The organism is Microbispora catharanthi (genome assembly GCF_006334915.2).
Taxonomy (GTDB): Bacteria; Actinomycetota; Actinomycetes; order Streptosporangiales; family Streptosporangiaceae; genus Microbispora; species Microbispora catharanthi.
The window spans coordinates 170,281-225,237 of sequence record NZ_VDMA02000013.1 but is presented as its reverse complement, the minus strand read 5'-3'; the positions used below and the strand labels follow the sequence as shown (position 1 = coordinate 225,237).

The following is a 54,957-nucleotide window of genomic DNA, read 5'->3' as shown; positions in this document are numbered from 1 at the left end:
TGGCCCTTGGGAGAGTTGACGACCGGGCGGCGGCAGCGGCGCACATGGTCGAAGAACGCCGGGCCGGTGATGCCGCCGTCGGAGATGCGTACCGCGCGGGCCCCGGTCCGGCCGGCCAGTTCCTCGGCGTAAGCGTTCCAGGACGCCCAGGAGGTGGTGTCCTCGTCGAGGAGGACGCCGGTCTCCCGGGCGGGAACCGCGGTCGTGTCACGGCCGGTGGCCACGGCGTAGAGGCGGTCGGCGCCGATGAGCTGGGCGTGCAGGCCGCGTCGCTCCAGATCGTCGGTGCGCAGCCAGCAGATCGCGAGGTCCAGGCCGCCTTCGGCGACCCGGGCGGCCTGGGTGTGCGAGGGCGCGACCCAGGCGTCGACATTGACCTGCGCCACCGCCGCGGTGCGGGCGATCAGGTCCGATGGCAGCCAGTTGACGTAGCCGAGCCGGACCGGTTCGGATCCGGCCAGCCGGCGGGCCCGGTGCCGGAGGTCGTCGGCGCGTTCCAGCAGGGCCCGGGCGTCGGAAAGCAGGGCGAAACCGGCCGGGGTGAGGGACACCGAGCGGCGGTCCCGGTCGAACAGGCGCACGCCCAGGTCGCGCTCCAGCGCCTTGATCTGCTGGGACAGGGAAGGGCCGGCGATCAGCAGGCGCCTGGCGGCGCTGCCGAAGTTCAGTTCCTCGGCGACCGCGACGAAGTACCGCAGCTGGCGCAACTCCACGCTCGCCATGCTAGGACGGCGAGAGGCTGCGCCTACCAGCCCGACCATCCGGGCGGGTGTCAAAGCCCGGCGGCCGCCTCGGCGCGGGCACCGAGCAGCGCCAGGCAGTTGGCCCACAGGGGGCCGAGCCGCCGCGTGTCGTTGTAGAGCTTGGCGAACAGAACGTGCCCCTCCAACTGGGCCACCACCGACCGTGCGGCTTCCCGGGTGTCGGCCACGGTGACGTCCTCACGCGCCAGGGCCTCGACGATGACCGCATCGATCATCTCGACCTGCGCGTCGAAGATCTCCTGCAGCCGCCCGCGGATGGCTTCGGTCTGGTTGCTCATCTCCAGCGAGAGGTTTCCGAACAGGCAGCCCGAGACGGTGCCGCAGTCCCGCTGCCCGGCACGCTGGGCGGCCTGGGCCGCTTCGAACAGCCGGCGCAGACGGTGCAGCGGCTCCGCCTCGCTGGACAGAATCTGCTTCCAGGCCCGCTCCTGGTCGGCCCAGTGCTCGTCGATGACCGCCAGAGCGAGGGCTTCCTTGGTCTCGAAGAAGTAGTAGAAGCTGCCCTTGGGCACGCCGGCCGCCTTGCAGATCTCCGCCACGCCCAAGGCGGAGTAACCGCGCAGCTCGATGAGCGTTCGCGCGGCGCCGAGGATCTTCTCCCTGGCATCGCTGGTCCGTCCCATAAGGTCACTATACGACCGGTCGTATAGGCGCTACCTCAGAGATCTCGCAGTCCGCGGTGGCGCGAGGTGGCGGGCGGGGCCGTCGTCACATCATGAGTTCGGGATGACTCGAACGGCCGAGGTCGGTCAGCCGTTCGTCCAGCGCCCGCGTCTGCCCCGCGGGCGGCAGGACCTTCAGCACGCCGCGTACGCGGTCGTGCCCGATCGCGTACCACTGATCCTCCAGCGCGTCGACCGCCTGCCTGAGGTGTTCGGCGGCCTGGTCGCCGTCGGTGGAGGCGTGGGCGGCGGCGAGGTCGGCGAGCAGCACCGAGCGCTGCTTGCCGCCGTTCGGGCCCAGGTCGTCGAGCGCCTTGCGCAGCCGGCGGGCCGCCTCCTCGTGGTTGCCCGCCGTCAGCGCGCTGTAGCCGGCGAAGCCGTCGAGCCTGGCCCGCTCGAAGAAGTCCAGCCAGGGCGGGTCGTCGCCGCCCGCGTCCACCATGTGGTCGGCGCGGTCGATGTGGCGCATGCACTCCTTCGGCTCGCCGCAGCGGGCCGAGATCTCCGAGGCCACGCAGTGCAGCCATGCCCTCGTGAGCGGGCCGACGCCGTGCCAGGCGTGCGCGAACGCCGCGTCCAGCAGGCCCAGGGCGTCCGTACGGTTGCCCTCGAACCCCGGCACGAACGCCGCGTGGGCGAGCACGGCGGCGGCGAGCGGATGGTCGCCGCACTCCCGGGTGGCCGACAGGGCCATCCGGTACAGCCGCGCCGCGGTTGGGCCGTCGTTCAGGTCGAAGAAGGCGACCCTGCCCGACAGCAGGGCCGAGCGCGCGGCCGCCTCGGCCAGCGTCTGCCTGACCGCTCCCTCCGGCGCCGCCCGCAGCAGGCTCATGCCGAGCCGGGTGTGCGCGACCGACGCCTGGAAGATGTCGTCCGGCGGCGAGGTCCAGTAGAGGGCGCCCTGCTTGTCGACGACCCGGGCGAACGCCTCGGCCGACTCGGCGTCGACCCCGCGCCCGCGTTCCACCGCCGCGGGAAGACGCTCGCCGCCCTCGCCGAGGAGCGGGGCGAGCACGCCCGCGCCGAGGAGCCCCCGCAGGAACGTGGAGCGGTCGATGCCGTCTGCGACGATCATGCTCAGCAGCCTCCGTATCTCGTCCACCACCTCCGTGACCGGCCGCATGGCCATCTCGTCGGGGGTGAGCAGTCCCAGCTCGCTCGCGGGCTTGTCGAAAATCGTCACGAGATGCTTGCGGTAGCGCGGATCCGGCCACCGCTCCCCGGTCTCCCACCGCCGCACCGTGTTGGCCGTCAGGCCGGTGTCCTTCTCGTCGCACGACCGCATGGACGTACGGATGCGCTCGCACAGCTCCTCGTAGGACCACCCGCGCTGCAGGCGTTCCCACGCGAGCCGGCGGTTCGGCGGATGGCGGTGGTTGGCCGGCATGTCGCACCCCTCCTCGCACGACCGCAAGCACGCTGTGTCAGCGTGACACGCTGACACTACGGGAGATTCCGTGTTCGCGTGGCTACTGGCTGTGATTGGACGTCTCCTGGCTGATACTCCAACCGCTTCAAAAGCGCTTAGCTTGGCCCACTTCCGCGAGCAGCCGTTGGAGATGGGTGACATGACCACGTTGGAGGACATCGCACGGGTCCATACCGGCTGGATCATCTGGCGGTCGGATGTCGGCCGCTGGTGGGCGACCAGGCGCGGGCCGGTGGACCTCGACGCGATCCGCATGGGATGCGCGATGACGCTCGACGCCGACGACCCCGAGGCCCTCGCCGCCGCCTTGGCCGCCCAGGCCGAGCTGATCGCGGCGTTCGCCGCCGACCCCGCCGCCGCCGGGTGACCGGGGGTCGCGGCGCGGTCAGCGGCCGTGCCGGAGACGGTCCCTGATGTAGTCGACGACGTGAACCGCGCAGGCGCCGTTGTGGGCGCCTGCGCGATCGGTGACAGTGAACTCGGCCGGTGACGCGCACGACGACCCGCCCCAACTGCACCGGCGTTCGTGGCCCTTCGTGCCCGGCCGGTAGTCGTCCGCCTCCCAGAACTTGATCTGCAACAGGTCCATCCGCCCATGCCCTCCGCTGCTCAGACGAGGAGATCGTGCCGTCCTTCTCGTCCGCATTGTGTCCCGTCTGCCGCCTCAGCTCCTTCCGTACGGTGTCGAGGATCACCGGCGTGGCGTTCGTCGGCACCTCCATTCGCCGCCCGGCGCCGCCCGCAGGTCTCCGTGTAAGGGCTTCCCGCCTCAGATGCGCATCGCTATAGTGCGAGTTGCAATAAGGCAATGGGGGAGTGATGGCGCGGGGACGGGCGGACAGGGACCTGGTCGGGCTCACGGTGCTCGCCCTGCTGTCCGTACGGCCCGCGCACCCCTACGAGCTGCACCGGTTCGTCATCGACACGCACAAGGACTACATCAGCGGCCTGCCGCGCAGCCTCTACCACGCGGTCGACCGGCTGGCCCGCGAGGAGCTCATCGCCCCCGTGGAGACCAGCAGGGAGGGCCGCCGGCCGGAGCGTACGGTCTACCAGGTGACCGAGGAGGGGCGGGCCGAGCTGGGCACGCGGCTGCGCCGTCTCCTGGAACAGCCGGACGGAGACACCAAGGTCTTCGTGGCCGCGGTGTCGCTGATGGGATGCCTTCCGGTCCCCGAGGCGGAGCGGGCGCTGGGCACCCGGGCCGCCACGCTGGAGGGCGCCATCGTCTCCGCCGACGCGCACATCGAGGCGCTCACCGGCTCAGGCCTGCCGCGCGTGCTGCTGCTGGAGGTGGAGTACGACCGGGCGATGAAGGCCGCCGAGCTGGAGTGGGTCCGCGCGACCCTCGCCGAGATCCGGTCCGGCCAGGTCTCCTGGAGCGCCGATTCGAACAGCGGACAGCTCGACCGACAGTGACGCGCCGGCCGGATGCGCCAACATCCGGCCGGCGCCGGACCCGACCACCGCGAAGCGGCCGATCAGGACTCGCACCCCAGAGGATAGGCGGCTTCGCGGTCATCCGAGAGGAGCCGCACCCATGTCCGACGACATCCACCGCCTGCTCGACGCGCTGACCGCGGCCTGGAACGACGCGGACGCCGCCGCCTTCGCCGGGCTGTTCACCGAGGACGCCGACTACGTGACGTTCTTCGGCCTCCACATGGAGGGCCGCCGGGCCATCGAGGACAGCCATCGGGCGCTGTTCGAGGGCCCGCTGAAGGGGTCTCGCCTGGGCGGGCCCGCCGCCGCGCCGCCGCTGCGGAAGATCCGCTTCCTGAGCCCGGACGCGGCGCTGGTCGTCACCACAGGGGGCTCGGCCCTGCCGGACGGCGCGGCCGATCCGCGCCGCGACTCGATCATGACGTTCACGGCGGTCAGGGAGGGTGACGGCTGGCGCTTCTCGTCGTTCCAGAACACGCGGATCGGCACGCCGTGACGGCCGCCGGAACCCTCCTCTGCGAGGTGCGCGGCGTCGTCGAGGCGCCGGTCGAGCGTGTGGCAGGCCTGCTCCTGCGCGTACGGCCGGGGCCGGTGGGACGCGACAACTGCTTCCCGTTCGCCGACCACGGCGGAACGCTCACGGGCGGGCCGGACCGCTTCGTCCTGGCCGCGCCCGGCCACGCGATGACGGTCGAGGTGGGCCGGGACCGGCTGGCCGCGCAGGGGGGCTGGTGGTGGCGGGGCGAGTACCGCCTCGCACCCGACCCCGCCGGCACGCTGCTGGTCTACCAGGTCCGCAACGTGGCCGAGCGGCTGAGATGGGGGGTGCCCCTGGCCAACCGGTTCTTCCTCGGGTTCCGACCGGCCACGCGTGCGGGCTTCGCGGTCCTGCTCGACCGGGTGGGCGCCGAGTTGCACTGCCCGGTCCGCCTGCTGGACAGTCCCTGAGGCGTCCCCGGACCGGCCCGGCGGGGGCGGGTGCTGCTGCGGTCCATGGCCGGGGCGCCGCTCGGAGCGCTGTCGGCCCGGGGACTGTGGGTGGCGGGCGCGGAGGCGGGCGTCGCCGTGGACGCGGCGGGTCATGCCACCGTCACCGGCCCGCCGCCGGGCCTCGACCTCGACGTGCTGTGACGAGCTCGGTTCGCGATGGCGGCGGAGCCGGACATGATCGAATAGATGTTCTAATACGATAGTCGCATGACGGCTTTTCAGGCTTCACTGCTGGACTGGGGTGAAGATGTTCATGTCGGCCCGCTCGGCTCGTCCGTGCGGCGCACCTCCTTGGAGCGCGGTGCCTGGATCGACGTCCGGCCGCACTGGATCGAGGGGGCCGACGCGCTCTTCGAACGCCTGCTGGAGGCGGTGCCGTGGCACGCCGAGCGCAGGCACATGTACGACCGGGTCGTGGACGTGCCGCGCCTGCTGAAGTTCTACGACGAGGACGAGGAGCTTCCCGACCCGGTGCTGGCCGAGGCGAGGGACGCGCTCAACGCCCACTATGGGGAGGAGCTCGGCGAGCCGTTCCGTACGGCGGGGATGTGCCTCTACCGTGACGGCAGGGACAGCGTCGCCTGGCACGGCGACACGATCGGGCGGGGGAGCACGCAGGACACGATGGTCGCGATCGTGTCGGTCGGCACGCCGCGCCCGCTGCTGCTGCGCCCGCGCGGCGGGGGCCCGGCGCTGCGGCACGACCTGGGCCACGGCGACCTCGTCGTCATGGGCGGAAGCTGTCAGCGCACCTGGGAGCACGCGATCCCCAAGTCGGCCAAGGTGATCGGCGCCCGGATCAGCGTCCAGTTCCGCCCGAGAGGCGTGCGCTGAGGGATCGCGGCCCGCCCCTGACAGCCGGCGCGACGCCCTCACCGCCGCGGGACGCGATGGATCTCCGGGCAGCCGCGCCGCGGTCTTCAGGCACCTCGATCCCGATCCGCGGTGACCGTGCTCGGCATCGTGATCCGCGCATCGTGAACCCGCACGGCTTCTCGTCCGACTGTCCATGATGACGGGAGGACGAGATGACCGATGAGCTGCTGGTGGTTCGCGCTCAGCTGGGCGAGCGTGCGGCGCTGGCCGAGCTGCTGGCCCGGTGGCGGATGCCGGTGTGGACGTACGTGCGGCGCATGCTGGACGGCGAACGGGCCGACGACGTGACCCAGGAGATCTGGCTGGCCGTGGTGCGCGGCCTGCCCCGGCTCAGGGAGCCCGGCCGGTTCGCGCCGTGGCTGTTCACGATCGCCCGGCGGTCGGTCACCGACCGGCTGCGCGGCGAGTACGCCTGGGCCCAGGAAACGTCCGGACTCGGCGACATGGTGGGCGAGGGGATCGCCGAAGACCCGGCCGAGGCCATGGTGGATCGCGCCGCGCTGGTGAACGTGCTGTCAGACCTGCCGGTGCCGGAGCGGGAGATCCTCGTCCTGTTCTACCTGGAGGACCTGCCGATAGAGGAATGCGCGTACATCTGCCAGATTCCTGCCGGAACGGTCAAGTCCCGGCTCAACCGCGCCCGTCGTCTGCTGCGTGAGCACCTGGAGGAGAAGGGATACCGGCCATGACCGAAGAGCCGCGCCTGCCGGCGCAGGACATGATCGAGCGGCTGGCGCCGGCGCTGTCGCTGACCACCCGCATCCGGGCGGTGACGGCGCTGCTGGCCGGCATGGCGGGCACGGTGTTCGTGAGCGCGTTGTGGTGGTCGGAGCCCGGCCCGCTGCCCGGCCGCACGCATCTGGCGTTCGCGATGCTCACCGTGTTCTGCCTGACCTGGGCCGGATACGGCGGGTGGCTGTTGACGCGCCGGGTTCCGCTGTTCGCCACCGACCAGGTGATCGCCGCCTGGATCGGCCTGGCCGCCTCGCTGGCCACCACGGCGGTCGTGACGGTCGTGGCCGTAGGCCGCGGCAGCGGGGCGGGGCCAGCCCTGGCGGTCGGGGGCCTGTTCGTCGCGGTGGCCCTGGTGCTGGCGGTGCGCGCCCATGCGCGGCGGGCGGCGCTGCTGAGGCGCATGCACGAGCTGACCGGCCGGGAGGAGGGGGGAACGCGCTCGCCCTGACCGGGATCGCCTCTCTGTCGATGCGACGCCGAGACTGACCGGAACGGCCCGCGTCCCGAGATCCGCCGCCGTAGACATGTGCGGTTTGCTGGTAGTCCTTGAGTAAGGCCGCGGCAAAGGACCGGCCCAGTCGCGTAAGAAAGGCCACGGATGATCCCGCACCCCTACGTCCCCGCCCCCGCTCGATACGACGACATGCGGTACCGGCGCAGCGGAAGGAGTGGCGTGTTGCTCCCCGAGATCTCCCTCGGGCTGTGGCACAACTTCGGCGACGGCCACCCGCTCGACGTGCAGCGCGCCGTTCTGCGCCGGGCCTTCGACCTCGGCATCACCCACTTCGACCTGGCCAACAACTACGGCCCGCCGTACGGCTCGGCGGAGGAGAACTTCGGCCGCCACCTGCGCGCCGATTTCCGGCCCTACCGCGACGAGTTGTTCGTCTCGACGAAGGCGGGTTACGACATGTGGCCCGGGCCGTACGGCGAGTGGGGGTCGCGCAAGTATCTGCTGGCGAGCCTCGACCGGTCGCTGAGCCGGATGGGCCTCGACTACGTCGACGTCTTCTACTCCCACCGGCCCGACCCGGACACCCCCATCGAGGAGACGATGGGCGCCCTCGACACGGCGGTGCGCTCCGGCAAGGCGCTCTACGTGGGCATCTCGAACTACTCCGCCGAGCAGACCGAGCGGGCCGCCGCCGTGCTGCGCGAGCTGGGCACCCCGCTCCTGATCCACCAGCCGCGCTACTCCATGCTGGACCGCTGGGTGGAGGACGGCCTGCTGGACACGCTGGAGCGGGCCGGGGCGGGGTGCATCGCCTACTCGCCGCTGGCGCAGGGCCTGCTCACCGGGCGTTACCTCGACGGCGAGGTGCCGGCCGACTCGCGGATGGCGATCGGCCACTTCCTGAAGCGCGACCGGCTCACCCCCGATCTGCTGGAGACCCTGCGCGGCCTGAACAAGATCGCCCAGGAGCGCGGCCAGTCGCTCGCGCAGCTCGCACTGGCGTGGATCCTGCGCGACCAGAGGGTCACGTCCGTGCTGGTCGGGGCGAGCTCGGTCGGGCAGCTCGAACAGAACGTCGCCGCCCTGGCCGCACCGGCGCTCACCGCCGAGGAGCTGTCCGAGATCGAGAGCCTGCTGTAGGCCACGCGGACGCGGTCCCCGGGGCCGGCGCGCACACGCCGCCCCGGCCGTCCGCGTCAGGAGAACGCGTCGACGCCCGTGAGCTCGCACGACAGGTCCCAGAGCCGGGACGCCTCCTCGGGGTCGATCGCCCACGGCTTGACCCCTCCGGTGTCCATGTCGTCGGCCGTGGCGAGCTCGGCGACGTCGCAGTCCTGGCAGTAGACCCCGCCGTGATCCGCGAGCATGGGAGAGGTCGCCGCCCAGACCGTCGTGGCCGCGCCCTGCTCCGGAGTCTTGAAGCCCTCCGCCGCCGTGCCGTCGGGGGAGATCCAGCCGAGGGCGATCTGCTCCTCGCGGGGGATGTGCCGCTGGAGGGGAGTGAGAATCTCGCCCGGATGCAACGAGAAGGCCCGTATGCCGGTGGCCGCACCGAGCGCGTCGAGGCGCACGGCGAACAGGATGTTCGCCGTCTTCGACTGCCCGTAGGCCAGCCACCTGTCGTACCCGTCGCGGAAGTGGATGTCGTTCCATCGGATCCCGGTCGCGAAGTGGCCGGCGGACGACACCGACACCACCCGCGACCCTCCGGCGGCCAGGACGGGGCGGAGGCGGTTCACGAGGGCGAAGTGACCGAGGTGGTTGACCGCGAACTGGGCCTCCCACCCGGGGCCGACGCGGGTCTCCGGGCAGGCCATGATGCCGGCGTTGGCGATGAGGATGTCGATGGTCCTGCCGGTCTCCACAAGCGTTTCCGCGAACATGCGAACGCTCTGCAGGTCCGCCAGGTCGAGTTCGCGGGTCTCCGTGCCCGGGATGTCGCGCAGCGCCTCCTTCGCCACCGCCGGCCTGCGCGCGGGGACGATCACCTGAGCCCCCGCCGTGCTCAGCGCCCGCGTCGTCTCCAGGCCGAGCCCGGAGTACCCCCCGGTGACCAGGGCCGTCCGGCCGGACAGATCGATTCCCGCGAGCACCTCGCGCGCGGTGCTGCGGGCGCCGAAACCACTGCCGATCCTGTGCTGTGTCGTCATGAGAAGGACGCTAGAAACTAGAGTGTGCTCTAGGTCAAGCTGTACGATCCGCCGCATGACCAGGCATACGGAAGCTCTGTCCATCGGGCAGGTCTCGGAGGCGACCGGGCTGAGCGTGCACGCGCTGCGGTTCTTCGAACGCGAGGGGCTCTTCCTCCGCCCGATCCCCCGATCGGCCGGAAGACAGCGAATGTACGACCCGGCGGACGTGCAGTGGCTGGTCCTGTGCAACCGCCTGCGCGACTCCGGCATGCCCATCGCCACCCTGCGCAGGTTCGCCGAGCTCGTACGGTCGGGGCCGGGCAACGAGCACGAGCGTCTCGCTCTGCTGGAGGAGCACGAGCGCACCGTCAGGGCACGGATCGCCGAGCTCGACGCGAGCCTCGCCGTCATCCACGACAAGGTGGTCACCTATCGCGGGCACCTGCGCGACGGGACCGCGGCGGGACTCTGGTCGCCGACGCCGTCACGATGATCCGGCGGCGTGAGGGGCGCCGCGGTCAGTCGACCTCGGCGCTGCCGTTCACGCGGAGCTTGCGGCGGGCCCGCTCGTAGAAGGTCGTCGTCCCGAGCCGCACCACGCGGGCGGCGGCGCGCAGCGCGGTCACCGTGAGCCGGTCGCCGGGGCACAGGTGGCCGCCGATGGTGCCGTCGACCTCCAGGGCGAGCTGCCCGCTGGTCGGGAGCACGTCGAGCGTCACCTCCTCGTCGGCCGACAGGACCAGCGCCCGGTTGAACGCCGAGTGGGCGGCGGCCGGGACGACGAGGAAGCCCTCGACGGTGGGGGAGACGATCGGGCCGCCCGCCGAGAAGCTGTACGCGGTGGACCCGGTGGAGGTGGAGACGATCACGGCGTCGGCGGCGTACCGGACGAACGGCTCACCGTAGACAGAGACGGACACGGCCGCGAGCCCGTCGCCGGGGATTCGGACGAGGGCGATGTCGTTGAACGCGGTCACCATCCGGCCGTCGTGGCTGGTCGCCCGGACCGCCATGCGCGGCTCGACCGTGTATCGGTGCTCGTCGATCGCGGACAGCGCGGGGGCCAGCTCGTCCACGTCGATCTCGGCGAGGAAGCCGAGCCGTCCCAGGTTGACCCCGAGGACGGGGGTCGGCCGCCCGGCGATCAGGCGCATCGTGCGCAGCATCGTGCCGTCGCCGCCGAGGCTGACGAGCAGGTCGGACCGTCTGACCAGGGTCGGGGCGTCCACCGCGATGGCGCTGCAGTCGATGCGCCCCACCTCGTCGGGCAGCCCCAGCACCGTGCAGTCCCGCTTGCGCGCCCACTCGACGATCGTGTCGATCGCCTCCTTGGAGTCGCGTTGCGGGTGCAGGACGAGACCCACGGTGCTGACCATGCCCATGTCCACACTGTACGGCCAGGCCGTTTGTGGGCGGCCCTATCGAACGGGCTCCGGGGCGGCCTGGTCCACCGGGAGGTAGACCCGGAACCGGGTGTCGCCGGGACGCGAATCCACCCTGATGTCCCCGTGGTGCTTGTTGACCACGATCCGATAGGAGATGTCCAGGCCCAGGCCGGTGCCCTCGCCGACGGGCTTGGTGGTGAAGAACGGTTCGAAGATGCGGGGCCGGACCTCGGGCGGGATGCCGGAGCCGGTGTCGCCGACCTCGACGATCACGTGGCCGTCCTTGCGCCGGGTGCGGAGGGTCAGCGTGCCCGTGCCGTCCATCGCGCCGAGCGCGTTGTCGATGAGGTTGGTCCACACCTGGTTCAGCTCCGCCGCGTACGCCGGGATGAGCGGCAGCGACCGGTCGTACTCCTTGACCGTGCGGACGCCCTCGGGGATCTTGCCGTGCAGCATGGTCAGCGTGGCGTCGAGCAGGTCGTGCACGTCGACCGTCTGGTGCGGGGCGCGGTCGAGCTGGGAGTACTGCTTGGCGGCGGCGACCAGGCCGGAGATCCGGTTGACCGCGTCGTCGATCTCGCACATCAGCAGCTCGGTGTCCACGGTGTAGGTGAGCCACCGGACCGCGGCCTCCCGGTTCTCCTCGCCCACCGCCCCGGCGATCTGGTCGAGCCAGGCCGCGTCGAGGCCGCCGGCCACCAGCGTCGCCGCCAGGTCCCAGCCGCCGACGATGTCGTGGTCGTCCAGCCAGTCGGCGACCGCGTCCTCGGCGTCGGAGCGCGCCAGCGGCGTCAGGTCGGGGGCGGAGGCCGACCGCTTGACCGCGTCCTCCTGGAGCTCCACCAGGTCGTGCAGCTGACTGCCGTCCAGCCGCCCGTCGGCGATCATGGCGAGCTTGTGCCGCATGCCCGCCACCCGCTCGCGCAGCGCCGACGTCGCCCGTACGGCGGCGGCCGCCGGGTTGTTCAGCTCGTGCGTCAGACCGGCCGACAGCGAGCCGAGCGCGAGCAGCCGCTCCCGTTCGCCGACGATCGTCTGGGTGGCGCGCATGCCGAGGAACAGCCCCTCGAGCAGGTGCATCGCCATCGGGAACCACTCGCGCACACACGCCCTGATCACCTCGGCCGGGAGCACGAAGAACTCGGCGTCGGTGACCGCGGTCAGCGTGTTCATGTAGAGCTGGGAGAACTCCCCCGTGATGTACGCCTGGGTGGCGCCGCCGTACACGCCGCGCTGGCCGGTGCGGCTCACCTCGACCTCGTCGCCCTGCACCCGCCTGCTCATCGCGACCGTGCCGCTCAGCAGCACGAAGAAGCAGGTGGCGGGGTCGCCCTCCTGGTAGACGCGGGTCCCGGCGAGCCGCCGCTCCACCCGGCCCGCCTCCGACAACCGGGCGAGCTGCGCGTCGTCCAGCGCCTCGAACAGGAACAGGGTGCGCAGCTCGTCAGGCGACAGTGTCGGCTCACTCGGATGGTCGGTCATCGAGCCTCCAGATAGCGGTGGACGAGCGAGACCGCCATGGCGCCCTCGCCGACGGCCGAGGCGACGCGCTTGACCGATCCGGCCCGCACGTCGCCCGCCGCGAAGACGCCGGGCATGCTCGACTCCAGGTGATAAGGATCTCTGGACGGCGTCCACCCGGCCGGGCGGCGGCCGTCCGCCAGCAGGTCGGAGCCGGTCAGCACGTAGCCGGATCCGTCGCGGGCGACCACGTCGCCGAGCCAGTCGGTGCGCGGTTCCGCCCCGATGAAGACGAACAGCCACGACGTCGGCACGGCGGTCGTCAGGCCGGTCCGCCCGTCGCACAGGATCAGGCGCTCCAGGTGGTCGCGGCCCTCGCCGCCGACCACCTGCGTGCGCGGATGGACCTCGATCGACGGAATGGCCTCGATCTGATCGATCAAATACTGCGACATCGACCGGGTGAGGTCCTCTCCTCGGATGAGGATGTGCACCTTGCGGGCGTACCGGGAGAAGTACACCGCCGCCTGCCCGGCCGAGTTCGCGCCGCCGACGATGTAGACCTCTTCCCCGGCGCAGCTCGGGGCCTCGGTGGCGGCGGCACCGTAGAAAACGCCCCGGCCGGTCAGGTCGGCCAGGCCGGGCGCGTCCAGGAGCCGGTAGGACACGCCGGTCGCCAGCACGACCGTGTGCGCCGTCACGGCGGTGCCGTCGCCGAAGTGCAGCAGGGTGGCCGAACCGCTTCGTTGGAGGCCGACGACCTCCCGGGTGGTGAGCAGCTCGGTGTTGAACTTGAGCGCCTGCCTGCGGGCGCGGTCGGTGAGCTGGGCGCCGGAGACCCCGTCGGGGAAGCCCAGGTAGTTCTCGATCCGGCTGCTCTGCCCGGCCTGACCGCCGGTGGCCCGCTGCTCCACGAGCAGAGTGCGCAGTCCCTCGGACGCGCCGTACACCGCGGCGCCGAGGCCGGCGGGGCCCGCGCCGATCACGGCGAGGTCGTAGAGATCCGAGGCCGGGGTGGTGGCCATGCCGACGTGCGCGGCGAGATCGGCCTCCGTGGGCCGTGCCAGGGCCTTGCCGTCCGTGGTGATCACCACCGGCACGTCCGCCTCGCTCATCCCGGCGGCGGTCAGCAGGCGTACGCCCTCGGCCTCGTCGGCCCGCAGCCAGCGGTACGGCACGAGGTTGCGGGCGAGGAAGTCGCGCACCGTGAACGAGTGCGCCGACCAGCGATGACCCACGACCTTGGTCTCCGGCATCGTCACGGCGGGGGTGGCGAGCCAGGCCTCCAGCAGCGCGTCCAGCACCGGGTAGAGCTTCTCCTCCGGTGGGTTCCACGGCTTGAGCAGGTAGTGGTCGAGATCGACGATGTTGATCGCGCTGATGGCCGCGTCGGTGTCGGCGTAGGCGGTCAGCAGCACTCTGCGCGCCAGCGGGAAGACGTCCATGGCCGCTTCGAGGAACTCGATGCCGTTCATCTGGGGCATCCGGTAGTCGGCCAGGATGACGGCGACCTGCTCGCCGCGCAGCTTGATCTCGTGCAGCGCGTCGAGCGCGCTGGGGCCGGACTCGGCTCGGATCACCCGGTAGCGGTCGCCGTATCGGCGGCGTACGTCACGAGCCACAGCCCGGGAGACGGAAGGGTCGTCATCGACGGTGAGGATCGCGGCATTCTGCACAACTCACACGGTACTGGCGGCTCTTCGCTGAACGGCACCCCCGGGACATAGGTCCCACGGTAGGGGGACGTTCGCCGGTCGCCCCGCCGCCGGTCATGGCCGAGGCTGGGGGCGTGGCCATGACTGGGGAGTGGTCATGATCGGGGGGAGGTCGCCGTGCCGATGACCGTCTGCGACGTCATGAACAGGTTCGTCGTCGCCGTCGAGGCCACGGCCTCGTTCTCCGACGTGGTCACCGCCATGTGCCGGTTCCATGTCGGGGCCGTCCCTGTCGTGGACGGGGACCGCCGCGTGATCGGCATGGTGAGCGACGACGACCTGCTGCTCAAGGACCTCGACATGCGGCCCGGCGATCTGATCATCGAGGGGCCGTCCCGCCGCAGGGAGCGCAGGAAGGCGAGCGGCCGCAGCGTCGCCCAGATCATGAGCAGCCCCGCGATCACGGTCACCGAGGACACCCCGCTGCGGCGGGCGGCCTGTCTCATGCACCGCAACAGGATCAAGGAGCTGCCGGTGGTGGACGGGCAGACCGGCCGCATCACCGGGCTGGTCAAACAGTTCGATCTGATCAGGGCGTTCTGCCGGCCCCCGGAGGACCTCCGCGACGACGTCCTCGAGGTGACGTCGCGCCACTCCCGCCAGTGCGCCGTACGGATCCAGGACGGGATCGTCCACCTCGACGGCGGCGTGGAGCGGCGTTCCCAGCTCTGCGCCCTGATCGAGGAGGTCTGGCAGGTGGACGGCGTGGTGGACGTCGACTCCTCCATCACATACGAGATCGACGATGTGGACCGGGCCGTCCCCGCGGGCGCGCCCCGGCGGACCGGCCCGGCGGAAGGCGGACGGGATCGATGAGCGTCGAGACCACGACCGCGTCCGAGGTGATGACCCGGACGCTCGTCACGGTGGAGCCGGAGGAGTCGCCGCTGATGGCCTGGGAGCTCATGTGGCGGGCCGGCGTCCACCACCTCCCGGTCGTGGACGCCTGCTGCCGGCTCGTCGGCGTGCTCGGGCGGGAGGACGTCGCCGCGCACTGGTCGGGTGGCCCCGCCGAGCAGTCGCAGGCGGTGGTGCGCACGCTCGTGCAGGGGCGGCGCTGTCCCCGGGTCGCCCCGGACGCCCCGCTGTCCGAGGTCGCCGCGCTGATGGTCGACGCCGACTGCGGCGCGGTCCCCGTGCTCGGCCCGGACGACGTCCTGCGGGGCCTGGTCACCACCACCGACGTGCTGATGGCGCTGGCCGGGAGGACGGCGCGTCCGGCCGGCGACCCCGCGGACGTGAAGGGCGGCCTGTTCCACCTGGAGCCGGTGCCGCCCGTCACCTGTCCATGAGCAGGACGGCCGCCCCCTCGACGCGGTCGGCGGCCAGGTCGGCCAGCGCCTGGCCGGCGGCGTCGAAGGAGTAGGGCGTCGTCGTGACCCGCGGATGATGGAGGGCCGCCAGCCGCAGGAACTCCCGCCCGTCGTCGCGGGTGTTGGCCGTGACGCTGCGCAGCGTGCGCTCCTGGAACAGGTGGCGCTGGTAGTTCAGCACCGGGATGTCGGTGAGGTGGATCCCCGCCACCGCGAGCGTGCCGCCCCGGTCGAGCGCGGCCAGCGCGACCGGCACGAGGTCGCCGACCGGGGCGAACAGGATGGCCGCGTCCAGGGGCTCGGGCGGCGGTTCGGCGCTGCCCGCCGCGGAGGCCGCGCCCAGCCGGAGCGCGAGCTCCCTCGCCGCCGCCGACCTCGTCATCACGTGTACGGTCGCGCCCTCGGCGATCGCGATCTGGGCGGTCAGATGGGCCGAGGCACCGAACCCGTAGACGCCGAGCCGCCCTCCCGGGGGCAGGTCGGCGCGGACCAGCGCGCGATATCCGATGATCCCCGCGCACAGCAGCGGGGCGAGCGTCTCGGCCGGGGTGTCCTCGGGCAGCGGGTAGACGTACGCCGCGGGGGCGGTCAGCAGCTCCGCGTACCCGCCGTCGGCGTCCCAGCCCGTGTAGGTGGACGCGGGGCACAGGTTCTCCGCGCCGCGCAGGCAGTAGCGGCACCGGCCGCAGGTTGAGCGCAGCCAGGCCACCCCCACGCGGGTGCCGACCGGCGGCCCCGCCGTGTCCGGGCCGAGCCCCGCCACGCGTCCCACGACCTCGTGCCCGGGAACCGTACGAGGGCGTCTCGGGGGGAGGTCGCCCTCGGCGAGGTGCAGGTCGGTGCGGCAGACCGCGCAGGCCTCGACGCGGACCAGCAGTTCCCCGGGCCCGGGCACGGGGTCCGGCAGCACGGCCCGCTCCAGCGGCCGTGTCGCGACGGGCCCCGGCCGGGCCACGACCCAGGCCTCCATCACGCGTGCTGGATGCGCCGGCCGCTGACCTCGTTGGGCGAGATCCGGATGTAGAGCGGACGGTCGCCGCCCGCCCACGACTCCACGGCGTTCTTGTTCACGTCGCCGGTGATGTGGTGGGCCCCGCCGCGCATGAGCACGCTCCAGCCCTCCCGGGTGCTCTCGTCGATGTGGTCCACCTCGAAGGCCACCATGAAGTCGGCCCCCTCGATCCCCGTGCGCAGGTCGGCGTCCATCGGGCCGCCGAGAGCGGTGCGGAACAAGACGGCGCCCTGCTCGATCGTGTAGTTGACCGGCAGGATCACGGGCCCGGTCGGGTTGTTGAAGGCGACCCTGCCCACACCGCCCGGCGAGATCAGCCGCAGGCACTCCTCGCGGTCGAGCTTGTCCAGGCGCGGCATGCCGGCGGGAGCCGTGTCTTCAGTCATGCGAACCTCCACGATGATCCTCAACGGGCGTCGGCGACCAGTCTGCCGTTCCCGTCCCTCCGGCGGCACCGACGTCCGTCGCTCGACGGAGGGACTAAGGGCCCGGGAAGCCTTGGCCGCCGTTTGCCGTAATCCATCCCCAACCGCATGCCCCGAATGGGCACGACCGTCACGTGGAAGTGCTGAGCAGCCGCATACTCCTGCGATCGGCCGACCGGGCCGCGAGCCGCCGTTTCTATCGGGACGTCCTGGGCCTGGCCGTCAACCGGGAGTTCGGCCCGGTCGAGGACCCCGGGGTGGTGTTCTTCCTGGGGCAGGGGTTCGTCGAGGTCTCGCCGCGCACCGGCGACGTACGGGAGGGGCCGGCGGTCTGGTTGCAGGTGCGCGACGTGCAGAGGGAGCACGACCGGCTGGTGGAGGCCGGGGTGCGGGTGTCCCGCCCGCCCCGGCTGGAGCCGTGGGGGCTGGTGGAGATGTGGATCGAGGACCCCGACGGCCTGCCGATCGTGCTGGTCGAGATCCCCGAGGGCCATCCACTGCGGCGCGACCAGCGTTCCTTCACGGCGCGCCCCGCCTGAGCCCCGTCTCCGGCCGCCCCGCATGGTTGCGGTGCTGCTGAATTGAAGAATTCTTCAATTGCGAATATGCTGGGTACCGTCGACGGAAGAGAGGACGACATGCACGAGTTCACGGCGGAGCTGCGCGCCCGGCTCGCGGAGGCGCGCGAGGAGCTGCGGCGGGCGCGGGAGAGCGGCGACGAGCATGGCGTCCAGGTCGCCTCGGGCCGGCTGGACAACCTGAACCGCCTGGCCGCCGACCACGGGATCAGCCTGGAGGCCGCAGGAGGGGCGGAATGAGCCCGATGCCCGTCCCGCTCTACCAAGCCAAGGCCGATTTCTTCCGCACTCTGGGTCATCCGGTGCGGATCCGCGTGCTCGAACTCCTGCGGGACGGGCCCCGCCCGGTCCGCGAATTACTCACCGAGATCGAGGTGGAGGCGTCGAACCTGTCCCAGCAGCTCGCCGTGCTGCGCCGTACCGGCCTGGTCGGCGCGGTCAGGGAGGGAGGCACGGTGGTCTACTCGCTGGCCACCCCCGACGTCGTGGACCTGCTCGCGACGGCCCGGCGGATCCTCACCGACATGATCACCGGCCAGGGCGAGCTGCTGGCCGAGCTTCAGGCGGAGGCGGCAGAGTGACCGGCGCGGCCAAGCGGCTGTACGGCCGGATCGCGGGTCTGCTGCCCTCGCCCGCCGACTGGCGACCGGCCCGCCGCAGCCCCGGCCGCGACCTGATCGCCGGGCTCACGGTCGCGGTGGTGGCCCTGCCGCTCGCGCTGGCCTTCGGGGTCGGCTCCGGGCTGGGCGCGCAGGCCGGCCTGGCGACCGCCGTCGTCGCGGGCGCGATCGCCGCCGTCTTCGGCGGCAGCAACCTCCAGGTGTCGGGGCCCACGGGGGCCATGACCGTCGTCCTCGTCCCGATCGTGCACAGTCACGGCCCGGGCGGGGTGCTCGCGGTCGGCCTGCTCGCCGGGATCGTGCTCGTGGTGCTCGCGCTGGCCCGGGTCGGCAGGTACGCCCGCTACATGCCGACCCCCGTCATCGAAGGTTTCACGGCGGGCATCGCCGTCGTCATCGCGCTCCAGCAGGTGCCCGCGGCGCTCGGCGTGACCGGCGAGGGTGAGCGGGTGTGGCAGGCGGCGGGGAGCGCGGTCGCGAACTTCGCGCGCGATCCGCATCCGGTGCCGATCGCGATGGCGCTCGTGGTCGCCGGAGTCATGCTGCTGGGCGCGCGGTGGCGGCCCGCGGTGCCGTTCTCCTTCCTCACGGTCGTGGCCGCCACGGTCGTGGCCGAGGCCGCAGGGCTGGACGTCGCCCGCATCGGAACCCTGCCGGCCGGGCTGCCCGCGCCGTCGATCGGCTTCCTCGATCCGGGCGCCGTCACCTCGCTGCTCCCGGCGGCCCTCGCCGTGGCCGCACTCGGGGCCCTGGAGAGCCTGCTGTGCGCCTCGGTCGCCGACGGCATGAGCGTGGGGGAGCGGCACGACCCCGACCGCGAGCTGTTCGGGCAGGGCCTGGCGAACGTCGTCTCCCCGCTCTTCGGCGGCATCCCCGCCACCGCCGCGATCGCCCGTACGGCGGTCAACGTCCGATCGGGTGCCCGCTCGCGCCTGGCCGCCCTGGCGCACGCCGTCGTGCTTGCCGCCATCGTGTTCAGCGCGGGCGGCCTGGTGGGGCGCATCCCGCTGGCCGCGCTGGCCGGAGTGCTCCTGGCCACGACGGTCCGCATGGTCGAGGTCGGCTCGCTGCGCGCCATCGCCCGCGCCACCCGGGGCGACGCCGCGGTGATGGTCCTCACCTTCGCCGTCACCGTCGTCTTCGACCTCGTCACCGCGGTCGCGGTCGGCGTCGGCGTCGCGATCGTGCTCGCCCTGCGGGCCGTCGCGCGCAGCGCGCAGATCGAGCAGGTCCCGCTGGAGACCGGCGACCACAGCGACGAGGAACGGCGCCTGCTGGCCGAGCACATCGTGGCCTACCGGTTCGACGGCCCGCTGTTCTTCGGCGCGGCCCACCGCTTCCTGCTCGAGCTGTCGGAGGTCGCCGACGTGCGGGTGGTCATCCTGCGCATGTCGCGCGTGTCCACGATCGACGCCACCGGCGCCGGTGTCCTCGGGGACGCGATCAGGCGGCTGGAGGGGAAGGGGATCATCGTGCTGCTGTCGGGCATCCGGCCGGGCCACGACGAGGTCCTCGGCGGGCTCGGGGTGGCCGACCACCTCCGCCGTGACGGGCTCGTCTTCCCGGACACGCCGGCCGCGATCGCCCACGCAAGGACGCTGCTCGGACTCCCGTCCGCGCCACCGCCGACCCCGGTCCTCGCGGCACGTCACCCGGACGTTTCCGCGCCGACGGTGTGATCGGCGCACGACTGCCCGTAGGCTTCCGAGTGGAAGAACAATAGCCTTAATTTCCTACCAGCTTTGTGGGAGACTGGGGTGATGAGCGCCTGGCCCCGCGAGACACCTGTCACCGCCGCTGTCACGGCCGCGCGCTGGGTGCGGTCGGCGGCGGTCGACGACGACCTGGGACGGCGATGGCGGGCCAACCCCGATCCCCGGGGGCGGTCGGCCGGGGCCGGTGACGTCTCGTCCCTCTACGCCGGCGCGGCCGGCGTCGTGCTGTTCTTCCTCGAACTCGCCGCCGCCACCGGCCACGAGGCGTACCTGGAGGACGCGCTCGCGGGAGCGCGCAGGCTCGCCGTCACCTGGCCCGAGCAGCGCGACCCGACCTTCTATCACGGGCTCGCCGGCCTGGTCTTCGCGATGGCGGAGACGGGGTGGGCGACGGGCGACGAGGAGATCTTCGGGGCGGCCCGCGCCGCCGCCGACCGCCTCGTCCGCGACGCCCGCCCCCTCGGCGACGGCATCGGCTGGACCGGCGACCCGGCGCAGCGCGGTGACGGGGGGATCGTGCTCGCGCTCCTGCACGCGGCCGGCATCCTCGGCGTCCCGGCGTACGAGGAGGTGGCGATCGAGGCGGGGGAGCGCATCGCGGGCCTCGTCGTCCCCGGGCACCGCTTCGGCGGCGACGCCGCCCCCGACCTGCCCGTGGACGCCGTCACCCCCGGGTTCCTGTCCGGGACGGCGGGCACGGCGTTCCTGCTCGCCCGACTGTACGGCGTGACCCGCGACGGGCGATTCCTGGCGGCGGCCCGCAGGGGCGCCGACTTCGTCCGCACGGTCAGCGTGGTCACCGACAGATGCGCGCTCGTGCCGCACCACATCCCGCAGGGGCGCCGGCTCCACTACCTCGGCTTCTGCTCCGGATCCGCCGGGGTGGCCCGCATGTTCCACGAGCTGCACCGGGTCACCGGCGACCCGGGCGATCTCGATTGGATGGAACGGCTCGCGCACGGAATCATGCAGAGCGGCGTGCCCGGGGCCCGGCCCCAGGGTCACTGGGACGTGGCCTGCCTGTGCTGCGGCACAGCCGGGCTGATCGAGTGTTTCGTGGGCCTGTACGCGGCCACGGGGCACGAGCCGTACCTCGGCTTCGCGCGCACGCTCGCGATCGACCTGATCGGGCGCGCGACCGCGGGCGACGAGGCCGGCTTCCGCTGGTATCAGGCCTATCGGCGGCTCCGGCCCGGGGAGGTCACGGCCGACACCGGATACATGGTGGGAGCCGCGGGCATCGGGACGGCCCTGCTGCACCTGGACGCCACGGAGCGCACCGGCACACCGCGCCGGCTGATCCTCCTGCCGGACAACCCGTTCCCGGCCATCCCGATCCCCGCCGCCGTCCTGCGCGGCGACCAGGCATAGCCACGCGCTCGCAGACGCCGGACGGGGTCGGGAGCGGACTACTCCGTACGGCGTAGCGCGCCCGCCCACTGCGCCCGGCGCAGTAGCCGGGAGAGTCCTCCCCGGGGCGACGACAGTGAGGATTCGTCGCGGCAAAATCGCCACCGATCGACCCTTTTCGGGAAGGATGGAGCGACGATGTTGTTTGTCGAGCTGCTGGTGCCCAAGGGCATGTTCGACGAGTGGGAGCGCCGGGTGCTCGCCGGGCGGCTCACGGCGCGGCGTCTGCTGTCGCCCGTGGACGGCACGACACCCGCCGCGGACCCCGGTGTCATGGATCTGTTCGACTCGCTCTCCCACGTGGTGGTCCGTGAGGAGGAGGTCTGGATCGCGGGCGGGAACCTGCTCGACGGCTCGCAGGACCCTTGGTATGTGGTGAACGTCATCGTCGGACTGTGGGGCAAGGAGATGAGCGAGCACCTCATCTCCCGGATCACCGCCGAACTCGCGGAGGCGGAGGGGCGCCCCGAGCCGCGTGTCGTGGTGAACGTGATCAGTCTTCCGGAGGGCGGCTACGGCCTGCGCGGGCGGGTGCGGCGTTCCTCGGACTTCCTCGCCCTGATCGAGGAGGCCAAGACCGGATCGGCCGCGCACGTGCCGGACGGCATGGTCGTCGACCCGGTCTGCGGCGCCACCGTGCCGCTGGAAGAGGCGGTGATCCTGGAGCGCGACGGGCAGACCTACGGCTTCTGCTGCCCCCATTGCCGCGGGCACTTCGTCAGAGAATCGAGTGCTGCGGGGGCGTCCTGACGGCGGCGGGCGGCCGACGCCCCGGAGGCGGCGCGCCGGGCCGGATCCCGGCTGAAAATTTCACCTGCTCGCGGCAGGTAGGCCCAGTTCAGCCGGGGTGACGCCCGCCGCGTCTTTGACTTAACCGGTCTAGTTCACAACGCTTCGCTCCGGTCTTCTATGGAAGGACGGAGCATGCGACGGAGAGGCGCGATCCTCACCGCACTGGGGCTGATCGCCGCAGGCGGACTCGCCTTGGGCAACACGCCGGCGGCCCAGGCCGCCGTGGCGTGCAAGGTCACCTACACGGCCAGTCAGTGGCAGGGCGGCATGTCCGCCAACCTGAGCATCCAGAACCTGGGCGACGCCCTGAGCGACTGGACGCTCACCTTCACGTTCCCCGACAGCGGTCAGAAGGTCACCCAGGGGTGGTCGGCCACCTGGAGCCAGTCGGGCAGCGCCGTGACCGCGACGGCGGTGGACTGGAACAGGTCCCTGTCCACCGGCGGCTCGACGAGCATCGGCTTCAACGGATCCTGGTCCGGAAGCAACCCGGCGCCGACCGACTTCACGCTGAACGGCGTCGCCTGCGACGGCGGCACGCCGTCGCAGTCCCCGTCGCCCTCGCCCTCCCGCTCGCCGAGCCCGTCGCCGAGCCCGTCGCCCAGCCCCTCGCGGAGCCCGTCCCCGAGCCCCTCGCCCTCGACGTCGCCCAGCCCCTCCACCAGCCCCTCCACAGGGGCGGCGCCGAAGCTGAAGGTGTCGGGCAACAAGATCGTGAACGCCGCGACCGGCACGCCGTACCGGCTGCTTGGGGTCAACCGGTCGGGCGGCGAGTTCATGTGCGTCCAGGGCCGCGGCATCTGGGACGGCCCGGTCGACAACGCGGCGATCGACGCGATGAGGACGTGGAACGTGAGGGCGGTCCGCGTCCCGCTGAACGAGGAGTGCTGGCTCGGCCTGAGCAACATCCAGTCCTCGTACGGCGGCGCCGCCTACCAGAACGAGGTCAAGGCGTACGTCGACCGGCTGGTCGCCAAGGGCGTCACCCCGATCGTCGAGATGCACTGGAACTACGGCCAGTACACCGGCAACTCCTCGGGCTGCTCCGACGTCCACGCCTCCTGCCAGAAGCCGATGCCGGACGCGCAGTACGCCCCGCAGTTCTGGACAGGGGTGGCGAACGCGTTCAAGGGCCGTGACGAGGTCGTGTTCGACCTGTTCAACGAGCCCTATCCGGAGCGCGCGACCGGCGGCGCCGCCTCGGGGTGGGCCTGCTGGCGCGACGGCGGCACCTGCTCCGGCATCCCCTACCAGGTGGCGGGCTTCCAGTCCCTGGTGAACGCGGTGCGCGCCACCGGTGCGACCAACATCATCATGCTGGGCGGCCTGGCCTACTCCAACGACCTGTCGCAGTGGCTGCAGTACAAGCCCACGGACTCGCGGAACAACCTGGCCGCCGCGTGGCACGTGTACAACTTCAACTCCTGCGTCAGCACCTCGTGCTGGGACGCCCAGCTCGCGCCGGTGGCGGCCCAGGTCCCGTTGGTGGCCGGGGAGATCGGTGAGAACACCTGCTCGCACGGGTTCATCGACCAGGTCATGAACTGGTTCGACGCCAAGGGCCTGTCCTACCTCGGCTGGACCTGGAACACCTGGGACTGCTCCACCGGCCCGTCCCTGATCAGCGACTACAACGGCACCCCGACCGCCTTCGGGGCCGGGCTGCGGGCTCGCCTGCTGACGTCCTGATCCCGATACGTGGCGTGCCCTCCTTCCCTCCGGCCCCCCGGGAAGGGGGGCGCGTCGCATCTGACTTTGCCACTTCATGGGAAGTTCGTCCAGAAAGTAAAACTTTCGCCTGAGATGTCGAGATTTGGGGTGTTCTTGGCTTAGTGTCCGGTTACCCAACCGTGACCAGTCAGGAGATCCCCCATTTCCAGCTACGCGGACCCCCACAACGACGCCCTCCGGGAGCAGATGAGCCCGGCGAAGGGCGAGACGCTTCACGCGACCGCCGTGTCCCCGCACCGGCAGGACGCCTCCGCCCGCCCCGCCCCGGCGGGCTCCCAGGACACACCCGCCGACGGCGCCGACGCGGCCACCGCGCCCGCCGTTCCCGAGGTCGGCTGCCCGACCGCCGAAGGCCACACCGTCCTGTACGCCGGCAAGACGACCGCGTCGTACTTCTGGGACGACGGGTCGGGCGTCAACGGCGACACCGGCGCCCCCGCGTCGGGCGAGCCGATGCAGGAGGGCCTGGCCGCCAGCCCGAGCTGGCCGATGGGCACCAAGGGCTATGTGGTCTACAAGGGGAAGAAGGCCGACTTCTTCATCGGCGACCGCGGCCCCGGCGTTCCCTCCAGCAGCGGCGTCATGCTCGACCTCGACGGCAAGACGTTCGCCGATCTGACCGGCGGCACCTGGAACACCGACTCGCTCACCGTCGAGGACGCGGACGGGCTCGGCCACATCCCGGTGAAGTACGTGATCACTCAATGGGGCAAGGGCCTCGGCAAGACGGGCGCGCCCAAGCCGTTCTCGACGGGCGCGTACGGGGTCAAGGACCAGCCGAAGCCCCCGCCGCCCTGCCCCGCCACGGCTCCCGCTCCCTCCGCCTCTCCCGCCGCGCCGCAGGACTCCGCTCCCACGTCCACGCCCGGCGTGAAGGAGAGCCCGGCCCCCGTGGCCCCCGTGGCCCCCGTGGCCTCCGCGTCCGTGGCGCCCGCCGCGCCCGCGCCGCCCGCCTCGCCGGACACGCCGGACGCGTCGGCCATGCGGGCCGAGGCGGCCACGGCCCAGATGTCCCCACTTTTTGGTACGACAGGGGCGAACCCTGCCCCGAATCCTGCCGCGAACCCTGCCGCGAACGCCGCCGGGAAGACCATCCCGAAGACCACCCCGAAGACCGTCGCGGAGACCGTGAAGGGGGCGAGGACCAGCGAGGTGACGGCCTCCCCGGCGTTCACCCCCGCGTCGGCCGTGGACGGACAGCTGGAAGAGGCGGCCGTTCCCGCCTTCTCGGTCGCGATCGTGGTGTGCGCGCTCGCCGCCGTGGGCGCCAAGGCCGTGCTGAGCCGGCCCGCCCACGCTCACGGAACCTCGCACCGGCAGGGCCGCGACCGCGACGAGTAGGGCCCCGGCGGCCCGCGGACCTCTACCGTTTGCGGCGCTTGAGCGCTCCGGCCACGCGCTTGAGCACGCGGTCCCACTCCGAGCCGAACGGGTTGTCCTGCACCAGGTAGGTCCAGGTGGCCGTGGGCCGCTTGAGGCCCTGCTCCGCGAGGTCCCGGGTGACGTCGGCCTTCTCGAAGGTCTCCTTGGAACGCCGCTCGACCTCGTCGAGCATCGCCCGGTAGGCCGGAACGGCCTCGCGGTTGAACTCGTCGAGCGGGTTCAACCGCCCGAGGGCCCGCAGGTGGATGCCCTCGCGGAGGTCGGCGAGGAAGCCGAGGTGCTCGGTCCAGCAGCGGTCGAGGTGATACAGCACGATCTGCCGGGCGGCCCGTTCGACCGTCTCCTCGCCCGCCGTCTCGCACAGCTCGCGGTAGCGCTCCGGGCAGGCCTGCTCCAGGGCCCGCGCCCCCGTGTCGCCGTGCAGGACGCGGTCGCGCCGCTCCAGCACCTCCGCCCGCTGGCGCTCCTGCAGCCGCGTGTAGCGCCAGGTGTTGCGGTGGATCTCCAGGTTGACGCCCTCCGCCACGCGCTGGGCGTGTGCCACCAGCCCGGCGGCGTCCGCGGCCCGCACGACGCCGTCGCGGCCGGCCGCGGGCAGCGACTGGTCCGGCGCGTACGCGGTGAGGAGCGTGTCCTCGCCGCTGACGAAGAACACCGAGCCGCCGGGGTCGCCCTGCCGTCCGGCGCGGCCCCGCAACTGGTCGTCCAGCCTGCTGCTCTCGTGCCTGCCGGTGCCGATGACGTAGAGCCCGCCGAGCGCGGCGACCTCCTGCTCCTCGTCCGGGTCGCCCGCGCCGAGCCGGATGTCGGTGCCGCGCCCGGCCATCTGCGTGGACACCGTGATCGCGCCGCGCCGGCCGGCCTTCGCGATGATCTGCGCCTCCTCGGCGTCGTTCTTCGCGTTGAGCACGGCCGCGCTCAGCCCCCCGGCCTCCAGGGCCTCGGCCAGGCGCTCGGACTCGGCGACGTCGAGCGTGCCGACGAGGATCGGCTGCCCGGTGGCGTGCCGGGTCTCGATCTCCTCCAGCAGCGCCCGCTCCTTGTCCTCCAGCGTGGCGAAGATCCGGTCGGGCTCGTCCACCCGTACGCACGGCCTGTTGGGCGGGATGACCGCGACCCTGAGGTCGTAGAACTCCCGCAGCTGCTCGGCCACGGCGATCGCGGTGCCGGTCATGCCACACACCTGCGGGTAGCGGCGGATGAGGCTCTGCACGGTGAGCGAGTCGAGGATCTCGCCCGTCTCCGACGCCGGCAGGTGCTCCTTGGCCTCGACGGCCGCCTGCAGCCCGTCCGGCCAGCGCTGCAGCACGGCGACCCGGCCGCGCGAGGTGTTGATCAGGTGGACCCGGCCGTCCCTCACGATGTAGTCGACGTCCCTGGTCAGCAGCGCGTGGGCGTGCAGGGCGAGGTTGACCTGGGTCACCACGCCGGGGTGCTCGTAGAGGTCGACCCCGAGGGCCTTCTCGACCGTGTCGGTGCCCTTGGGGGTGAGGAAGACGCTGCGCCCCTCCTCGTCGATCGTGTAGTGGTAGCCGCGCGACAGCCGCCGCACCAGGGCCGCCATCTCGGGCAGCGCCGTGCCGGGGTCGGCCGTGCCGGCCAGCACCAGCGGCACGCGGGCCTCGTCCACCAGGACCGAGTCGGCCTCGTCCACCAGCGCGACCTCGGGGGCGGGCACGACAAGTTCGGCCGGGTCGGTGCACAGGCGGTCGCGCAGCACGTCGAACCCCAGCTCGCTGACGGCTCCGTACGTGACGTCGCAGGCGTACGCCGCCCCCCGCTCCTCCGAGGTGGAGGTCTCGGCGATCCACCCGGCCGTGAGGCCGAGCGTCTCGTACAGCGGGCCCATCCACTCGGCGTCGCGGCGGGCGAGGTAGTCGTTGACCGAGACCGCGTGGACCCGGGCGCCGCGCAACGCGAACCCGGCCGCCGTCAGCGCGCCGACGAGCGTCTTGCCCTCGCCGGTGGCCATCTGCACGACGTGGCCCTCGAGCATGGCGAGCATGCCCACGAGCTGCACGTCGTACGGCCGCTGGCCGAGCGCCCGGCGGGCGGCCTCCCGCATCACGGCGCAGAAGTCGGCGGAGCCGACCCAGTCGGGATCGACGGCCGCGGGGCGCAGGTCGGCGCGCCGGGTGACCTCGCCCTCCAGCTCGCCCGCCTCGGCCACGATCCGCTGGAAGGGGGCCAGATCGACGCTTCCTGGTTTGTCCAGGAACCGCTTGATCCATTCGCCTACCCGTGCCACATCCGCTCCAACGACTCGCTTGCCGGACTGGTTCCACATGCCCGGTTCATGGTCCCACTATCGATGCCGATTTCCGTGGCGCACCTACCTGACACTCCCTGACAGGTATACGCGGAAAGATGGTCCCCATGACAACGATCGCGAAGCTCATCGCCGTGACCATCGACTGTGCCGAGCCGAAGAAGCTCGCCGAGTTCTACTCCCAGATCACCGGATTCCCCGTGCAGTACGCCGAGGAGGAGTACGCGGGGATCGGCGACGGCGCGACGAGCATCTACTTCCAGCGCGTGCCCGACCGGAAGGCCCCCTCCTGGCCCGGCCCGGACAAGCAGTTCCACCTCGACTTCCGGGTGCCCGACGTGGCCAAGGCGGTGGAGGAGTACATCGCGCTCGGGGCGACCAAGCCGGAGTTCCAGCCGGGCGACTGGGTGGTGCTCGCCGACCCGGAGGGCCACCTTTTCTGCGTGTGTCCGGAGAGGTCCTGAAGCGGGCCCAGTGGTCCTGAAGTGGGCGTCGGGTGACCGGATCGGGGTGGTGACGGCCGACGGCAGGGCCTGGGTGAAGGAGGGGGCCTGTCCACGAACTGGGTCCTGGAGCACGACAGCGCCATGCAGCTCGTCCTCGCCGGCGACCGCCTCCGCGTGGTCCGGGCGGACGGCGTCGCGCTGTCAAGGAGGGCGGGCTGTCCGCCACCTGGGTGACCGAGAACACCGGGGTCATCGACCTCGCCCTGTCCAGCGGCGTCGACTGAGCCGCGCATCGTTCCCCACCGGGATCCGCGCCGGTCGCGGATCCCGGGGAGCGGATCTGGGGGAGCTGGCCGGAAAGCCGGACTTGTGTCACGGGCTCCCTGGGCGAGTGCCGGGTCCCACTAAGCTTGCGTGGTGATTTCTCGACACGCCGGCGGGCGCGCATGACCTGGGTGGGAGTGGCCATCGCCCTCGTCGGCGCGCTGGGATACGCCCTGGGTGCGGCGCTGCAGCAGTTCGAAGCGGTGAGCGAGGGGGCCACCCTCGCTCTCGTCAGAAGGCCCCGCTGGTGGATCGGCGGGGTCATCGGTTTCACCGGGGCGTCCCTGCACGCGGTGGCGCTCAGCCTGGCTCCGCTGGTCGTCGTCCAGCCCGTGAGCGTGGCGACCCTCGTGTTCGCGGTGCCGCTCGCCGCGACGCTGCACGGCAGGCGCCCGCGCCGGGCAGAGATCGCCGGGTCGATCGCGGTGGCGGTCGGCCTGCTCGGCCTCATGTTGCTGGTCCCGGCGCACAACGTGACTCCGGTCCTGTCCGACGCGCACGCCCTGGAGCTGATCGGCTGCGTCGCCCTGGTGGTCGCCGTCACGTTCACCGCGGCCCGTCGGCTGAGGGGCCCGGCGAAGGCGCTGCTGATGGCGGTCGGCGCCGGAGCGGTCACCGCTACCGTGTCCACCTTCGTCCGGGTCGTCGGCGGTGGGCTCCAAGGAGACCTCGGTCACCTGCTCCACTGGTTCACCCTGGCCATCCCGGTGCTGCTGGTCTGCGCCGTGGTGCTGCTGCAGAAGTCGTACGCCGTGGGCTACTTCGGCATCGCCTACGCCGGGGTCCAGGTCGTCGACCCCATCACCTCGGTCACCGCCGGAGCGGTGCTGCTGGGCGAGTCGCTGCCCACCGAAGTGGACAAGGTGATCCCCGCGCTGCTCGCGGCCGGCCTGCTGATCGCCGGGACGATCACGCTCGGCCGCCTCGCCCCCGACCATTCCAAGCCCGCTGCCGCACCGGCCGAGCCGGACAGGATCGGCGACCCGGTGGTCGCGTCCGAGGCGGCCTGACAGCTGCGGCCGCCGATCTCCTCGGCGGTTCAGGGCGACCAGGTGAAGATCTGGTCGCCCTGACGCAACGCGAGCCCGGGCCCGAACCAGCCCGCCGCCCGCATCGCGCCGTCGCGCAGAGCGACCGCCGACGGGTTGCGCCACCGGGTGAGCCGGCCGATCGCCCGCGACCGCCGCACGATCGGCGTCGTCCGTGCCAGTCGCTCCCTGCTGTAGACGGCCAGCCCCGCGGCCGGGTCGCCGTGAGGTGAGACGCGCTCGGCGAGCACGACGGCGTCCTCGATGGCCTGGCAGGCCCCCTGTCCGAGGTTGGGCGTCATGGGGTGGGCCGCGTCGCCCAGCAGCGCGACCCGTCCCGCGTGGAAGGCGGGCAGCGGGGCGTCGAGGCAGTGGATGTCGTGGCGGAGCACGGTCGCGGGGTCGGCGGCGTCCAGCAGCGCCGGGATCGGGTCGTGCCAGCGGCCGAACAACCGGAGCAGTTCGTCCCTCTCGTCCGCCGCGCGCAGGCCCGCCGGAACAGCCGCGGTGGCGTAGCAGTACACCTGACCGCCCGCGAGCGGCATGACTCCGAAGATCAGCCCACGGCCCCAGGTCTCGGACGCGCCCGTCACGCCGGGCAGCGGCACGATCGCCCGCCAGCTCGTCACGCCCGCGTAGACCGGCGCGGGATGCGCGGGGAACAGAGCCGAGCGGATCCGGGACCGGATCCCGTCGGCCGCCACGACCAGGTCGGCCTCGATCGTCTCCGCCGCCCCCGACACGGTGACGCGCCCGGTCGCGGGATCGACGGACTCGACCCGAGTGCTCACCCGCAGGGCGCCCTGCGGCAGGCGCCCGGCGAGGATGTCGACCAGCGCCGAGCGGGTGAGCAGCACGATGGGATCGCCATACCGGGCGGCGGCGTCCTCGGCGGTGGTCCGCGACAGCCATCGGCCGGCCGGCAACCGGATGCCGCTCTGGCCCTGGATGGCGGAGAGCTTCCTGACCTCGTCCCCGAGTCCGATCACGTCGAGCGCCCGGAGCGCGTTGGGCGCGACCGCCAGCCCGGCGCCCACCGGCTCGATCGAGGCCGCCTGTTCCAGGACCGTCACCGACCAGTCCTTCCGCGCCAGGGCGAGGGCCGCCGTCAGCCCGCCGATGCCCGCCCCGATCACCACCGCGTGCGCCATGCCCGCCTCCTCGTCACTACAGCTGTAGTGAGCGTACTACAGCCGTAGTCCGCCTCTACGATGAGGAGGTGAGCAGTCAGCGGGCGGTCGTCGTCGCGGACGCGGCCATCGCGATCCTGGCCGAGCGGGGGATGCGCGGCCTCACCCATCGGGCGGTGGACGAGGCCGCGGGGCTGCCGCCGGGCTCCACCTCGAACCACGCGCGCACGCGGGCGGCGCTGCTGGAGCTCGCGCTGGTCCGGCTCACCCAGCGCGAGGAGACCGTGTTCACCGCCGCGATGACCTCCGGCGGCCGGACGCCCGAGAGCGCGGGCGAAGTGACGCGGCTGGCGGATCTCCTGGCGAGGACGACGCACGCGGCGATCACCGTGCACCGGGAGACCACCATCGCACGATACGAGCTGGCGCTGGAGGCGAGCCGGCGCCCCGAGCTGCGCACGACGTACGACGAGATGGGGCGCCGGTTCCGGGAGCAGGCCGTCGCGGTGCTGGCCGCCGCCGGTTCGCCCGATCCGGTGCGGCACGGCCGGCAGATGGTCGCCTACGTCGAAGGGCTGCTGTTCGACGCGGTCGTGGGGGCGGGGGACGTGCCGACCCTCGAGGAGCTCGACGCCGCCTTCCGGGAGCTTCTCCGCATCGCCTCAGGACGGTGAGTCTCGCCGGTCGTGACGTGGCGTCAGCCTCGCTGGAGTAGCAGGAGGTCTGCCAGGTGCCCGAGGTCGGCCGCACCGCTCCAGCCGGCAGGAGGGTGATCGCGAGAAAGTTGCATCTAACGGGCGGCCAGCAGGCGGGCGCGGTGGGCAGGCCACTCCTCGTCGAGGATGGAATAGAGGGGGCTGTCGCGCCAGGTGCCGTCCGCGCGGCGGTACTGCCGCCGGAGCACGCCCTCCCGGACGCCGCCGATGCGCTCGATGGCCGCCTGCGACCGCAGGTTGCGGATGTCGGTCTTCAGCACCACCCGGACGAACCCCAGAGCGAAGGCGTGGTCGAGCAGCAGGACCTTGCACTCGGTGTTGACGGCGGTGCGCCAGTAGGCCCTGCCATACCACGTGGAGCCGATCTCCACGCTCTCGTCGAAGCCGCCGACGTCCCAGTAGCCGGTCGAGCCGATCGCCCGGCCGGTCTCCTTGAGGACCACCGCGAACTGGGTGGTACGCGGGTCGGCGAGCAGCTTGTCCACCAGGCGGCGCATGTCCTCCTCGGTCTCCGGCACCGGCTCCGGCCGGAACCGCCAGACCTCCTCGTCCTGTGCTGCGAGAAACAGGTCGGGCACGTGTCCGGGGGCGAGCGGCTCAAGGCGTACGGCGCGGCCGTCGAGCACGGCCGGCGCGGGCATCTTCGCGGTCATGCGCCCGACGTTATCGGCGACGTACGGTGCGAGCGGATGGCCACTTGGGGCGGAACGGCGAGGACCACTTGGGCGTGACCGTGTCGACACACATACCGTCTGGTCGGTACGCTGACGGCGTGAACGCTGACCCGCCCGGCCTCGACCTCACCCGCCTCGCCGAGCACCTCCAGCGCGAGGGACTGACCGAAGGGCCGCTCACCGCGGAGCTGATTGTGGGCGGCAAGTCCAATCTGACGTACGTCGTCAGGGACGGCACGAGCACATATGTCGTGCGGCGGCCGCCGCTCGGGCACGTCCTGGCGACGGCGCACGACATGGGCCGCGAATACCGGGTCATGAGCGCGCTCCAGGACACCGGCGTTCCGGTGCCGCGCACCTATCACCTGTGCCGGGAACCGGAGATCATCGGCGCGCCCTTCTACGTGATGGAGCACGTCGTGGGCGGGCAGCCGCCGCTCACCCCGGCCCTCGCCCACGGGCTGGTGGACGTGCTGGCCGCGCTGCACTCGATCACCCCCGAGAGCGTGGGCCTCGGCGACTTCGGCAAGCCCGACGGTTTCCTGGAGCGGCAGGTCGCCCGGTGGAAGCGGCAGCTCGACGCCTCGCGCAGTCGCGAGGTGCCCGGCATCGACGACCTCTACGAGCGGCTCGCTCGCGACGTGCCCGCCTCCGGCAAGCCGGCGATCGTGCACGGCGACTTCAAGCTGGGCAACACGCTCATCGCCGACGGCGAGGTGCGGGCCGTGCTCGACTGGGAGATGTCCACGCTCGGCGACCCGCTCACCGACCTGGCGCTGTTCCTCCTGTACGGCGACGTCGCCTCGCTCGACCGGGGCGCGGCCGGTGAGTCGCCGCCCGGCTTCGAGCTGGCCGCCCACTACGGGGAGGCGTCCGGCCGCGACCTGTCCCGGCTCGGCTGGTACGTCGGCCTCGCCTGCTTCAAGCTCGCGGTGATCGCCGAGGGCATCCATTTCCGATACACGAAGGGGCTCACGGTGGGGGAGGGCTTCGCCGAGGTCGGCGATCAGGTCGCCCCGATCGTCGCCCGCGGGCTGATGGAGGTCTGAGATGGACTTCGGGTTCGACGCGACCACGAACCGCTACCGGGAACGGCTGCTGGAGTTCATGGACGAGTGCGTCTACCCGGCCGAGCACGCCTTCCACGAACAGGCGGCCCAGATGCGGGCGACACAGCGCGGGTGGGGCCCGCCGCCGATGCTGGAGGACCTCAAGACCGAAGCCCGCTCGCGCGGCCTGTGGAACCTGTTCCTCCCCGGAGAGAAGGGCGCGGGACTGAACAACCTCCAGTACGCCCCGCTCGCGGAGATCATGGGCAGGTCGCCCGCCATCGCGCCGCCCGCCACCAACTGCGCCGCCCCCGACACCGGCAACATGGAGGTGCTGGCGGAGTTCGGCAGCGAGTGGCAGCGCAAGGAATACCTGGAGCCGCTGCTGGCCGGGGAGATCAGGTCGGCCTTCGCGATGACCGAGCCCGACGTCGCCTCCTCCGACGCGACGAACATCGCGACCTCCATCAGGAGGGACGGCGGGGAGTACGTCGTCAACGGCCGCAAGTGGTTCATCACCGGCGCGATGAACCCCGACTGCCGGGTCTTCATCGTGATGGGCAAGACCGATCCCGAGGCGCCCAAGCACCGCCAGCAGAGCATGGTGCTCGTCCCGCGGGACGCCCCCGGTCTCACCGTACGGCGCGGCATGACGGTCTTCGGCTACGACGACGCCGACCACGGCGGCCACGCCGAGGTGGTGTTCGAGGACGTACGCGTGCCGGTGGACAACCTGATCGGCGAGGAGGGCGGCGGCTTCGCCATCGCCCAGGCGCGGCTCGGGCCGGGGCGCATCCACCACTGCATGCGGCTCATCGGCATGGCCGAGCGGGCCGTGGAGCTGATGTGCCGCCGGGTGCTGACGCGGGAGGCGTTCGGCAAGCCGCTGGCCCGGCAGGGAGTGATCCAGGACTGGATCGCCGAGTCGCGGGTGCGCATCGAGCAACTGCGCCTGCTGGTGCTGAAGACGGCCTGGCTGATGGACACGGTCGGCAACAAGGGCGCGCACACCGAGATCCAGGCCATCAAGATCGCCGGTCCGGCGACGGTGGAGTGGATCCTGGACAAGGCCATCCAGGCGCACGGCGCCGGCGGGATCAGCCAGGACTTCCCGCTGGCGGCGCTGTGGGCGGGCGCGCGGTCGCTGCGGTTCGCCGACGGCCCCGACGAGGTCCACAAGCGGTCGCTGGCCTACCGCGAGCTCAAAAAGTACATGCGCTGAATCTGTGGGGGTTGATATTTCGTGGCATGGGATGAGGCGTCGGTCGCCGAGCGCGCCAGAGCCTTCCTCGCGGAGCACGACCCGGCGGCCATGGACCGCCTGGAGTTCCTGCGCGCCCGGTTCGACGCCGGGCTGGCCTGGGTGCACTTCCCCGAGGGCCTCGGCGGGCTCGGCGCGCCCCGGGATCTGCAGGCCGTGGCCGACCGGGAGCTGAAGGGCACGCCCGACAACCAGCCGGGCCGGATCGGCATCGGCCTCGGCATGGCCGCCCCGACGATCCTCGCGTTCGGCACCGAGGAGCAGAAGAAGCGCTTCCTGCGGTCGCTGTGGACGGGCGAGGAGGTGTGGTGCCAGCTGTTCAGCGAGCCCGGCGCCGGTTCCGACCTCGCCACGCTGGCCACCCGCGCCGTACGCGAGGGCGACGAGTGGGTGGTGGACGGCCAGAAGGTGTGGACGTCGAGCGCGCACACCGCCCGCTGGGCCATTCTCGTGGCCCGCACCGACCCGGGCGTGCCCAAGCACCGCGGGCTGACCTATTTCGTGTGCGACATGCACGCCCCCGGCGTCGAGGTGCGCCCGCTGCGCCAGATCACCGGTGAGGCCGAGTTCAACGAGGTCTTCCTCACCGGGGTGCGGCTGCCCGACGCGCTGCGGCTGGGCGAGGTGGGCGACGGCTGGCGGGTCGCGCAGACCACGCTGATGAACGAGCGGGTGGCGATCGGCGGCGCCCCCGCCCGGCGCACGATGATGGGCGTCGTCGCCGAGACCTGGCGCTCCCGGCCCGAGCTGCGCACGCACGACCTGCACCAGCGGCTGCTCAAGCTCTGGGTCGACTCGGAGGTCATGCGCCTGACGGCCGTACGGCTGCGGGAGCAGCTCGCCGCCGGGCATCCGGGGCCGGAGGGCTCGGGCATGAAGCTGGCCTTCGCCCGGCTGCACCAGGAGCTGTCCGGCATCGAGGTCGAGATGCTGCGCGAGGACGGCCTGGCCTACGACGACTGGACGTTCCGCCGGCCCGACAAGGTCGACTTCATCGGCCGGGAGGCCGGCTACCGCTACCTGCGCGCCAAGGGCAACTCGATCGAGGGCGGCACCTCCGAGATCCTGCGCAACATCATCGCCGAACGCGTCCTCGGCCTGCCCGCCGAGCCGCGTGCCGACAAGGACGTCGCCTGGAAGGACCTCCCCCGATGACGCTGCTGTACACGGAGGTGGAGGAGGAGCTGCGGGCCGCCGTGCGCGACCTGCTCGCCGACAAGTGCTCCCCCTCGGCCGTGCTCGACCGTGTCGAGTCCGGCACGCCGTACGACGCGGAGCTGTGGAAGGCGCTGGCCCGCGACATCGGCGTGGCCGGGCTGCTGATCCCCGAGGAGCTCGGCGGCTCCGCCTCCCGTAAAGGCGGCGCCTCGGCCCGCGAGGCCGCCGTCGTGCTGGAGGAGCTGGGCCGCGCCGTGGCTCCCGTGCCGTTCCTGAGCAGCGCCGTCCTGGCCACCCAGGCCCTGCTGACCGCCGGGGGAGACATCGCGGAAGAGCTGCTGGGACGCCTGGCCGCGGGCGAGGCGACGGCCACGCTCGCGGTGTCGTTCGCCGCCTCGCCGTATGCGCCGCCGAATCCGATGGTCACCCTTGGCGAGGACGGCACGGTGACCGGCACGGTCACCGGGGTGATCGGCGCGGAGGTCGCCGACGTCCTGCTCGTCCCCGTACGGCTGGCGCAGGGCACCGGGCTGTGCGTGGTGGAGGCGTCCGCCGCGGTCCGGGTGACGCCGGTCACCTCGCTCGACCTGACCCGGCCCATCGCGACCGTGTCGTTCGCGTCGGCGCCGGCGCGGGTCGTCGCGAGGGCCGACGGGCTGGAGGTGCCGTGGGTGTGGGAGGCCCTGGTGCGCGGCGCCGGGCTGCTCGCCTCGGAACAGCTCGGCGTCGCCGAGTGGTGCCTCACCACGACGGTCGCGTACGTGAAGGAACGCAGGCAGTTCGCCCGGCCGGTGGGGTCGTTCCAGGCGGTCAAGCACCGGCTGGCCGACCTGTGGCTCGAGGTCGTGGGGGCCAGGGCGGCGGCCCGCAACGCGGCCGCCCGGCTGGCGGACACGGCCTCCGCGGGACCGCTCGGCGACGACGCCGCGGTGGCCGTCGCGGTGGCGCAGGCCCATTGCGGAGCGGTGGCGGTGCACGCCGCCGAGGAGTGCGTGCAGCTCCATGGCGGCATCGGGATGACCTGGGAGCACCCGGCGCACCTCTACCTCAAGCGGGCCAAGGCCGATCAGATCGCGCTGGGCACGCCGGGCGACCACCGTGAGGCGCTGGCCGGTCCGGCGGACCTCCCGGCGCCCGCCTGAGCCGCGTTTCCGGGCCCGGTCAGGGCCGCAGGGAGTTGAGCAGGAGGTCGGCGAAGTGGCGGCCGACCTCCTGGCCGGTCAGCGGGCCGTCGGGGTGATACCAGGTGCCGAGGTGGTGGACCGAGCCGAAGAAGAAGTCGACCACCATCTCGGCGGGGATGTCGTCGCGGAAGACGCCGGCGCGCTGCCCCTCGACGACGAGGTCGCGGAACCGCTCGTGGTAGCGCCGCCGCTCGGCCCGCACGCTCTTGTACGTCTCCGGCGCGAGCTGGTGCATCGACCTGAAGAAGATCTTGGAGTCGTCCAGGTTGTCGACCGTGGTCACCACCACGTCGGTCGCCGCCGCGTGCAGCCGGTCGGCCACCGGGCCCTCCGCGTCGGCGAACCGGTTGAGTCGCTCCATCTGCAGGCGCAGCACCCGGGCGTAGATCTCGTGGAGCAGGTCGTCCTTGGAGTCGAAGTAGTGGTACATGGCGCCCTTGGTGACGCCGGCCGCCGCGACGATCTCCTGCACCGACGTGCTCTCGAAACCCCGCCCGGCGAACAGCCGGGTGGCCTCGGCGAGCAGGCGCTGCCGCACCGGCTCCTCCAGGGACCCGTTCGCGGGGCGCTCCCCGTTCGCGCGATCCCCCGTTACGCGGCGGGCCATGCCGACCTCCTTCGTCTCTCGGGTCAAGCATACCGACTGGTCGGTCAAGCGTCGGCACTGGCGTAATTGCGCTACTTCCCTCACCTTAGGAGGGTTGGGATTCCCGCTCGGGTATCCCGGAGAAAGCCGCATGCCTAGTGTGGGGGGTTCGCGTGCCGAATGGGTCTATTTACGTCCCGAAGGACGAGAAGTTCACCGGTGCCTCGCCGCAGAACCTGTACGAGACGTTCTGGTTCGCCGGACGCAAGAACCGGATCCGGGTGCGGGCCGCGATCACCTTCGCGGGGTTCGTCATCGGCAACCTGGTGGGCCCGCGGCTCGGGCTGAACATGTTCGCCGCCGGCCTCGGGCTGGCCGCCCTCGCGGGCGGCACGGACCTGTTCATCGCCTGGCGCCTGCACGAGCGTACGGCGGTGTGGCGGGGCAAGCGCCGCGGCGAGGTGCGCACCGGACGGTTGCTGCGTCTCGGGCTGCGCCGGCACGGCTACCGGGTGATGGACGGCCGGGCCGTGCCCGGCGAGGCGTCGATCGACCACCTCGTCATCGGGCCGGGCGGCCTGTGGATCGTGGACAACGAGGCGTGGTCGCCCGACACCCTGATCGCGCGGTACGGCGAGCGCCTGTTCTTCGACGAGAAGTTCGGCACCTCGGTCGCCAAGGGCCTCATCTCCGCCGCCGGTTCGATGGCCGCGCTGCTGACCAAGGAGACCGGCATCGAGGTCTCCATCGCCCCGGTGCTCGCGGTGCACGGCGGGAAGATCAAGGCCAGGGGCGGCGCGCTGCACGGGGAGGGGCTGACCGTCGCCTACCCGGGCAGGGTGGCCCGCTGGATCCGCACCCACGGTTCCGCCGAGTTCACCGAGGAGCAGATCGAACTGCTGGCCCGTACGGCGGCCCGCATCCTGCGCCGCATGAGCTGAGCACGCCGACGCGGGCCGGAATCGATTCGGGCGAAGGGTCTCGATTCAGGCCAGTGTCTCGACGAACGCGGCGAGCTGGGCGACGTTGCGGCACTCGTGCATGGGAACGACCGAGCCGTACGACGTGGCGAGGGAGTCCCCGGTGTCCCACTGGGCCCGGGGCTCGGGGTTGAGCCAGTAGGCGTGCCTGGCCTGCCCGGCCAGCCGCTTCAGCGTGCCCAGCGCCGGGGCCTGGTAGTTGGACCTGGCGTCGCCCAGGATCAGCAGCGACGTCCGGGGGCCCACGGCGTCCGGGAAGCGTTCGGCGAAGCGCTCGAAGACGTGGCCGTAGTCGGTGCGGCCGAACCTGACGATGTCGGCCTCCTCCGTCAGGCGGGCGATGGCGTCCAGCACGTCCGCACCCGGGGCGAACAGGTCCGTGATCTCGTCCACCGTGTCCACGAACGCGAACGCCCGCACCTTGGTGAACTGCTCCCGGAGCGCGAACGTCAGCAACAGCGTGAAGTGCGAGAACGTGGAGACCGAGTCGCTGGCGTCGCACAACACGACCAGCTCGGGCCGGTGGGGGCGGGGCGGGCGCATGTGGGTGGTGAGCGGCACCCCGCCCGTGGACAGCGAGGCACGCACGGTGCGCCGGAAGTCGAGCCGCCCGCGCCGCCCCCGCTTCTGCCTGATCGACAGCCGGGTGGCCAGGCGGCGGGCGAGGGGGTAGACCTCCCGGCGCAGCCGGGCCAGCTCCTCCTTGGTCGCGCGCAGGAAGTCGACCTGGTCGATCGGTGGCCGGACCGCCGACCTGGCGATCTTCTCGATGCCCGACTCCTCGGCGATCCTTCGGCGTACGTCGGAGGCGACCGCCTCCGTGAACGCCTCGACGGTCCGCGAGATGTGCCGCCTGGCGACCTTCTCCGGCAGGCCGCCGCGCTCGTCGAGCATGGCGTTCAGCATCCGGGCCACCAGCGTCTCGGGCGACAGCGCGCGCAGCACCGGGAAGGAGAACCACGACTGCCTGCCGGGCGCGGCCTGGACCTGCCCGAACCGCCCCACCATCGTCCGGGCGAACTCACGGAACGCGGGATCGGCCGGATCGCCCATCAGCAGCTCCGCCAACCGCTCGCGCAGCTCGGGCAGCTCGGGCAGCTCGGCGTCCTCGGCGACGGCGGTGCCTTCGGTGCCGCTGATCACCGGCGGGAACCACAGGTCGAAGAGCAGGTCGAACCCCGGCCGGTGCGCGGGCCGCTTCACCAGCGTCGCGGCGTACGCCTCGCGCAGCGTCTCCCGCTCGGCCAGGTCGATGACCATGAGCGCGTGGGCGGCGTCCAGCCCCTCGGCCGGGGAAACCGGCAGCCCGGCCTCCCGCAGGGCGTGGACGAACCCCACGTGCCGGTCCACGAGGGACGCCGGAGTCGTCATGACCGGGACGGCAGGCCGAGCTCCTTGGCGGCCCGCACCTGGTCGGAGTTGTGCTTGAGCACCACGCCCAGCGTCTCGCCGATCAGCGCCTCGTCCAGCTCCGTACGGCCCAGCGCGAGCAGGGTGTGCGCCCAGTCGACGGTCTCCGCGATCGACGGCGACTTCTTCAGCTCCAGCGCCCGGAGCGTGGCCACCGTACGGGCGAGCTGGTCGGCGATGCTCGCGGGCAGCCCGGGCACCTGAGCGAGCAGGATGTCGCGCTCCCGCTCCGGCGTGGGGTAGTCGAGGTGGAGATAGAGGCAGCGTCGCTTGAGTGCCTCCGACAGCTCGCGGGTCGCGTTCGAGGTCAGCACGACGTAGGGCCGGCGCGCGGCGGTGATCGTGCCCAGCTCGGGGATCGTGATCTGGTAGTCGGACAGGATCTCCAGCAGCAGCCCCTCGACCTCGACGTCGGCCTTGTCGGTCTCGTCGATGAGCAGCACGGTGGGCTCCTCGCTCCTGATGGCCTTCAGGAGGGGGCGCTCCAGCAGGAACTCCTCGGAGAAGATGTCGTCCCAGGCGCCGTCGTCGGCCTGGATGCGCAGCAGCTGCTTCTTGTAGTTCCACTCGTACAGCGCCCGCGCCTCGTCCAGGCCCTCGTAGCACTGCAGACGGATGAGCCGCGCGCCGGTGGCCTCCGCCACGGCCTTGGCGAGCTGGGTCTTGCCCACGCCCGCCGGTCCCTCGGCCAGCAGCGGCTTGCCCAGCGCCCCGGCCAGGAACACCGATGTCGCGATGCCGTCGTCGGCAAGGTAGTCGACGGCCGCCAGCCGCCCCCGGACCTCGTCACGCGAGGCGAACCACATGTGCGCTCCCAACCGCCGATACCGAATGTTGTTCTACTCTAGCCTGATTTCGACTGATCTGATTTGGACTGCTCTGGGGTGTGCGATAGCCTCTAAGGGCTTTGCGCCGCTAGCTCAGTTGGTTAGAGCAGCTGACTCTTAATCAGCGGGTCCGGGGTTCGAGTCCCTGGCGGCGCACCCTGTCGAAAGCCCAGGTCGGTATATCCGACCTGGGCTTTCGTTATTCACTGATTGTCTCGGCGGCGCAGGTTCGGCCTCGGCCGAAAGTGCTAGTCAAACGGCGCGGACCGCACCTTCGGCCGATACCGCGCCAGGCCCGGGCCCCGCAGGATCAAGCCATGCCATACGAAGATCCGCATGCTGCGCCGAGAGCCGAGGCCCCCACCAGGCATGACAAGGTTCGTCCGGCTCTGCCCGGCCGTCGTCAGAGCCGTGGAAAGCCGACGCTCCGGACTCCGATCCTGCGGGCCGGCCTGGCCGCGGTCGCAGGACTGCTCACCCTGACGGTTCCCGCCTCCCGGACGCCGGCGTCCGCCTCTTCCGGACACGCCTCCGCCGGCTCTTCGGTCACTTCGAGCAGCACGCCGTATCTGCCCGAGCCGACCGGTCCCCATCCGGTCGGCACAACGTCCCTGCGTCTGAACGACACCTCGCGCCCTGACCCCTGGGTCCCCGAGGCCACGTCGAGGGAGCTCATGATCTCCCTCTGGTATCCGGCGAGGTCCCGGAACGGACGGCGTGCGCCCTACGTGACGCCCAAGGAGTCGGAGCTAATCCTGAAGGGCAAAGGGGTGACGGGCGTGCCGCTCGACGTGCTGAGCAGAACGCGGACCCACGCGTTCAGCGGCGCCGAACCGGCGGGACGTGGACACACTCTGCCCCTTGTCGTGCTCTCTCCCGGCTTCACCGACCCTCGAAGCTCGCTCACCGCCCTGGCCGAGGAACTGGCGAGCAGGGGCTACGTGGTGGCCGGCATCGACCACACGTACGAGACCTTCGCCACCACATTCCCCGACGGGCGGCTGGCCACCTGCGCCGCGTGCGAACTCGAAGGCGTCGACGACTTCGGTGAGAAAGCGGTGGAGAACCGGGCGGTCGACGTCTCCTTCGTGATCGATCAGCTGACCGGTCCGCACGCCAAGTGGAAGGGCGCTTCGCTGATCGACGCGTCCAGGATCGCGATGGCGGGCACGTCGCTTGGTGGCGCGAGTGCCGCCGAGACGATGCTGAAGGACCCCCGGGTGCGCGCCGGAATCAACATGGACGGCCTCATGTTCGCCCCGATCCCCGCGAGCGGGGTGGCGCGCCCGTTCCTGTTCCTGGGCCAGCCGTTGCACAGCCCGGGCGGCACGGACGCCACATGGGACCGCGACTGGGAACACCTGACCGGATGGAAGCGCTGGCTCGTGGTGGCCGGAGCGGTACACCCGTCGTTCAGCGACTACGACCTGCTGGCCCAGCAGATCGGCGTCGACCTCGGCAGTGAGCTCGCCGGAACCCGCTCCGTGGACATCACCCGCAGATACGTCCGGGCTTTCTTCGACCTGCACCTGGGCGGCAGGCCACAGCCCCTGCTGGACAGGCCCTCGGTGCGCTACCCCGAGGTCGGGTTCTGCTCGCCGGAAACGAAGACCTGCACATAGGGAGGCGGACTGTCGATCAGCGGGTCCGGGGTTCGAGTCCCTCGCGGCGCACCACGTCAGGAAGCCAAGGCCGTTCGGCCTGGACCTGCTGCGCTACCCGGGTGGCGTGCAGGGACGCGAGCAGCCGGATTCGTTCGTCGTCGGCGGTGCCGGGCTCGGCCGTGTAGACGAGCAGGACCGGTCCGGGATTGCCGGGCAGGGGATAGACGTCCCAGTCGAGGATGATCTCGCCCACCTGGGGGTGCCGGAACAGCTTCGTCCCGTGGACCGTCTCACGCACCTCGTGCCGGGCCCAGAGCCGGCGGAAGTCCGCGCTGCGGATGCTCAGCTCGCCGATGATCGCCGTGGCGCGAGGGTGGGTGGGGTCGGTCGCGACGGCGGCCCGCAGCATGCCGATGTACTGCAGGGCGGTGGTCTCCCAGTCGGGGCAGCGCGCACGGGCCCCGGGATCCTCGAACAGCACAATGAGCATGTTCCGCCGCCCCGGCGGCAGGGGGGCCGGATCGCCGAGCAGCGCCTCGGCGAGCGTGTTCCACGCGAGCACGTCGAGGTGCCGGCCGAGCACGACCGCGGGAGTGCTCATGACGTGCAGCAGGCGCCGGGTGCTGTCCGGCACGCGTTCCGGAGCCCGGCGCGTGCGGACGGCCGCCGGCCGCCGTGCCGCCCGGGCGAGGGTGAACAGGTGCCGGCGTTCCTCGTCGCCGAGGTCCAGTGCGGAGGCGATGGCGTCGAGCACCTCGTCGGAGGGCCGCACCTCACGGCCCTGCTCCATGCGCTGGTAGTAATCGGTGCTCAGCCCGGCCAGCAGCGCGACCTCCTCGCGCCGCAGGCCGGCCACCTTGCGCCGGGGCCCCGGCTCAAGGCCGACGTCCTGCGGACGCAACCGGCCGCGCCGGGCACGCAGGAAGTCACCGAGTTCACGGGCGTACGGGTGATAGACGGCCATGACGACAGTCTGCCGGTGCGGTCCAGGCCGAAGGTAGGTCTGGCGTTCCCAGGCAGACGCGTACGACCGAATTCCGGCGACCGCGACCTAGCGTCGTCGCCATGAGCGAATGGAACGCCAGCCACATCCCCGACCAGCACGGCCGGATCGCCGTCGTCACCGGCGCGAACTCGGGACTCGGCCTGGTCACCGCGACCGAACTCGCCCGGCACGGCGCGCACGTCGTGATGGCCGTACGCAACACCGTCGCCGCGGAGCGGGAGGCCGAGGCGATCCGGCGCTCCGCGCCACGGGCCGAGATCGAGGTGCGTGAGCTCGACCTGGCCTCGCTCGCGTCGGTGCACGCGTTCGCGAAGGATCTGACCGCCGACTTCCCGGCGATCGATCTGCTGGTCAACAACGCGGGCGTGGTCCTCCTCGGCGCCGCCCGCACGACGGCCGACGGATTCGAGCTGCAGTTCGGCACCAACATGCTGGGCCACTTCGCCCTCACCGGCCTGCTGCTCGACACCCTCGGCCGGGCGGACGCCGCACGGGTGGTCAGCCTCAGCTCGATCACCCACAAGAACGCCCATCTCGACTTCGACGACCTGATGTCGCGGCGCGACTTCAACGCCAGCCGGGCGTACGGCCGCTCCAAGCTCGCCACCACCGTCTTCGGCCTCGAACTCGACCGCCGCCTGCGCGCCGCGGGCTCACCGGTCGTCAGCGTCGTCGCCCACCCCGGCCTGTCGAGGAGCAATCTCACCCCCCGAGCCTGGGAGCACCGCGGCCGGATCGGGCGGATCTTCGCCCGAGGCGGGCTGCTGGTGACGCAGCCGGCCGAGCGGGGGGCGCTGCCCCAGCTCTTCGCCGCGACCGCGCCCGATGTGCGTGGCGGTCAGTTCTTCGGACCGTCCGGCTTCCTGGAGATGCGCGGCCGGGTCGTGGAGGTCCGCCCCAGCGCGGAGGCGGCCGACCCCGACGTCGGGCGGCGCCTGTGGACCGCCGCCGAGGCGCTGACCGGCATCACCTACCTCTGACCCGGCCCGGTTGGGAAGCCGCCGGGTCGAGGGCGCGGATCTGGCCGAACTCGCCGTCGTAGCCGGGGTCCTTCGTCACTTCGCCGTTCCGCAGGCGGCCGATCGCCTCGGCGAGCCGCGGCGAGTGGGCGGCGATGTCGTCGAGGGGGAGGTCGCCGAGTATCGCGAGCTCGGGTCCGAGCGCGGTCACGAGCCTGTCGGTCTCGGCGCTCACCTTCTTGCTCTTCGGGCCCACCCCCAGGGTCTCGGCCACGAGATCCGGGAGCGGGACGAGGTTGCGGAATCCCGCCGCGCCGCGCGGACTCCTGCCCGCCGGGCGGTCCGCGAGGTCCTCGACCCTGCTCAGCACGCCGACCGTGAGCTTCCTGCCGCACACCGGGCAGAGGCCGCCGAGCTTGCGCGTCTCCTCGGGGTCGAGCCGCACGCCGCACTTGCGGTGGCCGTCGACGTGGTACTTGCCCGCCTCGGGGAAGAACTCGGTCGTGCCGCACACGCCGGCGCCGGTGCGCAGGGCCCGCTCGATCGCGAAGTAGTCCAGGTCGGTCTCGAAGACGGTGGTCTCGCGGCCCACGATGGGCGGCGAGTGGGCGTCCGAGTAGCTGACCAGCCGATATCCGTCGAGGCCGGAGACCTGCCACATCATGGCGGGGTCGGCGGACAGCCCGGTCTCCAGCGCGAAGACGTGCTCGGTGAGGTCACCGAAGCACTCCTCGATGCTGTCGAATCCCGATTTCGAGCCGAGCACGCCGAACCACGGCGTCCAGACGTGCGCCGGCACCAGGTAGGCGCCCTCGCCGCAGGCCAGGACGGTCTCCAGCAGGTCGCGGGAGCTCATGCGTACGGTGGGCCGGCCGTCCACGCCGAGGTCGGCGACCTTGGCGAGGCCGCGGTCGAACTCCTCGGCCTGGTCGAATCCCGGCAGGTAGACGAGGTGGTGGATCTTCCGGGAGCGGCCGCCCTGGGAGTAGACGGTGGAGATCTCCACCGACAGCATGTACCGCACGGGGGCGTCGGCCACGCTGCCCGGCAGCGTCGCCGCGACCTCGCGGTCGAGGTCGTCGCGCAGCCGGAACAGTCCCGGCTCGGCCGGCACGAGAGCCGTACGCAGCCGGTCCAGCCAGGCCGGGTGGGTGAAATCGCCCGTGCCCATGAGCGTGACGCCCTTGCGCCGGGCCCACCAGGTCAGCTGCTCCAGGTCGCTGTTCTTGCTGCACGCGTAGGCGTACCTGGAGTGCATGTGCAGGTCGGCGTGGAAACGCACGGTGACCTCTCCCGTCGGCTTGACCCTGGATCTACCAGGTTGCCGACCAGAACAGGTCCAAACGCCCGCCGCGCGGCGACCGGCGCCTACGGTTCGGCGATGCGGTCCAGCCGCGCCAGCACGGACGCGGCGCCGGGACGGGAATCCCGGCGCCGCGTCACCGGACGGTCAGGGGATCAGTAGAGCCTGATCTCCGGCACCGGCAGCCGCACCTGCTTCGGGCCGCGCCAGTCCTTGTGGCCCTTCGGCAGGTTGATCAGCGCGCCGACCAGGTCCAGCGGAAGCGAGACGCTGCTCTTCCTGAGATCGACGGTGACGTTCGCGCCGGTGGCCTGCTCACGGCTGTAGGTGGAGTCGGTCCCGGCGATCACCAGGCCGATCCTGTGGCCCTTCTTGAACGTGTACTCCTGCGGCAGGGTCTGCCACGTCACCTGTGCGTACGTCCCGGGGGCCAGCGGCGACGGCTCGGTGAGGGAGCCGCGGTTCTGCGCGTCGATCCAGCCGCGGGCCACGACCTCCAGGGGCCTGGTGGCCAGATTGGTGGCGACCTTCTTGTAGCAGGCGTCGTCGGAGGCGGTGCTGTCGCCGTGGCAGTCCTCCTCGGCGAGGGTGGTGATGCCCTGCCCGAGACGCCAGTCGACCCGGGTGTCCTCGCCGAAGTCGACCAGGAGCGCGGTCAGGTTCGAGGTCGGCTTGTCGAGCGAGATCCGCAGGTCCACCTCGGGTGTGCCGGACATGCGCAGGTTCATCGGCAGCTCGCCGGTGGTGAAGGCCACCCTGCCCGGCGCCGCCGTGCCGACGTCGGCGACCATCGCGTCCTCGGACTGGCGGGTGTCGGTGAAGGCGGCCGTCTCACCCTTCCTGGCGGGGAGCAGCCCGAGCGAACCGTCGGCGGCCGGGCGGAGAGGGACCTTACGGGCGAGCGGCGCGGGCCAGTCGCGCTGCGTGATCCACTCGGCCGGGCCGACCTGCACGTCGGCGCGCGGCTCCCGCATGATCCCGTTGTCCACGCCCAGCAGCCAGCGGTCGAACCAGCGGTGCAGCGTGTCGACCCACAGGTCGCGGCGCCCCTCGAAGTCGAAGGGGTCCACGTGCTGATACCGACCGATCCAGATCTTGCGCGGCACGTTCCGGTCGGCGAGAGCCTGCCACCACACCGAGAAGTTGTCGGGCTTGACGTTCAGGTCGTTGACCGTGTGCACGACGAAGACGCTGGCGTGCACCTTCGACGCGTCCCCGAGCGACCCGGCGACGTAGTCGCGCTCGGCCCAGAAGCCGTTGTAGTTCCCCGTGGCGTCGTCGGCGTCGACGTCCAGCTGAGCCCGCTTCGCCGCGCACTTGGCGGCCGGGTCGGTGTCGATCACCCGGGACAGGTACGACATGTAGTTGTAGTTGTAGATGACACCGTTGGAGCGCTGGTACTTGTACCAGGAGCTGATGGCGGAGATCGGGACGATCGTCTCCAGGCCCTGCACCCCGGTCGCCGCGACCGCGTTGGCCAGCGTGCCGTCGTACGACTTGCCGATCATGCCGGCCTTGCCGGTGCTCCAGTCGGCCACCGCGGGGGAGCCGTCGTCGTGGTAGGCGGGGGCGCGGCCGTTCAGCCAGTCGACGACCGCCTTTCCGCCCAGCACGTCCGCCTTGCCGCCCACGTCCGGGCAGCCGTCGGACTTCGTGGTGCCGACCATGTCGACGTTGAGGACGGCGTACCCGCGCGGCACGAAGTAGTTGTCGTAGAACAGCGGGAACTTGGCGGGCTCGCCCGCCGCGTCGTACACCTTGCGCTCGGACTCGTTGCCGCGCCCGGAGTTGTCGTAGTAGGGGCTCTCGTCGAGGATCGTCGGCACCTTGAGCCCGGGCCCCGACTCCCTGGGCCTGATGATGTCGACCCTGACCCGGTCGAGGCGGCCGTCGGAGTCGCTGTCGACGCTCGACTCGACGTAGACGTGCTCGCGAACGGCGTCGGCGTAGGAGAAGACCGGCTGGGTGCGTCCCTGGTCGACGGTGATGGCCGGGCCGGTGGCCGCGTGGGCAGGAACCGCGCCGATCGCGGTCACGGCGACCGCGGCCATGGCTGCTCGTAACAGCACGGAGAGCCTCCAGAGGGGGGTGAGGAATTCCCCGCAAATCTCCATGCGTGCCTGTATGCCGACAAGATCCCTTTATGTGATCGACATCACCTTGGTCCTGCTGTGTGACAGAGGTGGCTCCCGAGGGTCGGAAAACGCCGTGAACCCTTGACTGCTCCCCGGCGAGCTTCAGCGCGGAGGCGGCCCGGCGCTCGCCCCGATCACAAGATGATCCGATCAGGTCCCGGGGCTGACGACGGGGCTGACGAACACCGGCGTGCCGGAAACGGCCACGCGCAGCCGCCGGTCGCGGACCTCGACGGCGAGCGGCTCGCCGAACGCGTCCACGGCCGTCGCGCTGGAGGCGGGCCAGGGCCAGGAGACGGGGACGGGCGGCTGGTCCTCCCCGTCGGCCGTGTCGTCGGCCGTGTCGCGCCGGTCCCACAGCACGAGTAGCGGCCCCCGTCCGGCACGCTCGACCTCGAACGCGTACAGGCCGGGCGGGTCGGCGGGCTGGACACGGGTCACCCGGCGGGCCCCCGCGAGCTGCGCGGTGAGCAGGGCGAAGGTGTCCGCCGCCGGATGCCGGACGGCGAGTTCGCCGTCCCGGTAGCCCAGCATGGCGAGCTTGCCGAACATCAGATGCATGATCTGCAGCGGGTCGGCCGGTCCGGGGACCTCGGGCGCGAGGTTCCAGTAGAGAGTGCGGCGGACCCCGGCGGCGAGCGCCTGCAGGGTGCACGCGACGAGCTGACGGCAGTTGATCCGGTGTCGTCTGGCCTCGAGCTCGGGCGGGCACCCCTCCATGAACATCCGCAGCCGGGGCGGCAGTTGCGGCATCCGCGCGTACAACGCGGCCATGGCCCGTCGCTCGGGGGTGTCCTGCCGCGCCCTGGCGGCCAGTTCAATCGTGCTCTGCACGGCCGGTTGAACCGTGCTCTGCACGGCCGGTTGAACCGTGCTCTGCACGGCCGGTTGAACCGTGCTCTGCGCGGCCGGCTGATCCGTGCTCTGCGCCTGCGCGTCTCCGGTGAAGGCCTCGGCGAACACCTCGTACATGACGGCCTGGGCGTCGGGGAACTCGAACGGCACGGGCGCGCCGTACTCGCCCACCACCACCGGCCTGAGACAGCCGTGCGCCCGCATCAGCTCCCGCACGGCCTCGATGTGGGCGGGGACCGCGGCGGTGTCGCCATACAGGTGCACGTCGAACAGGTCGAAGGCGTCGCGGCCGCCGGACAGCACCTGCGCGAAGAAGCGCCACGGCTCGCTTCCCGCCTCGCTGCCGAGCACGTCGTAGCCGCACCCGCCGAGCACCACGGCGGCCGCGGGGTCGGCCTCCTTGACCGCGGCGTACATGACCCTCAGCTGCGCGACGTACTCGTCGGCGGTCCCCGCCCACAGCAGATCGGTGTTGCTCGGCTCGTTGTCGCACTGCCAGTAGTGCACCCGCCCGGCGCAGCGGCGCACCACCCGGCGTACGAACTCGGCGTAGGCGTTCAGGTCGTGCGCGGGGGAGGGCGGCAGGAAGTCGGTCGGTGTCCGGGTGGCCCACGGGGAGCTGGAGCACAGCGTGATCCACACCTCCTCGTCGCCGTCGAGCTGGCCGAGCAACGCGTCGACCACGTCCCAGCGGTAGCGGCCCGGCTCGGGCTCGACCTGGCTCCAGTACACGTACGCCCGTACGATCCCGGCCCCCAATGATCGGGTCTGGGGGACGAACGTGCCGGGCGGGCCGAACAGGCCGTAGCTGACGCCCCTCACGATGCCCAGCCGGATCCCCGGCGGTTCGTACGCGTCGATCGCCGCCTGCGTCATCAGTACCTCCGACTTTGGAAAGTTTATGTCGTATACGCATAGCTTATAGCGTAAACTTGTGCCGTGGGCGAGGGAGAGACGAACGCGTTCCCGCTGATCTGGACCCAGCGGCAGCAGCCGCGCCGGCGCGGGCTGGACCGGGAGCAGATCACGGCGGCGGCGATCCGCGTGGCCGACGAGGCCGGACTCGACGGCCTGACGATGAAGGCGGTCGCCGCCCGCCTCGGGCCGTACTCGCCGATGGCGCTCTATCGGCACGTGCACAGCAAGGAGGGCCTGTTCGACCTCATGCTCGACGCGGCCACGGCCGAGATCCCGCTCCCCGGAGAGCCCGGTGACGACTGGCGCCGCGATCTGCGCACGCTCGCCCTGGAAACCCGGCGGATGACATCGCGGCACCCCTGGTTCGCCGTGCTGGTCCACGCCCGCCCTCCGGCCGGCCCGCACATGATGCGGCGACTGGAGTTCATGCTCACCGTCCTCGTACGGCGGGGGGCGACCGTCGGTGACGCCATGACCTATGCGGTGCTGATCGATCGGCACGTTCTCGGCAGCGCCCTGCAGGAGAGCGAGGAGGCTCGCCTGGAGCGGCGCCACGGCCTGGACGACGACGCCCGGTTGTACGCCGCCATCGCGACGCTCCGCGAACTGGCCGCCGCCGACGGCGGCCTGCCCCACCTCACGGAATGGCTCACCCATCCGGCCGGTCCCACGCCGGAGGAACGCTTCGTGATCGGGCTCGACTTCGTCCTCGACGGGATCGCCGCCCGGCTGGCGTGATCGCGGCTACCGCCGGGTGGTGCTCTCCCACTCCAGCTCGCCCTTGACGACCTTCGGCCGCCAGCCGCGGATCGGCCTGCCGGTCTCCAGCGACCTCGTGGTCGCCTTCAGCAGCGCCAGGTAGGACGGCCACACCACGTCGCCCTCCAGCGTGAGCCCCTCCTCGTTGAAGAACTCGCCGGTCCTGCCCGTACGGGTGTCGACGAAGAGGTTTCCGCCGTCGATGGCGTAAGCGAAGGGGATGAGGTGGCCGCTCCACCAGTAGCCGAGCGAGTCGCCGCCGATGTCGCACAGCATCTTCCACTCGGAGTGGATGTGCTTGGCGGACATCAGCTCGTAGAAGGGCGCGGGGCCGAACCCCAGCGAGCCGGCGCCATCGTGCCGCAGCAGCGAGGCGCGCAGGTCGTCGGGGAAGCGCAGCCCCATCGCCGCCTCCGACCTGGCGATGTCCAGGGGGCGGGCCGGTGGCCGGAGCCGCTTGAACGTGACGGGGGCCTTTCGCGCCAGCCACCGCTCGACGCGCCGCCACACCGCGTTCACCTCGGCGATGGCACGCGGCCCCGGCATACGCACCCGCGGCGTACGGCGGGGCGGCAGGCACCCGCCGGCCCGCAGCTCCCCGGCCGTCGGCTTCTCCGGGGTCGGCTCCACGGTGGGCGTGGGGCTGGGGGACGGCCGGGGGCCGCCGGCGCAGCCCGGCCGCACGGGGGCCGGGTCCTCGGCCCAGCGCAGCTCGCAGCCCGCCGTGACGACCGGATACCAGTCGCGCAGCGCCACACCCCGCTCCAGCGCGCCGGCCAGCGCCTCCAGCATCGCGACATGCGACGGCCAGCCCATCGGGCCGTCGTACTCCAGTCTCTCCTCCGACGCGGCCTCGCCCACACGCCCCGTACGCGGCTCGACGAACAGCTCCCGGCCGCGGCCGTCGCTCCCGATGGCCAGGAAGCTGCCGTGCCACCGCCCGTCCTCGGGGTCGGCCGCGTCCAGGTCACCCTCCATCACCAGGTCCTGGCAGTTGCCCCAGTTGAAGGAGTCGATTTCGAACAGACCGAGCAGGCCGTACGACGGGGGGAGCTGGAACCCTTCTCCCAGGTTGCCGTCGGCGCCGTCATGGCGCAGGTAGGAGGCGTACAGGTCGTCGGGCAGGCGGCGGCCGTGATTGGCCTCCCACCCGGCGAGGGCCTGCGGGCCGGCGCCGAACTCGAGCTTCCGCAGCGTGGCCGAGGCGTGCGCGCCCAGCCAGCGTTCGATCCGGTCCCACGCCTGGTTCACCCGGGCGGCGATCGCCGGATCGGGCGTACGCAGGACGTACGTGGGCTCGTCGCCCACGAAGACCGGTTCCTGCGGCTCCTCGCTTCCCGTCGCGGTCCCGTCGTCTTCCCACCGGATCGGCGGGCAGCCGATGGCCTTCGCCTCCTCGGCGGTGAGCGCGTTGGCCTTGATCCTCGCTTCGAACTCGGGATCGTCGCAGGACAGCGACACGGTGTCGCCCATGGACATGGAGGAGCACGTCACCGTCTCCTCCATGAGGTCCGGCTCGCCCGCGAGCCCTGCCATCAGGAGCGCGGCCACGAGCGCCGGTCGTACGACACGCGCCCACGGGGGTCCGATCATCCGCGTACCGTATCGATCTTGCACTATGGACCGCAGGCCGTTCGCAGGTGCCAGGTGAGGACGCGCGCGGTCCGCTCGCCCAGCGCGTCGTACGTCTGCTTGACCAGTGCCGCCAGCTCGCGGCAAAGCGGCTCAGGGGGTCCCGCGTACGCGGTGGCCGCCTGGCGGGCGAGCCAGTCGTCCACACCGGCCCGAGCCCGCTCGCGGAGCGACTCGTCCGGCCCGGACAGAAGAATCAGGTCGGCCTTGAGCCGGTTCCACCTGTCCGTCCCGGCGAGCAGCCGGCGGGCCGCCCGTCGTACGTGCGGGGGACGCCCGCCGTCGAGCAACGGCCACAGCCGATCCTCGGGCGGGGGCGCGTCGCGCAGCGCCTCGGCGACGTGGCGTACGACGACCGGCGCGGGATCGACGAGCATCGCGGCCAGGTCGGCCCGCGCTCCCAGGCGAGACACGGCACGTACGGCCTCCGCCCGCACACGGGGGCTCTCGTCGGCCAGGTGCGGCAGGACGATCGAGGCGTCGGCGGGAGTGCCGCACTCACCGAGCCCGGCGACCAGGTGCCGTAGCCCGTGACCCGGCCGCTCATCGAGCAGGCGGCGGTAGAACTCCGCCGGGTCGCCGCCCGCCCGCCGGACCGCCCACTGCGCGGTCAGCCGCACTACGGGGGAGCCGTCGCCGAGCATCCGCTCCCCGTGCTCCGGGGTGCCGAGCCGCACCAGTGCGGTCATCGCCGTGGCACGCACCCGGGCCGCCCGGTTCGCCAGTAGTCCCCGCAGCAGGTCGGGACGGTCCAGCCCGGCGACCGCCTCCGCGCACAGCGTCCGGCAGGCCATGTCTTCCTCGTGCTGCGCAGCGTGGACCAGGTCCGCCTCGCCGAGGCGACCGCCGTCGAGGCAGGCCCGGTAAGCGAACCGGCGGGTGGGGATGTCGGCGCTGCTGCGCAGGGCCGTGAGGACCTCGTCGCTCGCCCGCGTGATCGCGTCACGCACCATTCGGACGACCGCTTCGCCGCGACGCCGTCTCCCGAGCCGTACGGCGACCGGTGCCACGGTCTCCATAACGGTCGCGGTGGGCGTCGCGAGCACCTGGTCCAGGACGTCCGCCGCCGCCGACCGCACCTCGGTCACCCAGTCGGCGGCCCGGATCACCAGGATCGGCAGCAGCCGCGGGTCGCGGCGCATGGCGGGATGCCGGACGGCGCGCTCCCGCTCGTGGCCGTCGTAGGCGCAGGCCGCCGCCAGCACGGCGAGCGGGGTGTCCGGCACGGGTGTCGTCACGTCCATGAGGGCGGAGTACCAGCCACGACGCCGCGCCGGGTCGAGTTCGGGCCACAGCCGGGGCGGGGCCGCCGCCAAGGCGTCGAGAGCGCGTTCGGCGTGCTCGCGATGGGCCGCCGCCCGAAACAGGGCCGTCCACAGGTCCCACAGCACGTACTGATGGCCCGGCGCGGCCCTGGCGACGAGCGTCTCGAAGGTTTCGACCACGTCACCATGATCCACGCCATGGAGGTCCCCGCCGGCCGGGCTCGAACCGGCGCCGGGCCCGAGCCGGGCGCTCTACCACTGAGCTACGACGAGACCGCTCCATCGTGTGGGCACCGCCGGCCGGGCTCGAACCGGCGCCCACCCGGATGAAGAGCCGGGCGTTCTACCGCTGAACTACGGCGGGCCGGGTTCCAGTCTGCTCGACCGTTCCCGGCCGCGCCACGGATTAATCCGTCTCCACGGCGGAGGGCAGGTCACCGATCACGACGCGGCTCTGAAGCCCGTGCAGGGCCTCCGGAGCCAGGTCGGGTCTGAGGGGCCCGCCGCTGAACACCCCGGCGCGGCGCAGCAGGGCCGCCCACACCGGATCGGCGACGGCGACCCCGTGCACCAGCTCGGGGGTGGGCCGGAACGCCGCGACACGGCGCTTGGGCGCGGGCGCGGTCCAGCCCGACTTCTCCGGGTCGAGCCCCGCCGTACGGCAGGCCGCCTCGACATCGGCACGGGTGCAGGACGCCGTGCCGTCCAGCACCTCCCAAGGCGGCGGCAGCGCGGCCCACACCTGGGTGCCGGGATCGACGTCGCCGCCGGTCGAGCGGTGCCAGGCCGCCAGGTCCGCGGCCATCAGCCGCATCGCCTTGCCGGGGCAGGACGCGTCCAGCAACTCCAGAGCGTTCAGGGAGGCGAGGCACGCGAGCCACCCGGCGCGGGCCGCGTTGTAAGCGCCCGCCAGAGAGTTCCACGTGCTGGAGTCGTCGCCGGGCCGGACGACCATCGTCGCCCGGTCAGTGGTCGCCCGCCACCGCAGGCCCAGGAGCCGGGCACTGTGCCGCATCACCGCGGACCACTGACCGAGCAGCCGTCCCCGCTCCCCGTCGGTGAGACGGTCCAGCACGTCGGGTGTGGACCGGACCTGCGCGATCACCCACCAGTCCGCATCGTCTCCGCACCGGCGGAGCAGGACCTCCGCGATCTCGTCGAAAGGATTGTCCCGCCCGGAGAGGCTGAACTCGCGGCGCAGCTTGCGGCGCGCGGTGTAGTACGCGACGAAGCAGGCGGCGTCCGGGTCCGCGACGAACCTCTCCAGAGGAATGTGCGCGCCGAAGCCGGTGACACCGATCAGCAGCAGCCGCCGCTTGTCCCGCTCTACCTCGAGTGTGCCCGCCTTCGCGGCGATGCGGCGCAGCATGCGGAACCGGCGGTTGTACTGCCGCTTCGACAGGTCCATCCCGGCGGCCTCCCGGGCCTCGCGGTTGAGCCGGTCGGCCAGGAAATCGGTCCGGCCGGGCGTCCATGCGATGGAGCGCCCGACCGTGCTCGCGTACGCCAGCAGGGACTCGGGGTCGTCGGGGTCCGCCTCCGCCGGACCGCCGAACAGCCGGGCCGCCGTCGCCACCTGACGCGCTCCGCCGACGGGACGCGCGTAGTCGCTCGACATCGAGGTGAACCACGCGGAGCCGCGCGAGGAGTGCCGCGCGGCACGGCCCAGCACGAGGCGCTCGCGGCCCGACAGCCGTCCGTCCAGTGCCTGGAGGACCAGTTCGGCGACGTCCTCCGGCCGGTAGCGGCGGTCCAGCGAGCCGTGCAGCTCGACAAGCGCCTCCCGGCGGGCGCGCTCGGAACCCTTGCGGTGCTTCATGCCCGCCATGATGTCCGCCGTGCCCGCCAGGAATCGATCGGTTATCCGGCCACCCGCGAAAAGCCGTTGGGCGTACGGGCCGGGACGGGGGAGACTTCGGCGTATGGAGACCATCTCGGCGGTGCGGCTCACGCTGTGGCCGCTGACCGTGCAGGACGCGGACGAGATGGCGGAGGTGCTGGCGGGGGAGGAGCTGTACGCCTTCATCGGCGGAGCCGCGCCCACCCTGCCGGAACTACGCGCCCGGTACGCCGCGCTCGAAGCCCGCTGCTCTCCGGACGGGCGGCAGGAGTGGCTCAACTGGATCATCCGCCGCCACACGGACGGGCGGGCGGTCGGCTACGTCCAGGCGACCGTGGAGGACGAGGGGCGGCGGGCCGAGGTCGCGTGGGTCGTGGGGACCGCGTGGCAGGGCCGCGGGTACGCCTCGGAGGCCGCGACGGCCCTGGCCGGTTGGCTGCGTGCGCGCGGTGTCGCCCGCATCGAGGCCCACATCCATCCCGATCACCAGGCGTCCATGACGGTGGCCGGCCGGATCGGCCTGCTGCCCACCGATCATTTTGAGGACGGCGAGCGCCTGTGGGCCTGGGACCGACCGGCCTGAGACCCGTGATGGCGGGATGAGATGACAAACG

At 72.0% G+C, this 54,957-nt stretch carries 55 protein-coding genes and 3 tRNA genes (1 of these 58 only partly in view); 33 read left to right on the top strand and 25 right to left on the bottom strand.

The features are described from left to right. The 3 genes from FH610_RS45290 to FH610_RS24405 form a co-directional block, all read right to left on the bottom strand. Positions 1 to 713: the 5' portion of a LysR family transcriptional regulator gene (locus FH610_RS45290; RefSeq protein ID WP_205826011.1), read on the bottom strand. It extends 199 nt beyond the left edge of the window; the window shows 713 of its 912 coding nt (coding positions 1-713); it begins with the start codon at positions 711 to 713; the stop codon falls past the left edge of the window. A gap of 59 nt (positions 714 to 772) precedes the next feature. Continuing rightward, positions 773 to 1,387, bottom strand: a complete 615-nt coding sequence (locus tag FH610_RS24410) for a TetR/AcrR family transcriptional regulator (protein WP_139577099.1) — start codon at positions 1,385 to 1,387, stop codon at positions 773 to 775. A gap of 85 nt (positions 1,388 to 1,472) precedes the next feature. Next, entirely contained in the window at positions 1,473 to 2,813 is a 1,341-nt protein-coding gene (locus FH610_RS24405; RefSeq protein ID WP_139577098.1) for a helix-turn-helix domain-containing protein, read from the bottom strand. Between the two features lie 181 nt (positions 2,814 to 2,994). On the opposite strand from FH610_RS24405, the gene FH610_RS24400 reads away from it, so the two are divergent. Further along, positions 2,995 to 3,222 (top strand): hypothetical protein, encoded by a 228-nt coding sequence (locus FH610_RS24400; RefSeq protein WP_139577097.1) that lies wholly within the window; start codon positions 2,995 to 2,997, stop codon positions 3,220 to 3,222. Positions 3,223 to 3,240: 18 nt separating this feature from the next. On the opposite strand, the gene FH610_RS24395 is transcribed toward FH610_RS24400, so the two are convergent. After that, the gene (locus FH610_RS24395) at positions 3,241 to 3,444 is read right to left on the bottom strand and encodes a hypothetical protein (RefSeq protein WP_139577096.1); all 204 of its coding nucleotides are present in this window, start codon (positions 3,442 to 3,444) and stop codon (positions 3,241 to 3,243) included. A 230-nt stretch (positions 3,445 to 3,674) separates the two neighbouring features. Between FH610_RS24395 and FH610_RS24390 the strand changes: the two genes are divergently transcribed. The 8 genes from FH610_RS24390 to mgrA all read left to right on the top strand — a co-directional run bounded on the left by FH610_RS24390 (position 3,675) and on the right by mgrA (position 8,493). Then, complete coding sequence (locus FH610_RS24390; RefSeq protein WP_139577095.1) at positions 3,675 to 4,274, top strand: PadR family transcriptional regulator; 600 nt, start codon at positions 3,675 to 3,677, stop codon at positions 4,272 to 4,274. Positions 4,275 to 4,395: 121 nt separating this feature from the next. After that, positions 4,396 to 4,794 carry an SgcJ/EcaC family oxidoreductase gene (locus FH610_RS24385; RefSeq protein WP_139577094.1) on the top strand — a complete coding sequence of 133 codons (399 nt, stop codon included), beginning with the start codon at positions 4,396 to 4,398 and terminating at the stop codon, positions 4,792 to 4,794. After that, the gene (locus FH610_RS43805; protein WP_205826010.1) at positions 4,791 to 5,246 is read left to right on the top strand and encodes a hypothetical protein; all 456 of its coding nucleotides are present in this window, start codon (positions 4,791 to 4,793) and stop codon (positions 5,244 to 5,246) included. Before FH610_RS24385 ends, FH610_RS43805 begins: the two co-directional genes overlap by 4 nt. A 30-nt stretch (positions 5,247 to 5,276) precedes the next feature. Continuing rightward, positions 5,277 to 5,429, top strand: a complete 153-nt coding sequence (locus FH610_RS42935) for a hypothetical protein (RefSeq protein ID WP_161628070.1) — start codon at positions 5,277 to 5,279, stop codon at positions 5,427 to 5,429. 66 nt (positions 5,430 to 5,495) lie between these two features. Further along, on the top strand, positions 5,496 to 6,122 hold the full coding sequence (locus tag FH610_RS24375) for an alpha-ketoglutarate-dependent dioxygenase AlkB (RefSeq protein ID WP_139577093.1): 627 nt from the start codon (positions 5,496 to 5,498) through the stop codon (positions 6,120 to 6,122). Between the two features lie 194 nt (positions 6,123 to 6,316). Further along, positions 6,317 to 6,853 (top strand): RNA polymerase sigma factor, encoded by a 537-nt coding sequence (locus tag FH610_RS24370; protein WP_139577092.1) that lies wholly within the window; start codon positions 6,317 to 6,319, stop codon positions 6,851 to 6,853. After that, positions 6,850 to 7,347, top strand: coding sequence for a hypothetical protein (locus FH610_RS24365; protein WP_139577091.1), 498 nt, complete (start codon positions 6,850 to 6,852; stop codon positions 7,345 to 7,347). The genes FH610_RS24370 and FH610_RS24365 overlap by 4 nt, the downstream gene beginning before the upstream one ends. Before the next feature lie 150 nt (positions 7,348 to 7,497). After that, positions 7,498 to 8,493 carry an L-glyceraldehyde 3-phosphate reductase gene (gene mgrA, locus FH610_RS24360; RefSeq protein WP_139577090.1) on the top strand — a complete coding sequence of 332 codons (996 nt, stop codon included), beginning with the start codon at positions 7,498 to 7,500 and terminating at the stop codon, positions 8,491 to 8,493. Between the two features lie 56 nt (positions 8,494 to 8,549). Here the strand turns inward: mgrA and FH610_RS24355 are convergent, their stop codons facing one another. Next, positions 8,550 to 9,503: an SDR family NAD(P)-dependent oxidoreductase gene (locus tag FH610_RS24355; protein ID WP_139577089.1), complete on the bottom strand. Its 954-nt coding sequence runs from the start codon at positions 9,501 to 9,503 to the stop codon at positions 8,550 to 8,552. A 55-nt stretch (positions 9,504 to 9,558) separates the two neighbouring features. Between FH610_RS24355 and FH610_RS24350 the strand changes: the two genes are divergently transcribed. Further along, entirely contained in the window at positions 9,559 to 9,978 is a 420-nt protein-coding gene (locus FH610_RS24350) for a MerR family transcriptional regulator (RefSeq protein WP_139577088.1), read from the top strand. 25 nt (positions 9,979 to 10,003) lie between these two features. Here the strand turns inward: FH610_RS24350 and FH610_RS24345 are convergent, their stop codons facing one another. Genes FH610_RS24345 through FH610_RS24335 form a run of 3 tightly spaced genes read right to left on the bottom strand, consistent with a single transcriptional unit; the run spans position 10,004 to position 14,007 of the window. After that, positions 10,004 to 10,867 carry an NAD(+)/NADH kinase gene (locus tag FH610_RS24345; RefSeq protein ID WP_239108155.1) on the bottom strand — a complete coding sequence of 288 codons (864 nt, stop codon included), beginning with the start codon at positions 10,865 to 10,867 and terminating at the stop codon, positions 10,004 to 10,006. A 36-nt stretch (positions 10,868 to 10,903) separates the two neighbouring features. Beyond that, complete coding sequence (locus tag FH610_RS24340; protein ID WP_139577087.1) at positions 10,904 to 12,352, bottom strand: ATP-binding protein; 1,449 nt, start codon at positions 12,350 to 12,352, stop codon at positions 10,904 to 10,906. Continuing rightward, the gene (locus FH610_RS24335) at positions 12,349 to 14,007 is read right to left on the bottom strand and encodes an NAD(P)/FAD-dependent oxidoreductase (RefSeq protein ID WP_139577086.1); all 1,659 of its coding nucleotides are present in this window, start codon (positions 14,005 to 14,007) and stop codon (positions 12,349 to 12,351) included. Before FH610_RS24335 ends, FH610_RS24340 begins: the two co-directional genes overlap by 4 nt. A 162-nt stretch (positions 14,008 to 14,169) precedes the next feature. Here FH610_RS24335 and FH610_RS24330 point away from each other — a divergent pair, with 162 nt between their 5' ends. Together FH610_RS24330 and FH610_RS24325 are read left to right on the top strand one after the other, a co-directional pair. Then, complete coding sequence (locus FH610_RS24330) at positions 14,170 to 14,862, top strand: CBS domain-containing protein (RefSeq protein ID WP_240809169.1); 693 nt, start codon at positions 14,170 to 14,172, stop codon at positions 14,860 to 14,862. Beyond that, positions 14,859 to 15,338, top strand: coding sequence for a CBS domain-containing protein (locus FH610_RS24325; RefSeq protein WP_139577084.1), 480 nt, complete (start codon positions 14,859 to 14,861; stop codon positions 15,336 to 15,338). The genes FH610_RS24330 and FH610_RS24325 overlap by 4 nt, the downstream gene beginning before the upstream one ends. Here the strand turns inward: FH610_RS24325 and FH610_RS24320 are convergent. After that, complete coding sequence (locus tag FH610_RS24320; RefSeq protein WP_139577182.1) at positions 15,325 to 16,329, bottom strand: zinc-binding alcohol dehydrogenase family protein; 1,005 nt, start codon at positions 16,327 to 16,329, stop codon at positions 15,325 to 15,327. The genes FH610_RS24325 and FH610_RS24320 overlap by 14 nt on opposite strands. Continuing rightward, entirely contained in the window at positions 16,329 to 16,757 is a 429-nt protein-coding gene (locus FH610_RS24315; protein WP_139577083.1) for a pyridoxamine 5'-phosphate oxidase family protein, read from the bottom strand. The genes FH610_RS24320 and FH610_RS24315 overlap by 1 nt, the downstream gene beginning before the upstream one ends. A gap of 173 nt (positions 16,758 to 16,930) precedes the next feature. Between FH610_RS24315 and FH610_RS24310 the strand changes: the two genes are divergently transcribed. The 8 genes from FH610_RS24310 (at position 16,931) to FH610_RS44620 (ending at position 24,983) form a co-directional block, all read left to right on the top strand. Beyond that, on the top strand, positions 16,931 to 17,335 hold the full coding sequence (locus tag FH610_RS24310) for a VOC family protein (RefSeq protein ID WP_139577082.1): 405 nt from the start codon (positions 16,931 to 16,933) through the stop codon (positions 17,333 to 17,335). A gap of 66 nt (positions 17,336 to 17,401) precedes the next feature. Further along, positions 17,402 to 17,614: a hypothetical protein gene (locus FH610_RS24305; protein WP_205826008.1), complete on the top strand. Its 213-nt coding sequence runs from the start codon at positions 17,402 to 17,404 to the stop codon at positions 17,612 to 17,614. A gap of 5 nt (positions 17,615 to 17,619) precedes the next feature. Then, a complete protein-coding gene (locus FH610_RS24300; protein WP_139577172.1) occupies positions 17,620 to 17,955 on the top strand; it encodes an ArsR/SmtB family transcription factor in 336 nt (111 codons plus the stop codon). Next, on the top strand, positions 17,952 to 19,673 hold the full coding sequence (locus tag FH610_RS24295) for a SulP family inorganic anion transporter (protein ID WP_139577081.1): 1,722 nt from the start codon (positions 17,952 to 17,954) through the stop codon (positions 19,671 to 19,673). The genes FH610_RS24300 and FH610_RS24295 overlap by 4 nt, the downstream gene beginning before the upstream one ends. 81 nt (positions 19,674 to 19,754) lie before the next feature. Beyond that, positions 19,755 to 21,080, top strand: a complete 1,326-nt coding sequence (locus FH610_RS24290) for a lanthionine synthetase LanC family protein (RefSeq protein ID WP_139577080.1) — start codon at positions 19,755 to 19,757, stop codon at positions 21,078 to 21,080. Between the two features lie 177 nt (positions 21,081 to 21,257). Next, the gene (locus FH610_RS24285; RefSeq protein WP_139577079.1) at positions 21,258 to 21,869 is read left to right on the top strand and encodes a YHS domain-containing protein; all 612 of its coding nucleotides are present in this window, start codon (positions 21,258 to 21,260) and stop codon (positions 21,867 to 21,869) included. Positions 21,870 to 22,043: 174 nt separating this feature from the next. Next, on the top strand, positions 22,044 to 23,600 hold the full coding sequence (locus FH610_RS24280; RefSeq protein WP_139577078.1) for a cellulose binding domain-containing protein: 1,557 nt from the start codon (positions 22,044 to 22,046) through the stop codon (positions 23,598 to 23,600). Between the two features lie 228 nt (positions 23,601 to 23,828). After that, positions 23,829 to 24,983 carry a hypothetical protein gene (locus FH610_RS44620; protein WP_240809162.1) on the top strand — a complete coding sequence of 385 codons (1,155 nt, stop codon included), beginning with the start codon at positions 23,829 to 23,831 and terminating at the stop codon, positions 24,981 to 24,983. Between the two features lie 22 nt (positions 24,984 to 25,005). Here the strand turns inward: FH610_RS44620 and secA2 are convergent, their stop codons facing one another. Then, the gene (gene secA2 / locus FH610_RS24270; RefSeq protein ID WP_240809161.1) at positions 25,006 to 27,273 is read right to left on the bottom strand and encodes an accessory Sec system translocase SecA2; all 2,268 of its coding nucleotides are present in this window, start codon (positions 27,271 to 27,273) and stop codon (positions 25,006 to 25,008) included. Between the two features lie 128 nt (positions 27,274 to 27,401). Between secA2 and FH610_RS24265 the strand changes: the two genes are divergently transcribed. Next, positions 27,402 to 27,758: a VOC family protein gene (locus tag FH610_RS24265; RefSeq protein ID WP_139577076.1), complete on the top strand. Its 357-nt coding sequence runs from the start codon at positions 27,402 to 27,404 to the stop codon at positions 27,756 to 27,758. A 428-nt stretch (positions 27,759 to 28,186) separates the two neighbouring features. Continuing rightward, the gene (locus FH610_RS24260) at positions 28,187 to 29,074 is read left to right on the top strand and encodes a DMT family transporter (protein WP_139577075.1); all 888 of its coding nucleotides are present in this window, start codon (positions 28,187 to 28,189) and stop codon (positions 29,072 to 29,074) included. Positions 29,075 to 29,103: 29 nt separating this feature from the next. On the opposite strand, the gene FH610_RS24255 is transcribed toward FH610_RS24260, so the two are convergent. Next, positions 29,104 to 30,243, bottom strand: coding sequence for an FAD-dependent monooxygenase (locus FH610_RS24255; protein ID WP_139577074.1), 1,140 nt, complete (start codon positions 30,241 to 30,243; stop codon positions 29,104 to 29,106). A 68-nt stretch (positions 30,244 to 30,311) separates the two neighbouring features. Here FH610_RS24255 and FH610_RS24250 point away from each other — a divergent pair, with 68 nt between their 5' ends. Next, positions 30,312 to 30,896 (top strand): TetR/AcrR family transcriptional regulator, encoded by a 585-nt coding sequence (locus tag FH610_RS24250; RefSeq protein WP_139577073.1) that lies wholly within the window; start codon positions 30,312 to 30,314, stop codon positions 30,894 to 30,896. 116 nt (positions 30,897 to 31,012) lie between these two features. Here FH610_RS24250 and FH610_RS24245 read toward each other — a convergent pair whose 3' ends face one another. Next, the gene (locus FH610_RS24245; RefSeq protein ID WP_139577072.1) at positions 31,013 to 31,591 is read right to left on the bottom strand and encodes a GNAT family N-acetyltransferase; all 579 of its coding nucleotides are present in this window, start codon (positions 31,589 to 31,591) and stop codon (positions 31,013 to 31,015) included. A 119-nt stretch (positions 31,592 to 31,710) separates the two neighbouring features. On the opposite strand from FH610_RS24245, the gene FH610_RS24240 reads away from it, so the two are divergent. The 4 genes from FH610_RS24240 to FH610_RS24225 are packed head-to-tail and all read left to right on the top strand — an operon-like array spanning position 31,711 to position 36,222. Continuing rightward, entirely contained in the window at positions 31,711 to 32,661 is a 951-nt protein-coding gene (locus FH610_RS24240; protein ID WP_139577071.1) for a phosphotransferase family protein, read from the top strand. A 1-nt stretch (position 32,662) separates the two neighbouring features. Further along, on the top strand, positions 32,663 to 33,883 hold the full coding sequence (locus FH610_RS24235) for an acyl-CoA dehydrogenase family protein (RefSeq protein WP_139577070.1): 1,221 nt from the start codon (positions 32,663 to 32,665) through the stop codon (positions 33,881 to 33,883). Between the two features lie 21 nt (positions 33,884 to 33,904). Then, positions 33,905 to 35,077, top strand: coding sequence for an acyl-CoA dehydrogenase family protein (locus FH610_RS24230; RefSeq protein ID WP_139577069.1), 1,173 nt, complete (start codon positions 33,905 to 33,907; stop codon positions 35,075 to 35,077). Then, on the top strand, positions 35,074 to 36,222 hold the full coding sequence (locus tag FH610_RS24225) for an acyl-CoA dehydrogenase family protein (RefSeq protein ID WP_139577068.1): 1,149 nt from the start codon (positions 35,074 to 35,076) through the stop codon (positions 36,220 to 36,222). The genes FH610_RS24230 and FH610_RS24225 overlap by 4 nt, the downstream gene beginning before the upstream one ends. A gap of 19 nt (positions 36,223 to 36,241) precedes the next feature. On the opposite strand, the gene FH610_RS24220 is transcribed toward FH610_RS24225, so the two are convergent. Beyond that, positions 36,242 to 36,871, bottom strand: coding sequence for a TetR/AcrR family transcriptional regulator (locus FH610_RS24220; RefSeq protein WP_139577067.1), 630 nt, complete (start codon positions 36,869 to 36,871; stop codon positions 36,242 to 36,244). 152 nt (positions 36,872 to 37,023) lie between these two features. On the opposite strand from FH610_RS24220, the gene FH610_RS24215 reads away from it, so the two are divergent. Beyond that, positions 37,024 to 37,791 carry a nuclease-related domain-containing protein gene (locus FH610_RS24215; protein WP_139577066.1) on the top strand — a complete coding sequence of 256 codons (768 nt, stop codon included), beginning with the start codon at positions 37,024 to 37,026 and terminating at the stop codon, positions 37,789 to 37,791. Positions 37,792 to 37,836: 45 nt separating this feature from the next. Here FH610_RS24215 and FH610_RS24210 read toward each other — a convergent pair whose 3' ends face one another. Next, entirely contained in the window at positions 37,837 to 39,201 is a 1,365-nt protein-coding gene (locus FH610_RS24210; protein ID WP_139577065.1) for a vWA domain-containing protein, read from the bottom strand. Further along, positions 39,198 to 40,046, bottom strand: a complete 849-nt coding sequence (locus FH610_RS24205) for an AAA family ATPase (RefSeq protein WP_139577064.1) — start codon at positions 40,044 to 40,046, stop codon at positions 39,198 to 39,200. The genes FH610_RS24210 and FH610_RS24205 overlap by 4 nt, the downstream gene beginning before the upstream one ends. 103 nt (positions 40,047 to 40,149) lie before the next feature. On the opposite strand from FH610_RS24205, the gene FH610_RS24200 reads away from it, so the two are divergent. After that, positions 40,150 to 40,223 (top strand) — tRNA-Lys (locus FH610_RS24200). Between the two features lie 233 nt (positions 40,224 to 40,456). After that, the gene (locus FH610_RS24195; protein ID WP_338104577.1) at positions 40,457 to 41,689 is read left to right on the top strand and encodes an alpha/beta hydrolase family protein; all 1,233 of its coding nucleotides are present in this window, start codon (positions 40,457 to 40,459) and stop codon (positions 41,687 to 41,689) included. 16 nt (positions 41,690 to 41,705) lie between these two features. On the opposite strand, the gene FH610_RS24190 is transcribed toward FH610_RS24195, so the two are convergent. Further along, entirely contained in the window at positions 41,706 to 42,635 is a 930-nt protein-coding gene (locus FH610_RS24190; RefSeq protein WP_139577062.1) for a helix-turn-helix transcriptional regulator, read from the bottom strand. A 101-nt stretch (positions 42,636 to 42,736) separates the two neighbouring features. Between FH610_RS24190 and FH610_RS24185 the strand changes: the two genes are divergently transcribed. Next, the gene (locus FH610_RS24185; RefSeq protein WP_139577061.1) at positions 42,737 to 43,657 is read left to right on the top strand and encodes an oxidoreductase; all 921 of its coding nucleotides are present in this window, start codon (positions 42,737 to 42,739) and stop codon (positions 43,655 to 43,657) included. Here the strand turns inward: FH610_RS24185 and FH610_RS24180 are convergent. From FH610_RS24180 to FH610_RS24170, 3 genes are all read right to left on the bottom strand, one after another. Further along, a complete protein-coding gene (locus FH610_RS24180) occupies positions 43,644 to 44,918 on the bottom strand; it encodes an endonuclease Q family protein (protein ID WP_139577060.1) in 1,275 nt (424 codons plus the stop codon). The two genes, FH610_RS24185 and FH610_RS24180, sit on opposite strands and share 14 nt — an antisense overlap. A gap of 176 nt (positions 44,919 to 45,094) precedes the next feature. Next, the gene (locus FH610_RS24175; RefSeq protein WP_240809160.1) at positions 45,095 to 47,008 is read right to left on the bottom strand and encodes a Xaa-Pro dipeptidyl-peptidase; all 1,914 of its coding nucleotides are present in this window, start codon (positions 47,006 to 47,008) and stop codon (positions 45,095 to 45,097) included. 216 nt (positions 47,009 to 47,224) lie between these two features. After that, positions 47,225 to 48,805 (bottom strand): hypothetical protein, encoded by a 1,581-nt coding sequence (locus tag FH610_RS24170; protein ID WP_139577059.1) that lies wholly within the window; start codon positions 48,803 to 48,805, stop codon positions 47,225 to 47,227. Between the two features lie 63 nt (positions 48,806 to 48,868). On the opposite strand from FH610_RS24170, the gene FH610_RS24165 reads away from it, so the two are divergent. Next, the gene (locus tag FH610_RS24165; protein ID WP_139577058.1) at positions 48,869 to 49,585 is read left to right on the top strand and encodes a TetR/AcrR family transcriptional regulator; all 717 of its coding nucleotides are present in this window, start codon (positions 48,869 to 48,871) and stop codon (positions 49,583 to 49,585) included. Positions 49,586 to 49,591: 6 nt separating this feature from the next. Here the strand turns inward: FH610_RS24165 and FH610_RS24160 are convergent, their stop codons facing one another. The 5 genes from FH610_RS24160 to FH610_RS24140 form a co-directional block, all read right to left on the bottom strand. Continuing rightward, positions 49,592 to 51,199, bottom strand: a complete 1,608-nt coding sequence (locus tag FH610_RS24160) for an SMI1/KNR4 family protein (protein ID WP_139577057.1) — start codon at positions 51,197 to 51,199, stop codon at positions 49,592 to 49,594. Positions 51,200 to 51,222: 23 nt separating this feature from the next. After that, a complete protein-coding gene (locus FH610_RS24155) occupies positions 51,223 to 52,683 on the bottom strand; it encodes a hypothetical protein (protein WP_139577056.1) in 1,461 nt (486 codons plus the stop codon). A 26-nt stretch (positions 52,684 to 52,709) separates the two neighbouring features. Beyond that, positions 52,710 to 52,776, bottom strand: a tRNA-Pro gene (locus FH610_RS24150). Between the two features lie 18 nt (positions 52,777 to 52,794). Continuing rightward, positions 52,795 to 52,867: transfer RNA gene (locus FH610_RS24145), tRNA-Lys, on the bottom strand. Between the two features lie 42 nt (positions 52,868 to 52,909). After that, complete coding sequence (locus FH610_RS24140; protein WP_205826006.1) at positions 52,910 to 54,322, bottom strand: hypothetical protein; 1,413 nt, start codon at positions 54,320 to 54,322, stop codon at positions 52,910 to 52,912. A gap of 103 nt (positions 54,323 to 54,425) precedes the next feature. Here FH610_RS24140 and FH610_RS24135 point away from each other — a divergent pair, with 103 nt between their 5' ends. Next, the gene (locus FH610_RS24135) at positions 54,426 to 54,926 is read left to right on the top strand and encodes a GNAT family N-acetyltransferase (RefSeq protein ID WP_139577054.1); all 501 of its coding nucleotides are present in this window, start codon (positions 54,426 to 54,428) and stop codon (positions 54,924 to 54,926) included. The last annotated feature ends 31 nt before the right edge of the window (positions 54,927 to 54,957 follow it).

Coding starts and splice junctions, on each gene's coding strand:
- FH610_RS24410 (WP_139577099.1), bottom strand. CDS start 1,387: ATGGGACGGACCAGCGATGCCAGGGAGAAGATCCTCGGCGCCGCGCGA.
- FH610_RS24405 (WP_139577098.1), bottom strand. CDS start 2,813: ATGCCGGCCAACCACCGCCATCCGCCGAACCGCCGGCTCGCGTGGGAA.
- FH610_RS24400 (WP_139577097.1), top strand. CDS start 2,995: ATGACCACGTTGGAGGACATCGCACGGGTCCATACCGGCTGGATCATC.
- FH610_RS24395 (WP_139577096.1), bottom strand. CDS start 3,444: ATGGACCTGTTGCAGATCAAGTTCTGGGAGGCGGACGACTACCGGCCG.
- FH610_RS24390 (WP_139577095.1), top strand. CDS start 3,675: ATGGCGCGGGGACGGGCGGACAGGGACCTGGTCGGGCTCACGGTGCTC.
- FH610_RS24385 (WP_139577094.1), top strand. CDS start 4,396: ATGTCCGACGACATCCACCGCCTGCTCGACGCGCTGACCGCGGCCTGG.
- FH610_RS24375 (WP_139577093.1), top strand. CDS start 5,496: ATGACGGCTTTTCAGGCTTCACTGCTGGACTGGGGTGAAGATGTTCAT.
- FH610_RS24370 (WP_139577092.1), top strand. CDS start 6,317: ATGACCGATGAGCTGCTGGTGGTTCGCGCTCAGCTGGGCGAGCGTGCG.
- FH610_RS24365 (WP_139577091.1), top strand. CDS start 6,850: ATGACCGAAGAGCCGCGCCTGCCGGCGCAGGACATGATCGAGCGGCTG.
- mgrA (WP_139577090.1), top strand. CDS start 7,498: ATGATCCCGCACCCCTACGTCCCCGCCCCCGCTCGATACGACGACATG.
- FH610_RS24355 (WP_139577089.1), bottom strand. CDS start 9,503: ATGACGACACAGCACAGGATCGGCAGTGGTTTCGGCGCCCGCAGCACC.
- FH610_RS24350 (WP_139577088.1), top strand. CDS start 9,559: ATGACCAGGCATACGGAAGCTCTGTCCATCGGGCAGGTCTCGGAGGCG.
- FH610_RS24345 (WP_239108155.1), bottom strand. CDS start 10,867: ATGGGCATGGTCAGCACCGTGGGTCTCGTCCTGCACCCGCAACGCGAC.
- FH610_RS24340 (WP_139577087.1), bottom strand. CDS start 12,352: ATGACCGACCATCCGAGTGAGCCGACACTGTCGCCTGACGAGCTGCGC.
- FH610_RS24330 (WP_240809169.1), top strand. CDS start 14,170: ATGACCGTCTGCGACGTCATGAACAGGTTCGTCGTCGCCGTCGAGGCC.
- FH610_RS24325 (WP_139577084.1), top strand. CDS start 14,859: ATGAGCGTCGAGACCACGACCGCGTCCGAGGTGATGACCCGGACGCTC.
- FH610_RS24320 (WP_139577182.1), bottom strand. CDS start 16,329: ATGGAGGCCTGGGTCGTGGCCCGGCCGGGGCCCGTCGCGACACGGCCG.
- FH610_RS24315 (WP_139577083.1), bottom strand. CDS start 16,757: ATGACTGAAGACACGGCTCCCGCCGGCATGCCGCGCCTGGACAAGCTC.
- FH610_RS24305 (WP_205826008.1), top strand. CDS start 17,402: ATGCTGGGTACCGTCGACGGAAGAGAGGACGACATGCACGAGTTCACG.
- FH610_RS24300 (WP_139577172.1), top strand. CDS start 17,620: ATGCCCGTCCCGCTCTACCAAGCCAAGGCCGATTTCTTCCGCACTCTG.
- FH610_RS24290 (WP_139577080.1), top strand. CDS start 19,755: ATGAGCGCCTGGCCCCGCGAGACACCTGTCACCGCCGCTGTCACGGCC.
- FH610_RS24285 (WP_139577079.1), top strand. CDS start 21,258: ATGTTGTTTGTCGAGCTGCTGGTGCCCAAGGGCATGTTCGACGAGTGG.
- FH610_RS24280 (WP_139577078.1), top strand. CDS start 22,044: ATGCGACGGAGAGGCGCGATCCTCACCGCACTGGGGCTGATCGCCGCA.
- FH610_RS44620 (WP_240809162.1), top strand. CDS start 23,829: ATGAGCCCGGCGAAGGGCGAGACGCTTCACGCGACCGCCGTGTCCCCG.
- FH610_RS24265 (WP_139577076.1), top strand. CDS start 27,402: ATGACAACGATCGCGAAGCTCATCGCCGTGACCATCGACTGTGCCGAG.
- FH610_RS24260 (WP_139577075.1), top strand. CDS start 28,187: ATGACCTGGGTGGGAGTGGCCATCGCCCTCGTCGGCGCGCTGGGATAC.
- FH610_RS24255 (WP_139577074.1), bottom strand. CDS start 30,243: ATGGCGCACGCGGTGGTGATCGGGGCGGGCATCGGCGGGCTGACGGCG.
- FH610_RS24245 (WP_139577072.1), bottom strand. CDS start 31,591: ATGACCGCGAAGATGCCCGCGCCGGCCGTGCTCGACGGCCGCGCCGTA.
- FH610_RS24235 (WP_139577070.1), top strand. CDS start 32,663: ATGGACTTCGGGTTCGACGCGACCACGAACCGCTACCGGGAACGGCTG.
- FH610_RS24225 (WP_139577068.1), top strand. CDS start 35,074: ATGACGCTGCTGTACACGGAGGTGGAGGAGGAGCTGCGGGCCGCCGTG.
- FH610_RS24220 (WP_139577067.1), bottom strand. CDS start 36,871: ATGGCCCGCCGCGTAACGGGGGATCGCGCGAACGGGGAGCGCCCCGCG.
- FH610_RS24210 (WP_139577065.1), bottom strand. CDS start 39,201: ATGACGACTCCGGCGTCCCTCGTGGACCGGCACGTGGGGTTCGTCCAC.
- FH610_RS24205 (WP_139577064.1), bottom strand. CDS start 40,046: ATGTGGTTCGCCTCGCGTGACGAGGTCCGGGGGCGGCTGGCGGCCGTC.
- FH610_RS24190 (WP_139577062.1), bottom strand. CDS start 42,635: ATGGCCGTCTATCACCCGTACGCCCGTGAACTCGGTGACTTCCTGCGT.
- FH610_RS24185 (WP_139577061.1), top strand. CDS start 42,737: ATGAGCGAATGGAACGCCAGCCACATCCCCGACCAGCACGGCCGGATC.
- FH610_RS24170 (WP_139577059.1), bottom strand. CDS start 48,805: ATGACGCAGGCGGCGATCGACGCGTACGAACCGCCGGGGATCCGGCTG.
- FH610_RS24160 (WP_139577057.1), bottom strand. CDS start 51,199: ATGATCGGACCCCCGTGGGCGCGTGTCGTACGACCGGCGCTCGTGGCC.
- FH610_RS24140 (WP_205826006.1), bottom strand. CDS start 54,322: ATGAAGCACCGCAAGGGTTCCGAGCGCGCCCGCCGGGAGGCGCTTGTC.
- FH610_RS24135 (WP_139577054.1), top strand. CDS start 54,426: ATGGAGACCATCTCGGCGGTGCGGCTCACGCTGTGGCCGCTGACCGTG.